At 66.0% G+C, this 55,034-nt stretch carries 55 protein-coding genes and 3 pseudogenes (1 of these 58 running past the window's edge); 21 read left to right on the top strand and 37 right to left on the bottom strand.

Features of this window, described 5'->3' with window-relative positions; genetic code table 11:
• Window positions 1–118 precede the first annotated feature (118 nt).
• Complete coding sequence (locus MAA8898_RS19940) at window positions 119–637, bottom strand: thioesterase family protein (RefSeq protein WP_094022796.1); 519 nt, start codon at window positions 635–637, stop codon at window positions 119–121.
• On the bottom strand, window positions 637–1,419 hold the full coding sequence (locus MAA8898_RS19945) for an enoyl-CoA hydratase-related protein (protein ID WP_094022797.1): 783 nt from the start codon (window positions 1,417–1,419) through the stop codon (window positions 637–639). The genes MAA8898_RS19940 and MAA8898_RS19945 overlap by 1 nt, the downstream gene beginning before the upstream one ends.
• Before the next feature lie 437 nt (window positions 1,420–1,856).
• On the opposite strand from MAA8898_RS19945, the gene MAA8898_RS27420 reads away from it, so the two are divergent.
• The 3 genes from MAA8898_RS27420 to MAA8898_RS19960 all read left to right on the top strand — a co-directional run bounded on the left by MAA8898_RS27420 (window position 1,857) and on the right by MAA8898_RS19960 (window position 5,061).
• A complete protein-coding gene (locus MAA8898_RS27420) occupies window positions 1,857–2,234 on the top strand; it encodes an alpha-amylase family protein (protein ID WP_094022798.1) in 378 nt (125 codons plus the stop codon).
• A 78-nt stretch (window positions 2,235–2,312) separates the two neighbouring features.
• Window positions 2,313–2,549 carry a hypothetical protein gene (locus tag MAA8898_RS27425; RefSeq protein WP_094022799.1) on the top strand — a complete coding sequence of 79 codons (237 nt, stop codon included), beginning with the start codon at window positions 2,313–2,315 and terminating at the stop codon, window positions 2,547–2,549.
• Between the two features lie 217 nt (window positions 2,550–2,766).
• Window positions 2,767–5,061 carry a DEAD/DEAH box helicase gene (locus MAA8898_RS19960; protein ID WP_094022800.1) on the top strand — a complete coding sequence of 765 codons (2,295 nt, stop codon included), beginning with the start codon at window positions 2,767–2,769 and terminating at the stop codon, window positions 5,059–5,061.
• 6 nt (window positions 5,062–5,067) lie between these two features.
• On the opposite strand, the gene MAA8898_RS19965 is transcribed toward MAA8898_RS19960, so the two are convergent.
• Entirely contained in the window at window positions 5,068–5,979 is a 912-nt protein-coding gene (locus MAA8898_RS19965; protein ID WP_094022801.1) for a LysR substrate-binding domain-containing protein, read from the bottom strand.
• A 174-nt stretch (window positions 5,980–6,153) separates the two neighbouring features.
• Here MAA8898_RS19965 and MAA8898_RS19970 point away from each other — a divergent pair, with 174 nt between their 5' ends.
• Window positions 6,154–6,660: a YybH family protein gene (locus tag MAA8898_RS19970; RefSeq protein ID WP_176445244.1), complete on the top strand. Its 507-nt coding sequence runs from the start codon at window positions 6,154–6,156 to the stop codon at window positions 6,658–6,660.
• Window positions 6,661–6,724: 64 nt separating this feature from the next.
• Here the strand turns inward: MAA8898_RS19970 and MAA8898_RS19975 are convergent, their stop codons facing one another.
• The 3 genes from MAA8898_RS19975 to MAA8898_RS19985 all read right to left on the bottom strand — a co-directional run bounded on the left by MAA8898_RS19975 (window position 6,725) and on the right by MAA8898_RS19985 (window position 9,241).
• Window positions 6,725–7,354, bottom strand: coding sequence for a nucleoside triphosphate hydrolase (locus tag MAA8898_RS19975; protein WP_094022803.1), 630 nt, complete (start codon window positions 7,352–7,354; stop codon window positions 6,725–6,727).
• Complete coding sequence (glpK, locus tag MAA8898_RS19980; protein ID WP_094022804.1) at window positions 7,354–8,850, bottom strand: glycerol kinase GlpK; 1,497 nt, start codon at window positions 8,848–8,850, stop codon at window positions 7,354–7,356. Before glpK ends, MAA8898_RS19975 begins: the two co-directional genes overlap by 1 nt.
• Window positions 8,851–8,953: 103 nt before the next feature.
• Window positions 8,954–9,241 carry a hypothetical protein gene (locus MAA8898_RS19985; RefSeq protein WP_094022805.1) on the bottom strand — a complete coding sequence of 96 codons (288 nt, stop codon included), beginning with the start codon at window positions 9,239–9,241 and terminating at the stop codon, window positions 8,954–8,956.
• Between the two features lie 365 nt (window positions 9,242–9,606).
• Between MAA8898_RS19985 and MAA8898_RS19990 the strand changes: the two genes are divergently transcribed.
• Window positions 9,607–10,851 carry a DUF2254 domain-containing protein gene (locus MAA8898_RS19990; protein WP_176445245.1) on the top strand — a complete coding sequence of 415 codons (1,245 nt, stop codon included), beginning with the start codon at window positions 9,607–9,609 and terminating at the stop codon, window positions 10,849–10,851.
• A 24-nt stretch (window positions 10,852–10,875) separates the two neighbouring features.
• On the opposite strand, the gene MAA8898_RS19995 is transcribed toward MAA8898_RS19990, so the two are convergent.
• Complete coding sequence (locus MAA8898_RS19995) at window positions 10,876–11,037, bottom strand: DUF1328 domain-containing protein (RefSeq protein ID WP_094022807.1); 162 nt, start codon at window positions 11,035–11,037, stop codon at window positions 10,876–10,878.
• A 211-nt stretch (window positions 11,038–11,248) separates the two neighbouring features.
• On the opposite strand from MAA8898_RS19995, the gene MAA8898_RS20000 reads away from it, so the two are divergent.
• From MAA8898_RS20000 to MAA8898_RS20015, 4 genes are all read left to right on the top strand, one after another.
• Window positions 11,249–12,403 carry a sensor histidine kinase gene (locus tag MAA8898_RS20000; RefSeq protein WP_176445246.1) on the top strand — a complete coding sequence of 385 codons (1,155 nt, stop codon included), beginning with the start codon at window positions 11,249–11,251 and terminating at the stop codon, window positions 12,401–12,403.
• Window positions 12,404–12,636: 233 nt separating this feature from the next.
• Window positions 12,637–14,337 (top strand): sensor histidine kinase, encoded by a 1,701-nt coding sequence (locus MAA8898_RS20005; RefSeq protein WP_141194898.1) that lies wholly within the window; start codon window positions 12,637–12,639, stop codon window positions 14,335–14,337.
• A gap of 15 nt (window positions 14,338–14,352) precedes the next feature.
• Complete coding sequence (locus tag MAA8898_RS20010) at window positions 14,353–15,828, top strand: phospholipase D family protein (protein WP_094022810.1); 1,476 nt, start codon at window positions 14,353–14,355, stop codon at window positions 15,826–15,828.
• An 87-nt stretch (window positions 15,829–15,915) separates the two neighbouring features.
• On the top strand, window positions 15,916–16,113 hold the full coding sequence (locus MAA8898_RS20015) for a CsbD family protein (RefSeq protein WP_094022811.1): 198 nt from the start codon (window positions 15,916–15,918) through the stop codon (window positions 16,111–16,113).
• A 60-nt stretch (window positions 16,114–16,173) separates the two neighbouring features.
• Here the strand turns inward: MAA8898_RS20015 and MAA8898_RS20020 are convergent, their stop codons facing one another.
• Both MAA8898_RS20020 and MAA8898_RS20025 read right to left on the bottom strand, forming a co-directional pair.
• Window positions 16,174–16,875, bottom strand: coding sequence for a gamma-glutamyl-gamma-aminobutyrate hydrolase family protein (locus MAA8898_RS20020; RefSeq protein ID WP_094022812.1), 702 nt, complete (start codon window positions 16,873–16,875; stop codon window positions 16,174–16,176).
• Window positions 16,872–17,825, bottom strand: coding sequence for an amidoligase family protein (locus MAA8898_RS20025; protein WP_176445247.1), 954 nt, complete (start codon window positions 17,823–17,825; stop codon window positions 16,872–16,874). Before MAA8898_RS20025 ends, MAA8898_RS20020 begins: the two co-directional genes overlap by 4 nt.
• Window positions 17,826–17,977: 152 nt before the next feature.
• Here MAA8898_RS20025 and MAA8898_RS20030 point away from each other — a divergent pair, with 152 nt between their 5' ends.
• Window positions 17,978–18,166 carry a PLD nuclease N-terminal domain-containing protein gene (locus MAA8898_RS20030; protein WP_094022915.1) on the top strand — a complete coding sequence of 63 codons (189 nt, stop codon included), beginning with the start codon at window positions 17,978–17,980 and terminating at the stop codon, window positions 18,164–18,166.
• A gap of 91 nt (window positions 18,167–18,257) precedes the next feature.
• Here the strand turns inward: MAA8898_RS20030 and MAA8898_RS20035 are convergent, their stop codons facing one another.
• On the bottom strand, window positions 18,258–18,455 hold the full coding sequence (locus MAA8898_RS20035) for a hypothetical protein (protein WP_094022814.1): 198 nt from the start codon (window positions 18,453–18,455) through the stop codon (window positions 18,258–18,260).
• Between the two features lie 120 nt (window positions 18,456–18,575).
• Here MAA8898_RS20035 and MAA8898_RS20040 point away from each other — a divergent pair, with 120 nt between their 5' ends.
• A complete protein-coding gene (locus tag MAA8898_RS20040) occupies window positions 18,576–19,073 on the top strand; it encodes a Dps family protein (RefSeq protein WP_094022815.1) in 498 nt (165 codons plus the stop codon).
• 73 nt (window positions 19,074–19,146) lie between these two features.
• Here MAA8898_RS20040 and MAA8898_RS20045 read toward each other — a convergent pair whose 3' ends face one another.
• Complete coding sequence (locus tag MAA8898_RS20045; RefSeq protein WP_094022816.1) at window positions 19,147–19,959, bottom strand: response regulator; 813 nt, start codon at window positions 19,957–19,959, stop codon at window positions 19,147–19,149.
• Window positions 19,960–20,046: 87 nt separating this feature from the next.
• Between MAA8898_RS20045 and MAA8898_RS25905 the strand changes: the two genes are divergently transcribed.
• Window positions 20,047–20,226: a NepR family anti-sigma factor gene (locus tag MAA8898_RS25905; RefSeq protein ID WP_245853500.1), complete on the top strand. Its 180-nt coding sequence runs from the start codon at window positions 20,047–20,049 to the stop codon at window positions 20,224–20,226.
• On the top strand, window positions 20,216–20,764 hold the full coding sequence (locus tag MAA8898_RS20050; protein WP_094022817.1) for an RNA polymerase sigma factor: 549 nt from the start codon (window positions 20,216–20,218) through the stop codon (window positions 20,762–20,764). Before MAA8898_RS25905 ends, MAA8898_RS20050 begins: the two co-directional genes overlap by 11 nt.
• A gap of 3 nt (window positions 20,765–20,767) precedes the next feature.
• On the opposite strand, the gene MAA8898_RS20055 is transcribed toward MAA8898_RS20050, so the two are convergent.
• From MAA8898_RS20055 to MAA8898_RS26855, 10 genes and pseudogenes are all read right to left on the bottom strand, one after another.
• The gene (locus tag MAA8898_RS20055; RefSeq protein WP_094022818.1) at window positions 20,768–21,508 is read right to left on the bottom strand and encodes a class I SAM-dependent methyltransferase; all 741 of its coding nucleotides are present in this window, start codon (window positions 21,506–21,508) and stop codon (window positions 20,768–20,770) included.
• An 88-nt stretch (window positions 21,509–21,596) separates the two neighbouring features.
• Window positions 21,597–22,523: a metal ABC transporter permease gene (locus MAA8898_RS20060; protein WP_094022819.1), complete on the bottom strand. Its 927-nt coding sequence runs from the start codon at window positions 22,521–22,523 to the stop codon at window positions 21,597–21,599.
• A complete protein-coding gene (locus tag MAA8898_RS20065) occupies window positions 22,523–23,737 on the bottom strand; it encodes a metal ABC transporter permease (RefSeq protein ID WP_094022820.1) in 1,215 nt (404 codons plus the stop codon). The genes MAA8898_RS20060 and MAA8898_RS20065 overlap by 1 nt, the downstream gene beginning before the upstream one ends.
• The gene (locus MAA8898_RS20070; RefSeq protein WP_094022821.1) at window positions 23,734–24,552 is read right to left on the bottom strand and encodes a metal ABC transporter ATP-binding protein; all 819 of its coding nucleotides are present in this window, start codon (window positions 24,550–24,552) and stop codon (window positions 23,734–23,736) included. Before MAA8898_RS20070 ends, MAA8898_RS20065 begins: the two co-directional genes overlap by 4 nt.
• A complete protein-coding gene (locus MAA8898_RS20075) occupies window positions 24,549–25,505 on the bottom strand; it encodes a metal ABC transporter solute-binding protein, Zn/Mn family (protein ID WP_176445249.1) in 957 nt (318 codons plus the stop codon). Before MAA8898_RS20075 ends, MAA8898_RS20070 begins: the two co-directional genes overlap by 4 nt.
• A gap of 175 nt (window positions 25,506–25,680) precedes the next feature.
• Complete coding sequence (locus tag MAA8898_RS20080; RefSeq protein ID WP_094022822.1) at window positions 25,681–26,373, bottom strand: hypothetical protein; 693 nt, start codon at window positions 26,371–26,373, stop codon at window positions 25,681–25,683.
• 159 nt (window positions 26,374–26,532) lie between these two features.
• On the bottom strand, window positions 26,533–27,120 hold the full coding sequence (locus tag MAA8898_RS20085) for an ATPase (protein WP_094022823.1): 588 nt from the start codon (window positions 27,118–27,120) through the stop codon (window positions 26,533–26,535).
• Complete coding sequence (locus tag MAA8898_RS20090) at window positions 27,117–27,473, bottom strand: TA system antitoxin ParD family protein (protein ID WP_094022824.1); 357 nt, start codon at window positions 27,471–27,473, stop codon at window positions 27,117–27,119. Before MAA8898_RS20090 ends, MAA8898_RS20085 begins: the two co-directional genes overlap by 4 nt.
• Before the next feature lie 103 nt (window positions 27,474–27,576).
• A pseudogene (locus MAA8898_RS27325) lies at window positions 27,577–27,736 on the bottom strand (transposase); the annotation flags it as partial.
• Between the two features lie 55 nt (window positions 27,737–27,791).
• A pseudogene (locus tag MAA8898_RS26855) lies at window positions 27,792–27,971 on the bottom strand (integrase core domain-containing protein); the annotation flags it as partial.
• A gap of 437 nt (window positions 27,972–28,408) precedes the next feature.
• On the opposite strand from MAA8898_RS26855, the pseudogene MAA8898_RS20095 reads away from it, so the two are divergent.
• A pseudogene (locus MAA8898_RS20095) lies at window positions 28,409–29,802 on the top strand (NCS1 family nucleobase:cation symporter-1).
• Window positions 29,803–29,914: 112 nt separating this feature from the next.
• Here MAA8898_RS20095 and MAA8898_RS20100 read toward each other — a convergent pair.
• From MAA8898_RS20100 to MAA8898_RS20130, 7 genes are all read right to left on the bottom strand, one after another.
• Window positions 29,915–31,057 (bottom strand): DSD1 family PLP-dependent enzyme, encoded by a 1,143-nt coding sequence (locus MAA8898_RS20100; RefSeq protein ID WP_094022825.1) that lies wholly within the window; start codon window positions 31,055–31,057, stop codon window positions 29,915–29,917.
• A gap of 311 nt (window positions 31,058–31,368) precedes the next feature.
• A complete protein-coding gene (locus MAA8898_RS20105) occupies window positions 31,369–32,790 on the bottom strand; it encodes an L-serine ammonia-lyase (protein ID WP_094022826.1) in 1,422 nt (473 codons plus the stop codon).
• A gap of 3 nt (window positions 32,791–32,793) precedes the next feature.
• Entirely contained in the window at window positions 32,794–34,068 is a 1,275-nt protein-coding gene (gene glyA, locus MAA8898_RS20110; protein ID WP_094022827.1) for a serine hydroxymethyltransferase, read from the bottom strand.
• A 77-nt stretch (window positions 34,069–34,145) separates the two neighbouring features.
• On the bottom strand, window positions 34,146–34,676 hold the full coding sequence (locus MAA8898_RS20115) for a sarcosine oxidase subunit gamma (RefSeq protein ID WP_094022828.1): 531 nt from the start codon (window positions 34,674–34,676) through the stop codon (window positions 34,146–34,148).
• Window positions 34,677–34,688: 12 nt separating this feature from the next.
• Window positions 34,689–37,691, bottom strand: a complete 3,003-nt coding sequence (locus tag MAA8898_RS20120) for a sarcosine oxidase subunit alpha (RefSeq protein ID WP_094022829.1) — start codon at window positions 37,689–37,691, stop codon at window positions 34,689–34,691.
• Window positions 37,688–37,987: a sarcosine oxidase subunit delta gene (locus MAA8898_RS20125; protein WP_094022830.1), complete on the bottom strand. Its 300-nt coding sequence runs from the start codon at window positions 37,985–37,987 to the stop codon at window positions 37,688–37,690. Before MAA8898_RS20125 ends, MAA8898_RS20120 begins: the two co-directional genes overlap by 4 nt.
• Before the next feature lie 12 nt (window positions 37,988–37,999).
• The gene (locus tag MAA8898_RS20130) at window positions 38,000–39,253 is read right to left on the bottom strand and encodes a sarcosine oxidase subunit beta family protein (protein ID WP_094022831.1); all 1,254 of its coding nucleotides are present in this window, start codon (window positions 39,251–39,253) and stop codon (window positions 38,000–38,002) included.
• Window positions 39,254–39,380: 127 nt separating this feature from the next.
• Here MAA8898_RS20130 and MAA8898_RS20135 point away from each other — a divergent pair, with 127 nt between their 5' ends.
• On the top strand, window positions 39,381–40,364 hold the full coding sequence (locus MAA8898_RS20135; protein WP_094022917.1) for a GlxA family transcriptional regulator: 984 nt from the start codon (window positions 39,381–39,383) through the stop codon (window positions 40,362–40,364).
• 69 nt (window positions 40,365–40,433) lie between these two features.
• On the opposite strand, the gene MAA8898_RS20140 is transcribed toward MAA8898_RS20135, so the two are convergent.
• From MAA8898_RS20140 to MAA8898_RS20165, 6 genes are all read right to left on the bottom strand, one after another.
• On the bottom strand, window positions 40,434–41,894 hold the full coding sequence (locus MAA8898_RS20140; protein ID WP_094022832.1) for a sodium:solute symporter family protein: 1,461 nt from the start codon (window positions 41,892–41,894) through the stop codon (window positions 40,434–40,436).
• Between the two features lie 487 nt (window positions 41,895–42,381).
• Window positions 42,382–43,503, bottom strand: coding sequence for an ABC transporter ATP-binding protein (locus tag MAA8898_RS20145; protein WP_176445251.1), 1,122 nt, complete (start codon window positions 43,501–43,503; stop codon window positions 42,382–42,384).
• On the bottom strand, window positions 43,503–44,297 hold the full coding sequence (locus tag MAA8898_RS20150; protein WP_094022833.1) for an ABC transporter permease: 795 nt from the start codon (window positions 44,295–44,297) through the stop codon (window positions 43,503–43,505). The genes MAA8898_RS20145 and MAA8898_RS20150 overlap by 1 nt, the downstream gene beginning before the upstream one ends.
• Window position 44,298: 1 nt before the next feature.
• Window positions 44,299–45,144, bottom strand: coding sequence for an ABC transporter permease (locus MAA8898_RS20155; protein ID WP_094022834.1), 846 nt, complete (start codon window positions 45,142–45,144; stop codon window positions 44,299–44,301).
• Window positions 45,145–45,217: 73 nt separating this feature from the next.
• Window positions 45,218–46,336, bottom strand: coding sequence for a polyamine ABC transporter substrate-binding protein (locus MAA8898_RS20160; RefSeq protein ID WP_094022835.1), 1,119 nt, complete (start codon window positions 46,334–46,336; stop codon window positions 45,218–45,220).
• Between the two features lie 41 nt (window positions 46,337–46,377).
• The gene (locus tag MAA8898_RS20165; protein ID WP_094022836.1) at window positions 46,378–47,181 is read right to left on the bottom strand and encodes a creatininase; all 804 of its coding nucleotides are present in this window, start codon (window positions 47,179–47,181) and stop codon (window positions 46,378–46,380) included.
• A gap of 91 nt (window positions 47,182–47,272) precedes the next feature.
• On the opposite strand from MAA8898_RS20165, the gene MAA8898_RS20170 reads away from it, so the two are divergent.
• The 6 genes from MAA8898_RS20170 (at window position 47,273) to MAA8898_RS20190 (ending at window position 52,472) form a co-directional block, all read left to right on the top strand.
• A complete protein-coding gene (locus tag MAA8898_RS20170; protein WP_094022837.1) occupies window positions 47,273–48,172 on the top strand; it encodes a LysR substrate-binding domain-containing protein in 900 nt (299 codons plus the stop codon).
• A gap of 139 nt (window positions 48,173–48,311) precedes the next feature.
• Window positions 48,312–49,502, top strand: coding sequence for a M24 family metallopeptidase (locus MAA8898_RS20175; protein WP_306456483.1), 1,191 nt, complete (start codon window positions 48,312–48,314; stop codon window positions 49,500–49,502).
• Between the two features lie 34 nt (window positions 49,503–49,536).
• The gene (locus MAA8898_RS27105) at window positions 49,537–49,668 is read left to right on the top strand and encodes a hypothetical protein (protein ID WP_281252907.1); all 132 of its coding nucleotides are present in this window, start codon (window positions 49,537–49,539) and stop codon (window positions 49,666–49,668) included.
• Between the two features lie 93 nt (window positions 49,669–49,761).
• Complete coding sequence (locus tag MAA8898_RS20180; protein WP_094022839.1) at window positions 49,762–50,349, top strand: dimethylsulfonioproprionate lyase family protein; 588 nt, start codon at window positions 49,762–49,764, stop codon at window positions 50,347–50,349.
• Window positions 50,350–50,587: 238 nt separating this feature from the next.
• Window positions 50,588–51,628 carry an aromatic ring-hydroxylating dioxygenase subunit alpha gene (locus tag MAA8898_RS20185; RefSeq protein ID WP_094022919.1) on the top strand — a complete coding sequence of 347 codons (1,041 nt, stop codon included), beginning with the start codon at window positions 50,588–50,590 and terminating at the stop codon, window positions 51,626–51,628.
• A 40-nt stretch (window positions 51,629–51,668) separates the two neighbouring features.
• Window positions 51,669–52,472 carry a phytanoyl-CoA dioxygenase family protein gene (locus tag MAA8898_RS20190; RefSeq protein ID WP_094022840.1) on the top strand — a complete coding sequence of 268 codons (804 nt, stop codon included), beginning with the start codon at window positions 51,669–51,671 and terminating at the stop codon, window positions 52,470–52,472.
• A gap of 154 nt (window positions 52,473–52,626) precedes the next feature.
• Here MAA8898_RS20190 and MAA8898_RS20195 read toward each other — a convergent pair whose 3' ends face one another.
• The 3 genes from MAA8898_RS20195 to rnk all read right to left on the bottom strand — a co-directional run.
• Window positions 52,627–53,325 carry an MOSC domain-containing protein gene (locus MAA8898_RS20195; protein ID WP_094022841.1) on the bottom strand — a complete coding sequence of 233 codons (699 nt, stop codon included), beginning with the start codon at window positions 53,323–53,325 and terminating at the stop codon, window positions 52,627–52,629.
• A 500-nt stretch (window positions 53,326–53,825) separates the two neighbouring features.
• Window positions 53,826–54,593 carry a phosphatase PAP2 family protein gene (locus MAA8898_RS20200; protein ID WP_245853502.1) on the bottom strand — a complete coding sequence of 256 codons (768 nt, stop codon included), beginning with the start codon at window positions 54,591–54,593 and terminating at the stop codon, window positions 53,826–53,828.
• 2 nt (window positions 54,594–54,595) lie between these two features.
• Window positions 54,596–55,034: the 3' portion of a nucleoside diphosphate kinase regulator gene (gene rnk / locus MAA8898_RS20205; protein ID WP_094022842.1), read on the bottom strand. Its footprint extends 8 nt past the window's final position; 439 of the gene's 447 nt are visible here — the last part of the coding sequence; its start codon lies off the right edge, out of view; it ends in the stop codon at window positions 54,596–54,598.

Here is a 55,034-nt window from a genome sequence, read left to right on the forward strand (position 1 = left end):
ACGAACCTACGATCAACTATGGGCGGCTGTCGGACACGTCTGCGGCCTCTTCTCCGACGAGGAGTGCTACAACGACTTCAAGGCAGCCGGATATGAGGCCGATTGATCGCGAAACGCTCTAGCGGCGGCTGAGCGCGATCCCCTGCCCCGCCTGTTCCGGCCGTCCCAGTGGCGCGTGTGCCGCCAGCACCTGCGCCAGCCGCTCCGCCACCTGTGGCTGCCAGGCTTCGGCGCGGCGGCTGTCGAGGTTGAAGCCCAGCATCTTGGCCTCGTTGGTGGCGCTGAGATTTCCCTGGGCGTCCAGCACCCGGTGGAACAGGACGAACCGCTTGGCATCGACATCCAGAAGCTGCGTCTCGATGCTGAACCCCGCGCCCTCGGCCAGTTCGCCGGTATAGGTGACGTGGTTTTCGACGATGGCGTATTCGTGGCCCTGTCGCGCCGCGATGGTCTGGAGCGGCGCGTTGATCCAGTTCCAGAAGGCCCAGTTGGCCTGGTCGCAGATCGTCAGGTAATGCGCCATGTTCAAGTGATGGTATTCGTCCACCCACTCCGGTTTCACGCTGTTGCGGACCAGGACCAGCGGCGCGGCGATCTGGCCGGTCCAGTCGTGCAGAAAGGTTTCGGTCTCCAGCATCAGCGGCCTTTCCAGACGGGTGTGCGTTTTTCGGTGACAGCGGCGATGCCTTCGGCGGCATCCTCGCTGGAATAGACGCGGGCGTAGGTGGGCAGGTCGCCCGCCCGCATCCGGGCAAAGGCGGCCTGGTCGCCCAGGCCCTGCGTGGCGCGGTCGATCTCCTTGATCGCCTGGAGCGAGAGCGGGGCCGAGGCGGCGACACGGTCGGCAAGCTCCAGCGCGGTGGCCAGCAGCGTGTCACCCGGCACGACGGCGTTGACGAGGCCCCAGCGGGCAAGCTCGGCGGCGGACGCACGGCGGCCGGTCATCAGCATCTCCATCGCCACGGCGCGCGGCAGGAGGCGTGGCAGGCGGATGATGCCGCCACTGTCGGGCACCACGCCGATGGTCGCCTCGGGCAGGCCAAACTCGGCGTGGTCGGCGGCCACGATCATGTCCGCCGCCAGCGCCAGCTCAAAACCGCCGCCCAGCGCCATGCCGTTCACGGCGGCGATCACCGGCTTGGTCAGGCCCCAGTATTCGGTCAGCCCGGCAAAGCCGCCGACCCCCTGGAAGGCATCCGCCGCCTCGCCCTCGGACGCGGCCTTGAGGTCCCAGCCGGCGGAAAAGAAGCGCGTGCCGCCGCCGGTGATGATGCCGACCGACAGGCCGTCATCCTCTTGCAGCGCCTGAAACGCCTCGCCCAGCACGATGCTGGTGGCGGCGGCGATGGCGTTGGCCTTGGGCCGGTCCAGGGTGATCAGCAGCACGCGGCCGTGCCGCCGGGTTGTCACATCGCTCATGGGTCCACCGTTTGCGCCGGGCCGGCGCCGTTAGCCGTATTTCCGATCCGCCAGGCGCGTTCAGGGCCCCGGCGCGTCGATCCAGCCCCGTTGATAGGCGAAATCGCCGGGGCCGCCAACCAGCCTGAAACGTCAATCGCACAGGCGACGCAGAAGCCGCCGCCTTGGACGGGGCGCCCCGTCACACGTCATCCGTGGATACAGCGTCCCGACCCGCCCGGGAAACGGGCACAGGCCGAAGACCTGCGCGCAAGACGGGCGGGTTTCCGTTCCGGCGCGCGGCCGGACCGCCAATGATGGAGAGCGCAACAATGGCCCAAGCAGCCCCATGAGCCCCCCGGGCCGTTGACCAACCGCCTGCGCAGGTCGCTGATGCGCCTCGACCCGGACCGCGACAACGAGGCGCTGACCGCCAAGGTCATCACAGCCTTCTGTCGGTGACCGGCTACCGCAAGGTGACCCCCTCCTTCGGTGACTGGCCGGACATCCGGCGCATTGGCGGCGACTGGCACCTGATGTCGGACCTCGTGCTGAGCCACGTGTCGAGCCGGGGCACCTGGTTCACCGCCTCCCGCCCGGGGCAGGAGCCCTGCGACAGGTTCCATTCCGAGGCCTCGCCCGAGGACGATCTGCCGATGGTGGTCCGGCGGCGCGCCACGCCGCGGTTGCAGGAGGTCGCAACCGCGATGGGCACGCGCCATGTCTGCTGCACCTTCAGCCACGATCAGGTCGACCTCGACTTTCGCAACCCCGAGGTGCTGTTGGAGATCATCCGCATCATCCGGCTGACCGATCCGAACGCGCCCAAGGTGTAAAACCTATTCTATTTCAATAAGTTAAACGAGTCGTATTGGTTCTACAGCTTTCCCCTGCCGCCGCGGATCCTGCGCGCCATGCTGTCGGTCGACGCGCGGTCGCTGTCGAACTGGTGGCAGGCGCTGGACCGCAGCCAGTCCGTTTTCGCGCTGCACAATGTCAGCGACGAGACGGTCGTTCTGTCGCCAAGGGCGCTGAACCTGATCGCTGACGAGGACTGGTTTGACCTGCTGTCCGGCGAACGGCTGCACCCCGAACAGGACGGCGTGACGCTGGCGCCCTACCAGTGCCGCTGGATCACCAACCGCGGCTGAGGTTTGTACGTTTTGTACGTCCTGTACGCTGTTTCAGGTCAAAACGTACAACGCGGTAAGAAATTATTCACCACCACCCGCGATCCTGATCGGCGCGCCGCCGAATGGGCCTGTACTTTCGCCGGCAATGGGACTATGCGCGCGGTTTGCCCTGCCAAAGCGCCGCCCCCGGGCCGCGCTGCCGGACCCCGACCTTGACCGAAGAAAAGAAGCCGACGTGAAACAAGCTCTCCGCGATGCCCTCGACGACCGTGGGTACACCACCCTGACACCAGTGCAGGAGGCGGTCCTGGCCCCCGAGCTGGAGGGGCGCGACATGCTGGTGTCGGCGCAGACCGGATCGGGCAAGACGCTGGGCTTTGGCCTGGCCATCGCGCCGGTGCTGCTGGGCGAGGGCGAAAGCTTTGAGACCGCCGGCGCGCCGCTGGCGCTGGTGATCGCGCCGACGCGCGAACTGGCCTTGCAGGTCAAGCGGGAACTGAGCTGGCTTTATGCCCGCGCGGGGGCGGTGCTGGCCTCCTGCGTCGGCGGCATGGACATGCGCGACGAACGCCGCGCGCTGGGCCGGGGCGCGCATGTCGTCGTCGCCACGCCGGGCCGCCTGCGCGACCACATCATGCGCCAGAGCATCGACCTGTCGCAGCTGCGCGCCGTGGTGCTGGACGAGGCGGACGAGATGCTGGACCTCGGCTTTCGCGAGGACCTGGAATTCATCCTGGGCGAGTCGCCGACCGAGCGGCAGACGCTGCTGTTCTCGGCCACCGTGCCGGACGCCATCGCCAAGCTGGCCAAGAGCTACCAGCGCAACGCCGAGCGCGTGGTCGCCAAGAGCGATTCGGTCCAACACGCCGACATCGCCTACCGCGCGATGATGGTCGCCGACAGCGACGCCGAAAACGCCGTCATCAACACGCTGCGGTATTACGAGGCGCCCAACGCGCTGGTGTTCGGCAACACCCGCGCCATGGTGAACCGGCTGACCACGCGGCTGTCGAACCGCGGCTTTCACGTCGTGGCGCTGTCGGGCGAGCTGTCGCAGGCGGAACGGTCACACGCGTTGCAGGCGATGCGTGACGGGCGCGCGCGGGTCTGCGTGGCGACAGACGTGGCGGCGCGCGGCATCGACCTGCCGAACCTCGAACTGGTGGTCCATGCCGAACTGCCGTCGAACCACGAGACGCTGCTGCACCGCTCTGGCCGCACGGGGCGCGCCGGGCGCAAGGGGGTCAGCGCGCTGATCGTCACGCGCAAGTCGCGCAAGAAGGCCGAGCGCATCCTCAACTGGGCCAAGGTCCAGGCCGACTGGGGCGATGCGCCGTCGGCCGACGAGGTGCGCGCGCGCGACGAGGACCGCCTGTTCGCCGCGCCCGAGTGGCAGGAGCCGGTGCCGGAAAGCGACGAGGAACTGGCCGGAAAGCTGGTCGCGGCCTTCACGCCCGAGCAGCTGGCGGCGGCGTTTTTGCGGATGTACCAGTCGGTGCGCTCTGCGCCCGAGGAACTGTCGGATCTCGACAGTTCGGCGCCGACGCCGCGCCAGGAGTTCGGCGCAAGCGTGTGGTTCTCGATCGAGGGCGGGCGCGTGGCCGGGGCCGAGCCGCGCCGCATCCTGCCGATGATCTGCAACGCCGGGAACCTGACCAAGGACGACATCGGCGCGATCCGCATCCGCGAGGACAAGAGCCTGGTGCAGATCCGCGAAAGCAGCGTGCCGGTCTTCCTGGCCGGGCTGGGCGCGGAGATGGTGCTGCCCGAGGGGCAGAAGGTGACGCAGCTGGCCGAGGCCCCCGCCTTTACCCGCAACGACAGGCCGGTGGGCAGCAAGCCGCCGGGCAAAGGGCCGCGCGCCGCGCGTCCCGCCGATGTCAAGCCGCCGCGCCCGCCCAAGGGCGACCGCCCCGAGCGGCCCGCCGCCAAGCGCGCGCGCCCGGTGCAGGAGGATGCGCCGGGGGATGCGGCACCTGCCGCGCCTGCCGCTGCACCTGTAGCCGAGAGCCACCCGGCGCCGTCCGTGTCCGAGGCCCCCGCCGCCGCCCCGCGCGCGCCCGAGGAGCGGCCTGCGGAGCAGCCGAAGGAGCGCCCGGCCAAGCCGCGTGCGACCGGCGCAAAGCCCTATGCCAAGGACGGCGAAAAGCCCGCGCGGCCCGCGTCCAAGCGCCCGCGCGCGGATGGCGAGGCCTGGTCCGGCTCCAAGCCCGCGCGCCGTGGCGCCGAGGACCGGCCCGCCGCCGGGGCCAAGCGCCCGCGCCCGGCCAAGGACTATGCCAACGCCGCCGACACCTCGGCCCGGTTTGTCCCGCCGAAAAAGCGGCGCGCGCCGGACGGCGAGGCCGGGACCGAGCCGCCGCGCCGTCCGCGCGAGGACCGGCCCAAGGATCGGCCCTTCAAGTCGGCCGACCGGCCCAAGGGGCCGCCGCCGCCGCCCGGCAAGCCGTCGAGCAAGAAGAACAAGGCGCGCGCCGATGCCAAGAAACCCGGCGGCTTTGCCGGCAAGCCGCCGCGCAAGAAGCCCTGACAGGGGTCAGATCGCGTCGGGCGGCCCGCTGGACAGCGGCGCGCAGAGCGTCACCAGCCAGTCGCGGAACAGGCGCACCGGGTCGGACAGCGGCCCCTTGCGGGATAGCGCGTAGTAGACCGCCAGCCAGTCGAACGGCAGGTCAACCCGGACCAGCCGGCCGTCCTGCAACGGCCGGCGCACGGTGATCTCGGGGCTGAGGTGCAGGCCGTAGCCCAAGAGCGCGGCCTCCAGTTCGAACTTGGCGCCGCCGGGGTCGACCACGCGCAGGCGGGCGGGATCGCAGCCGGCCCTGCGCACCACGGCCTCCCACACGCCGCCGCCGATGCTGACATCGCGGATCCAGGGCAGGTCCGACAGGTCCGGCGGGCCGTCGCCCAGCAGGCCCGGCGCGGCGCAGAGGATGAAGGGCGTGCGCAGCAGCGGCGTCGCCTCGGCCCCCTCCCAGCGCTGGCCCGGCGCGCCGCCGCGCACGACGATGTCATAGGCGTCAAGGTCGATCGCCGCATCGTTGCCATCCGGCGAAAACGACACCTGCACGCCGGGATGACGGGCCCAGAAATCGCCCAGATCGGGCATGATCACCGCATCGACGAACCGCACGGTGGTGGAGACGCGCACGCCGCGCGCGGCCTCTTGCGCGGTGACGTCGTCGATGCCCTTGACGATCTGCGCAAAGGCGGTGCCGAGCGCTGCGCCCAGGCCCTGCCCGGCGCGGGTCATGGCCAGGCCGCGCCCCTCACGCCGGACCAGGGCCAGGCCCAGCTCGGCCTCGAGCTTGCGCACCTGCTGGGCGATGGCGGCGGTGGTCACGTTGAGCGACCGCGCGGCGGCGGAATAGCCGCCCAGCCGCGCCGTCGCCTCGAAGGCGCGCAGGGTGGTGAGCGGCGGCAGGCGGTGCCAGTCGACTTCGGTCATTGGATAGCCAGACTATAGGGTTCCGAATTATCCCTGACTCGGGTAGGCGGGTCGTTTCAAGTTATAATTGGGGTGTCGTCGCACTCCGGGGCCGGAACGGTTCCAGTTCCCCAGCTATCCGGACCGGCGACGATCCGACCGGGCCAAGCGCCCCCAGACCCCATGGAGACCGAGATGCACAGCCTGACCGGCGCCTTTGCCGCCGCCCTTTCGCTGGCCACCGCAAGCCTTGCCCTGGCCGATCCTGCCAGCAACTCCGCGAAAGGCGCGCATGCCGCCTACCTCGCGGCGATCAACAGCAACGACCTGACGCAGTTCCTGGAGACGGTGACCGACGACATCGTGTTCATCGCGCCGGACAGCCCGGTGATGTCGGGCAAGGGTGAGGTCGGCCCCTGGGTTGCCGGCTATTTCGCGGCGGTCGAGACGCATTGGGACAAGCGGTCCGAGGAGTTCGTCGTGTCCGGTGGCTGGGCGTTCGAGCGCTATGCCTATGTCGCCACCGACACCATGCGGGAGAGCGGCGAAACGCTGACCTCGACCGGCCACGGCGTCAACATCTACCGGCTGGAGGACGACGGCGTGTGGCGCGTGGCGCGCGACATCTGGGTCAGCGGGCCGGTCGCGCAGCAGGAGGTCAGCCTGCTGGCCGGTTGCGCGGGCGGTGTCGGTCCGTGCTGAACGGCGTGACCTGACGGCAGCGCCGCCCGCACCGGGCGGCCTGTCGTGCGCGCCGGTCCGGCGGTCAGGCGTCCCCGGTCCAGCGCAGCACCACGTCGGCGGGGCCGCGTTCCGCCTGGACGCGGCGGGCGTTGGGGATGTCGTTGGCATAGGCCTTGCGGTGCGCCTCGTCCTCCGGGTAGCCGAAGCCACGCCAGCGGTCGAGCAGGCGGCGTTCCAGTTCGGCCTCGGGCACTTCAAGGAAGACGGTGAAGTCCCAGAGCGGCTGAAGCCGGTCCCAGGGGGGATCAGCGAAACAGAGGTAATTGCCCTCGGCCACGACGATGCGGGTGTCGGGGGTGATTTCCTGCGCCCCGGCGATGGCGATTTCGCGCGACCTGTCGAACACCGGCAGGATGACCGAATCCTCGGACGCGGCGCGGCGCAGGGTGGCCGCCAGCCCGCCGAAGTCGAAGGTTTCCGGCGCGCCCTTGCGCGGCAGCAGGCCGCGCGGCTCCAAGAGGCGGTTGTCGAGGTGAAAGCCGTCCATCGGCATCAGCGTGGCCGTGGGGCCCAGCCGGTCGACCAGCGCCTCGGCCAGGGTGGATTTGCCCGAGCCGGGCGGCCCGGCGATGGCGATCATCAGGCGGCGGCCCTTGGGTTTCAGCCGGGCGACGCGGTCGGCCAGCGCGCGGGTCTGTTCACCGATCATCATCAGAAGACCTGCGCGGCGGCGACGGCACGCTTCCATGCGGCGTATTTCGCATCGCGCGTGGCGGCGTCCATGCCGGGTTCAAACCGGCGTTGCAGCGCCCAGGTGTCGGCAAAGCCCTGCTGGCCGGGGTAGATACCGGCGCGCTGCCCGGCCAGCCAGGCGGCCCCCATGGCGGTGGTTTCCAGCACCTGCGGCCGGTCGACCTGCGCGCCCAGGATGTCCGACAGGAACTGCATCGCGTAGTCGGATGCGCTCATCCCGCCATCGACGCGCAGGGTGGCCGCGCCGCCGGTGGCGCCGGTGGCGCTCCAGTCGGCGTGCATCGCCTCCAAGAGGTCGCGGGTCTGGTAGCCGACCGATTCCAGCGCGGCGCGGGCCAGTTCGGCCGGGCCGCTGTTGCGCCGCAGACCGAATATCGCGCCGCGGCATTCGGCGTTCCAGTAGGGCGCGCCCAGGCCGGTGAAGGCGGGCACCATGACGACATCCTGGCCGGGGTCGGCGGATTCGGCCAGCGGCTGGGTCTCTTTCGCCTCGCGGATGATCTTCAGCCCGTCGCGCAGCCATTGCACGACCGCGCCGGCGATGAAGATCGACCCTTCGAGCGCGAAGGTCGGCTTGCCGTCCAGCTGGTAGGCGATGGTGGTGAGCAGGCGGTTTTCGCTGCTGACGGGGGTGGCGCCGGTGTTGAGCAGGGCAAAACAGCCGGTGCCGTAGGTGGATTTCATCATGCCCGGTTCAAAGCAGGCCTGGCCCAGCGTGGCGGCCTGCTGGTCGCCGGCGACGCCCAGGATGGGGATTTCGCGGCCAAAGAGATCGGCGCGCGTGGTGCCGAAGTCGGCGGCGCAGTCCAGCACCTGCGGCAGCATCGCCATGGGCACGTTCAGCATGCGGCACATGTCGTCGGACCAGGCGCCGCGACGGATGTCATACAGCATGGTGCGCGCGGCGTTGGTGGCGTCGGTGACGTGGCGCGCGCCGCCGGTCAGGTTCCAGATCAGCCAGCTGTCGACGGTGCCGAACAGCAGTTCGCCCGCCTCGGCCCGCGCCCGCGCGCCGTCGACGTTGTCCAGGAGCCAGGCGAGTTTCGTGCCCGAGAAATAGGGGTCGAGCAGCAGGCCGGTGGTCTCTGTGACCTGCCGCTCAAAACCGTCGGCCTTGAGCCGCTGGCACATGGCCGAGGTGCGGCGGTCCTGCCAGACGATGGCGTTGTGGATCGGCTGCCCGGTGGCGCGGTCCCAGACCAGCGTGGTTTCGCGCTGGTTGGTGATGCCGATGCCGGCGATGTCGGCGGGGCGCACGTTGGCCTTTTCCAGCGCCGCGCGGCAGGTGGCGGCGGTGCTGGCCCAGAGGTCGGAGGGCGCGTGTTCGACCCAGCCCGAAGCCGGGTAATGCTGGGTGAATTCCTCCTGTGCTGTGGCGGCGATCTTCAGATCCGCGTCGAACAGGATGGCCCGGCTGGACGTGGTTCCCTGGTCGATGGCCAGAATATGGCTCATTCCCCTATCCTCCCCTGTGTCGCTTTGCCCGGTCTTGCGCCGGTCCTCATTGAGTAGCCGCGCGGCGGGTCTTGGGCAACGTCTTATCCGGCCGAAGGGGGCATCAGCGCAGGTCGCTGAGTTGCAGAGGGCTGTCGCCGTGCATGTCGACGTGGCGCAGCGCGCCGTGGGTTTGCAGGATGTCGTGGATCGCCAGCACCTTGGCCACGTGCGAGGCGCTGTCATGCGCCACGATGGCGCGCAGGCGGGCGCGGGCGGTGTCCGGCACGGCGCCCAGGTCGAAGGCGTCGACATAGGCGCGCAGGGCGGTGTCGAGCGGGCGCGCGGCATCGGCCGTCGCGGCGGCGGGCAGCAGGGCAAGCGCGAGACAAAGGGCAAGATGGCGGAACATGGCAGCTCTCCGGGACAGGATGGGAGGGCGCGGCCGCAAGCGGCGGCCACGGGTCAGGCGGAACGGGAGGGGATGGGAAGGCGGTCAGCCGCGGGTCTGGGCGGCGACCTGGTTCTGTCCGTGGGTCTGTCTGGGCATCGGGCAGTCCTCCGTTGCGCGTGACATGGCGTCCCGTGTGGGACGCCCCGGCGGAGGGCCCTGGATGGGCGGGATGTCCCGCCGCTGGCCTCCGGCCGCCGGCTTCATCCAGTCAACAGCCCCAGGCGCAAAAGGTTCCCGCGCGGCGTTGCGCGGGGGCAAGGGTTGACGGGCTGGCGGCTTTGGCCTCTGCTCTGCGGGAGCGGCGGACAGGCAGGGAGACGGCGGTGACGGGAACCTTTGCGCAGGCGGTGCTGACGCTGCGCCGGATCAGCCGCATCCTCTGGGTCCGGGTGGCGCTGATTTCGGCGCTGTCGGTGCTGGCGGCGCTGTCGGCGACGCCGCTGGGGCCGCTGATCCCCGAGGACCTGCGCAACAGGTTCGGCGCGGAGGCGACGCTGCCGATCCTGACCATCCTGGCCAACGGGATGCTGGCGGTGGCGACCTTTTCGCTGGGCGTCATGGTGTCGACCCACCGCACGCTGGCGGAACAGTCGACGCCGCGCATTCACCGGCTGCTGATGGAGGACACCTCGACCCAGACGATGCTGGCGACCTTCATCGGCGCGTTTGTCTTTGCCCTGTCGTCGATCATCCTGTACCGCGCGGGCTATTACAGCGACAGCGCCTCGGTCATCGTGTTCGCGATCACGGTCTTTGTGGTGGCGGCGATCGTGGTGTCGCTGGTGCGCTGGATCGGGCAGCTGTCGCAGATCGGCAGCCTGGAATATGCGCTGCTGCGGGCCGAGCAGACGGCGGCGGAAATCCTCAAGCAACAGAAGACCCTGCCCCGGCTGGGGGGCTGTCGCCTTGGCACCCTGCCGGAGGGGACGGTGCCGATCCCGGCGCCCCGGTCGGGCGTGCTGCGGCGGGTGGAGATGGACACGCTTCAGGCCTGCGCCGAGACGGCGCAGGCGCGGGTCTGGCTGGAACGGCTGCCGGGGGCGCTGGTGCTGAAGGGGCAGGCGCTGGCCCAGGTGGCGGGGACGGAGAAGGTGGCGCCGTTTGCCGAGGCCTTTGTCATCGGCACCGAACGCACCTACGAGCAGGACCCGGCCTATGCACTGCGGGCGCTGCGCGAGTCGGCGCAAAAGGCGCTGTCACCGGGGATCAACGACCCCGGCACCGCCATCGACGTGGTGGCGCGGCTGGAACGGCTGTTGTGGGACTGGGCGGCCAACGACGACGCGCCGCCCGATCCGGTGCATGACCGCGTGGCGCTGGCCGACACGCCGCCCAGCGCGCTGCTGCGCGCGGCGTTTGACGGCATCGCGCGGGACGGCGCAACTTCGGGTGATGTGCTGGACGCCGTTGCCGCGGCGCTGTGCCGGCTGCGCGGGGTGCTGCCGGACGAGGCGCGCGCGGTCATCGGCGAGCTGCTGGACGATCTTGCCCAACAGGGAGAGGCCGGCCTCGCCACCGCCGGGGAACGGCGGCGGCTGGCCGACCGACTGGCGCAATCGGGGGAATGACGCCAGTGGCGCGGTGCCGAAGGGTCAACTGCGCAATGCGCGGAAGACCAGCGACAGCACGAACAGCGCGAGGAAGACGATGAACAGGATCTGAGCGATCCCGGCCGAGACGCCGGCGATGCCGCCAAAGCCGAGGACGGCGGCGATCAGGGCGATGACGAGGAACGTGAGGGACCAGCCAAGCATGGGAAATCTCCTTTCACAGGGTGGGGCGCACAGGGCGCGATGTGCCTTGACAACGACCCGGCGCACAGAAGGTTCCCGGATAGTTGCCCTGCCGGTTTTTCCCGCGTCTTTTCCCGCCGATTGCCCGGAAAGGTTGCATTTCCCCTTGAGTTGGCGGAAATCGGACTAAACTATGTATCTGAGACTTTGGATTTGCGGATCGGATGCTTCCATGAAAGACACATCTGAGGCAGCGACCGAGGTCCCGACCGTGATCGAAGACGATCGCCTGAATGAACCCAAACGACTGAAGGTCCTGAGCCGGATGGGCCTGATGGACGGCGTCCCCGTGGATGCCCAGGAGCGCGCGGTGCGGCTGGCATCGCGCCTTCTGAACGTGCCGGTGAGCCTGGTGTCCTTTGTCGACGACAAGAGCCAGTTCTTTGCCGCGCAGACCGGCCTGCCCGACGAGATCGCCCAGGGGCGCGGCACCCCGCTGTCGCATTCGGTCTGCCAGCACGTCGTCCGGTCGAGGGCGCCGCTGGTGGTGCCCGACGCGCGCCGCGACCCGCTGCTGCGCGACAACGGCGCGGTGCGCGACATGGCGGTGGTGGCCTACCTGGGCGTGCCGATCCATTCGCCCGAGGGGCTGGTGCTGGGATCGTTCTGCGCCATCGACACCCAGCCGCGCGACTGGACCCCCGAGGACGTGGACCACCTGCGCGACATCGCCGAGATGATCGAATCCGACCTGCGGCTGCGCGATGCGCTGGATGAGCGCGACGTCGTCTTGCAGGAGATGACCCACCGGGTGAAGAACCTGTTCACCATCGTCAACAGCATCCTGCGGATGGAACGGTCGGCGCATGACAGCGCCGCGGACCTGGCGCGCAGCCTGGGCGCGCGGCTGAAGGCGCTGAGCGACGCGCACGAGATGATCGTGCCGCTGGTCAACGCGCACCACAGCAGGGGGGCGACGACGACGCTGGACGCGCTGACGCGCAAGCTGATGGCGCCTTACGGCGCGGTCGACGGCCTGCGCCTGGCGATCGACGGGCCGCCGGTCGAGATCGGCGCCAAGGCGGCGGTCTACCTGACGCTGGCGCTGCACGAGCTGGCCACCAACGCCACTAAGTACGGCGGGTTGTCGGTGGACGGCGGGGCGCTGGCGGTGCGCTGGGAGGTGTCGGGCGACGACACGCTGGTGCTGACCTGGGAGGAAAGCGGGCTGGCGCGGGGCGACCGCGTCGAGCCGTCGCCCGGCTTTGGCTCGCGCCTGTTGTCGGTCGCGGTCGAGGGGCAGCTGTCCGGCAGCATGGAGACCGAGACGAGCGACAAACGCTTTTCCCGCGTCCTGCGGATCCCGCTGTCACGCCTGCGCGCCTAGGCCGGGATGCCGCGCCATGGGAGGCAGCGCCATGGGGGGCCGTGACGCCGCCCGGCCGCGCGGAGACCGCACACCGCGAGAACCCGTGAAAAAAATATGCCCTCCGGGGGGAACCTTTCCTGCGCCGGGGCATTGCGCCTCAGGGGTGCGTTCCTGCCGGCGACGGCGGGGTGACGTACCATTGACGCATGCGACACGCGCCCCGTCATGCAAAGCGGACACCAAAGGACCCGATGAGAACGCGCCTGCAGAACCTGTCCCGTTGGTCGCGCAGCCTGTCGGCGCGCATCGTCCTGCTGATGACGCTGGCGGTGCTGCCGGTGGGCCTGATCGCGGTCTACCAGACCATGGCGGTGATCGACAACGCGCGGGCGCTGAACCGGACCTCGCTGATGGCGCAGATCCGCGCCGAGGCCTCGAAGGAAGAAGAGCTGATCCAGAACGCGCTGGCCGCCGCGCGCGGCCTGTCGGTGCTGGTCGCCCGGATGGGCGACGAGGCCTGCGACGACATCCTGCGCGGCTTTGTCGAGGGCAATGACACCTACATCCTGGCCGGCTTTGTCAGCCGCGAGGGGATGCTGACATGCAGTTCCCGGGGCGAGGTGATGGACCTGTCCGACCGCCCCGCCTTCAGGACCGCGATCACGCGCGGCAGCGCCACGGTGCAGATGCTGCCCGCCGCCGCCGTCACCGGGCGCGACGTGGTGCTGGTGACCCAGCCGGTCAGCCGCGACGGCGTGATGCTGGGCTATATCGCGCTGTCGATCCCGCATGCCATCGTGGTGGGCCAGCTGGACGGCCCGGCGCCGGCGGACGGCCTGCGGCTGGCGGTGATCGACAGCGAGGGCAAGCTGCTGGCCGCGACCAACGGGCTGGACGAGGCGCCCGGTTTCCTGCCCGCCGAGATCGGCCTGGCCGACCTGCCGAAACGGATGCAGCAGACCTTTCGCGCGACGGCCGGATCGGGCGAGACGCGGGTCTTTGCCGTCACGCCGATGATCGAGGACACCGTGCTGCTGGTGGGCAGCTGGCCGCTGAGCGCCGAGCCGCGTTCGGACGGGCCGTGGCAGACGGTGTTCGCCATCGCGCTGCCGGTGCTGATGTGGGTCGCCGGGGTCGGCGTGGCGCTGTACGGCATGCAGCAGCTGGTGATCCGCCACGTGGCGGACCTGCGGTCGGCGATGCGGCGCTTTGCGCTGGGCGAACGGGACGCGGCGGCGCTGGCCCTTGCCGAGGCGCCGGCAGAGCTGGAAGAGGCGCAGCGCGCCTTCAACCGCATGGCGCTGCTGATCTCCGAAGGCGAGGCGCGGCGCGAGCAGGACCTGAAGGACAAGGAGGTGCTGCTGCGCGAGGTGCATCACCGGGTCAAGAACAACCTGCAACTGATCGCCTCGATGATGAACCTGCAGGCGCGCGACCTGCAGTCCGACGAGGCGCGGCACGTGGTGGCCGAGTTGCAGCGCCGGGTGCGCGGCATGGCGGTGCTGCACCGCGCGCTGTACAACACCCCCACCAGCACGACGGTGGATGCCGCGGCGCTGGTGCAGGCGGTAGTGACGGACGTGCGCGACCACAGCCGCACCCTGCCCCTGCCGGAGATCGACACCACGCTGGAGCCGGTCGACCTGTACCCCGACCAGGCGGTGCCGCTGTCGCTGCTGCTGGCCGAGACGCTGAACACCGCGCTGTGCGATCCCGGCGACGACCGCGCGCCGATCCGCGTCGGGCTGAGCGCCGTGGGGGACAATCACGTGCGGCTGAGCATCGAGGGGCCGGCCGGGCTGTCGGGGGCCAGGGCCGGGCCGCGCGGCGGGGTGGCGCAGAAGATGCTGGCCGCCTTCCTGCGGCAACTCGACGGCACCATGGAAACCGATCAGCTGGCGGGGCGTTGTCACCTGACCGTGACCTTTCCCCGCGCCAGCTATGGCGCCTGACCGCATGAGGCGCCCATGCCGCGAGACATCGAGGTTCTGATCACCGCCGCCGAGGCGTGGCCGGCGTTTGAACGCGCCGTGCTGGAGGCGCGTGATCACATCACCATGGGGTTCCGCATCTTTGACCTGTCGACCCGGCTGCGCAGCCCCGAGGCGCGCGCCATCGGCACGGACTGGTTCGACCTGCTGGCCCATGCGCTGCGGCGCGGGGTGCGGGTGGCGCTGACCGTCAGCGATTTCGATCCGGTGATGGCCACCGGCCTGCACGAGCTGTCGTGGCGCACGGTGCGGCAGGGCGTGGCGCTGGCCGAGGTCACCGGCGCCGGGCCGGAGCGCCTGTGCATCCGCGCCCACATGCACCCGGCGCAGGCCGGGGGGCTGCCCTGGCTGGCCTTTCTGCCGGCGGTGCTGCGCCGCAAGTGGCAGGCGCTGAACGAGGTCGGCGCGGCGCGGCGCCGGTTCCAGGCGGTGGGGCTGCGGCGCGCGGCGCTGCCCCGGTTGCACACCGTGTCGCACCACCAGAAGGTGGCGGCGATCGACGACGAGGTGCTGTATGTCGGCGGGCTGGACCTGAACGAACGGCGCTACGACTCGCCCGAGCATGACCGCCCGGCGGCGCGCACCTGGTCGGACGTGCAGCTGATCCTGCGCGGCCCCGAGGCGCGCGCGGCGCGCATGCATCTGGAAACGCTGGAGGAGGTCACGGCGGGCCGCACCGCGCCGCCCGACACGCCGGGGCTGAAGCGCACCCTGTCGATGCCGCGGCGGTTCCAGCTGCCGTTCGTGTCGCCGCACACGCTGGTGTCCGAGATCGAGGCGGCGCACCTGGACGCCTTTGCCACCGCGCGGCACCTGATCTACGTCGAGACGCAGTACCTGCGTTCAGGCCGGATCGCGCGGGGGCTGGCGCGGGCGGCAAAGCGCAACCCGGAGCTGACCGCGGTGCTGATCCTGCCGGGGTTGCCCGAAGAGCTGGCCTTTGACGCCTCCGACAGCCTGGATGTGCGCTATGGGCTGGCGCTGCAACGCGAGGCGGTGGCGCGGCTGCGCGACGCCTTTGGCGCGCGGCTGACGCTGGCGTCGCCGGTGCGCCCGGTGCTGGCGGCGCGCACCACGCCGGAAACGCTGGCCGGATCACCGCTGATCTACGTGCACAACAAGGTGCTGGTGCGCGACGACGATTACGCGCTGATCGGCTCGGCCAACCTGAACGGGCGGTCGATGCGCTGGGACACGGAATTGGCGGTGGACCTGTCGGGGGCGGAGCAGGTGGCGGCGCTGCGCGCGCGGCTGATCGACCACTGGTGGCAGGGCCCCCTGCCCGCCGAGGCGACCGCGCCGGAGACGCTGCAACCCTGGTGGCAGGCCGAGATCACCCGCAACGCCCTGCGCCGCCCCGAGAACCGGCGCGGCCTGCTGGTGCCCTACGACGCCGAGGCCGGGGCGGCGATGGCCCAGCCCCTGCCCGGCGTGACCGAGGATATCGTCTGACCCGGCGCCATGCGGAACCCGCGCCCACCCTGGCGCGTTGACCTGTCAGAAGCCGCCCGAGGGCGGACCAACAAAAGGAGATGTGCCATGGACCGCGATCTGATCGAAGGCAAATGGACCGAAGTCAAGGGCCGCCTGCGCGAAGCCTACGGCGTGCTGTCGGACGACGAGCTGGAAGAGGCCAAGGGCGACCGCGAACAGCTGGAAGGCAAGCTGCAACAGCGGCTGGGCAAGTCCAAGGACGAAGCCCGCGAGATGCTGGACAACATCCTGGCCAAGATCTGAGCGCTCTGACCCACGACATGAAGGCCCGCCGTTCCGCACGGCGGGCCTTTTTCGTGGGGATCAAGCGAGGACCGCCACCTGCGGCCGGCCCTCGGCATAGGCTGCCGCCGCTTCGGCGAGCGAGGCGAACAGCGCGCGCTGGCGGCGGGCGTAGAACAGGTGTTCGGGGTGCCACTGCACGCCGAGGGCAAAGGGATCGCGCGTGCGCTCGATCGCCTGGATCATGCCGTGGGTGTCGCGCGCGGCGACGCGGAAATCGCGCCCAAGTTCGGCCACCGCCTGGGTGTGCAGCGCGTTGACCTGCATCGGCGCGGCGCCGACGCGCTCTGCCAGCCGCGAGTCGGGCTCTACGCAGACCTCGCGCCGGGGCAGCACGGTCTTGACCGGCTGCGCGTCGGGATAGAGCGCCCAGGCGTCCTGGTGCAGGGTGCCGCCGGCGGCGACGTTCAGCATCTGCGCGCCGCGGCAGATGCCCAGCACGGGGATGTCTTCGGCCAGGGCGCGGCGGGCGATATCGTGTTCCATCCGGTCGCGGGCGGGGTCCAGCCGCGCGGTCGTCTCCAGCGTGCCGCCGTAGAGCATGGGCGAGATGTCGTCGCCGCCGCCGATGATGACGCCGTCGACGGCATCGAGGTCGATGTCCGAGCGGCTGGTCCAGCGGACCGCGCGCGCACCCGCCAGCCACAGGTTGAACCGCACCAGCGGAAAGATCCGCCAGCCCGAGCGGGTGGAGGTGGTGACGCCGATCAGCGGGGTGGTCATGTGCGCGCCTCCTGCCCCGATCCTCCGAGGTGGCGGGCGACCACCTCGGGCCAGGGTGCGGCCCCGGCGCACCAGGCATCGCAGAGCGCCGCCAGGCGGTCGCTGTCGGCGGCGAGCTCCTCGACCCGGCACCAGCTGTCCCATTCGTCGGCGATGGACCAGTCCGCTTCGTCGATGCGGCAGTCCGGCAGACGAAAGTGGAAGGCCGGGCGCGCGCCGCTGGCGTCCTTGCCAAAGTCGCGGTCAAAACCGTCGGGGTCAAAGGCGTGCAGCAGGGGCAGCAGGTCCAGCCCGTAATTGCGGCCCTTCAGGTGAGCCTGGACCAGGCGCGCCACCGCCCCGAGGCTGTCGGGCTGCTGGCGCACCAGCGCATCGGTGAACGCCTCTGGCCAGGCATCGACGAAGGGCAGCAGGCGGCGCGACAGGTCGATCGGCCGGGTGTCGCGGATCCAGGGTTCGAGCAGGCCGTAGGCGGTGATGGTGCGCAGGGTGTGCGGGTGGTCGAAATCCACGACCTCGGGGTTGAAGTGGATGCCGAAGCCCGCCAGCAGGCTGTCCGAGGTGCCCTTGGCCCCGGCCTTGGACAGCGCCTGCACCAGCGGGATCACCCGGTCCATCTGCGCCGGCGTCAGCGGCGGGGTCACGATCTCGACCGGGACGAGGGGGCGCGCGGCGTCCAGCACGCCTTCGGGCACGAGGTCATTGCCCGGCTTGGCAAAGCGGGTGTCGAGTTCGACGCCGACCGCGCCAAGCGCCGTGCCTTCGACCACGTACAGATGTTCGGACTGCTGTGAAGCGGTGCCGCCCACGCAGGCGGTGACGATGGCGGCGGTGGCCGCCTCGTCGAGGCCCGCGAATTCGATCTCGATCCCGCAGCGACGCTGGGCGCCCGATGCGGTGAGGGGAACCGGCAAGGCGCGAAAGCCGCGGCGGCCCGTGTCGTTTTGCATTTGCATGGGTGGAAAACGTCGCCCCGACCGCCGGAGTTCCGTCGAAATGGCAGAAACCCGCCGCCGTCCGCCGAACGGAGGGAACCGAATGGCGCGGCGCACGTTGACTGGACACATGAACCAGCACACGGAAAAGGAGATTCTCCATGGGTATCGAAGTTGCCGGCCTTGGCGGCCTGATCGTCCTCGCCCTGTCGATCTGGGCCATCGTGAACATCATCGGATCGGGAGCCAGCACCGGGGCCAAGGTGCTCTGGACGCTCTTCGTGCTGTTCCTGCCGATCATCGGTTTCATCGTCTGGCTGATCGCCGGACCGCGGTCGCGTAGTGGCTACGCCTGAGCCGACCTGCCGCGAAACGAAAAGCCCGCCAGTGCGTGACACTGGCGGGCTTTTTGCTGTGAGGACCTGTTTGGCGCGGCCAGGACCGCGGTCAATCGCCGGAGGCGGGCAGGCCGGTGCGGCCGTCGATCTGGACCTCGGCGCCCTCGGGCGCGCTGCCTTCGTCCATGACGTGGCCGACGAGCCCCGTCAACAGCGCCCCGGCAACAAAGCTGACCGCCGCGATGGCAAACAGGGCGGGCCGGTGGCGGCGGGTCTGGGTGGTCAGGTTGGTGCTTGGTGCGGACATGATATCTCCTTTTGTCTCATGAGGTTAACGCGCCGCGCCACCGATCGTTCCGGGCCGTTTTCCGGAACGATCCGGCGGCTGATGTGTTGGTCCCGGGAACGAACGAAAATGGAGAAACACATGACCGAAGCCCTGCACGTGATCCCGTCCAATGCCCCCGTTTCCACCGGGGTGCGCGACACCGAAACCCTGGCCAAGGCGCTGGGCGATGTCCTGGCGGACACCCTGCGGCTGACCTTCAAGACGCAGGTCTGCCACTGGAACATCGAGGGCCCGCTGTTCCACGCCACCCATGTCCTGACCGAAGAGCAATACGGCGCCATGTTCGCCGCCGCCGACGCGCTGGCCGAGCGGATTCGCGCGCTGGGGCACCTGGCCCCGCAGCGGCTGGATGACATCGTCAAGCGTGCCCGGATCGACGACGCCGAGGGCGGGCAATCGGCCGAGGCGATGATCGCGGCGCTGGCCGAGGATCATGAAAGGCTGGCGCATCGCCTGCACGCCATGGTTGATCTGTCGGAGGGCCGCAAGGACCCGGTGACAGCCGACCTGGCGACCCAGCGCAGCGCCTTTCACGAACAGGCCGCCTGGATGCTGCGGGCGCTGGTGCGCAGCTGACATCACGCAGACTGACGCAAAGAAGGCCCGCCGGAGCGATCCGGCGGGCCTTTCATTTGCGCGGATCACAGGCTCAGCGGATCAGCGTTTCGGTCGAGGCGAAGAACAGCGCCTGGCTGACGGCCGAGCGCACCTGGTCCTCGGTGTAGGGCTTGGAGATCAGGAAGGCCGGTTCCGGCCCCTCGCCGGTCAGCAGGCGCTCCGGGAAGGCGGTGATGAAGATCACCGGCCGGTCACCATCGCGTTCGAGGATGCGGTTCACCGCGTCGATGCCGCTGGAATTGTCGGCCAGCTGGATGTCCGACAGGATCAGGTCGGCGGGTTCCTTTGCCGCGAGGTCCAGCGCGCCCTGTTCGGTGCGCGCGACACCGGTGACGCGGTGCCCCATGTCCATCACGATGCCTTCGAGATCCATGGCGATGACGGCCTCATCCTCGATGATCAGGATGCGGCCTGCGACCGCGTCGCGCATCTCGAGGAAGGCCGTTTCGATGTAGGTCGCGGCCTCGTCCTGCGGCACCTGCATGATCTGCGCCACCTCGTCGATCTGGAATTCCTCGATCGTGTGCAGCAGCAGCGCCTCGCGGGTGTTCTCGGTCAGCTGTTCGAGGTGCTTTTGCGCCCGCGCGGCAAGCCCGGTCTCACCGCCGGTGGCGACCGGCATACCCGACGAGCTCCAGATCGCGTGGAACACCCGGAACAGCGCCACCTTGGGCGGAAGGCTGGTGACATACTGGTCGGGATCGTTCAGGATCGCTTCCAGCGTGGCGGCGGCGTAGCGGTCGCCGCTGTCCTGGTGGCCGGTCAGCGCGCGCGCGTAGCGCCGCAGGAAGGGGAGGTTGACGCCGATGGCTGTCGTCATGTCCTGTTGGGAGTGTCCCGTCATTCTTGTTGCTCCGGTTTTCTGCACTAGGTTCGGAACCAAACGCCGCTCACCGCGTTTTGGTTCCGACCCAGCGGTGCGAGACAGAAGATGACGGAACAGATGACGCGAAAACAGCTCAATGCAAGGATTGTCGACGAAATCGACCGCAACTTGAAACAGGCGTTCGATGACATGGCCACCGCGCCGGTCCCCGACCGCTTTGCCGAGTTGCTGGAGCAGTTGAAACAGGCAGAGGCGCGCAAACGGGAGATCGGCGATGACGCGTGACCCCCGCGACCAGCTGGTGGAACACCTCGGCTCGCTGCGCGCCTTCGCGCTGAGCCTGACGCGCAACTCGGCCACCGCCGACGACCTGGTGCAGGACACGCTGGTCAAGGCCTGGACCAACATCGACAAGTTCGAGCCGGACACCAACATGCGCGCCTGGCTGTTCACCATCCTTCGCAACACGTTCTATTCGCTGCGCCGCAAGCGCAAGCGCGAGGTCGAGGACGTCGATGGCAGCATGGGCGAGCGGCTGGCCACCAAGCCCGACCATGACGGCCGGCTGGCGATGCGCGATTTCCACACCGCCTTTGCCCAGTTGCCCGACACACAGCGCGAGGCGCTGGTGCTGATCGGCGCGCAGGGCATGGCCTACGAGGAGGCGGCCGAGGTCTGCGGCGTGGCCGTGGGCACGATGAAAAGCCGCGTCGGACGGGGCCGCGCCAAGCTGGCGGAACTGATGATGCTGTCCGAGGACGACGCGCTGGAACTGACCGACGCGGTGACTGCGGGCGTGATGTCGTCGCGGCCTGCCGCCTGAGGGTCAGCGCCTTTCCCAGACCATCAGGTTGAACCAGGGCGCGCGGGCGAATTTGTCCGCGTCGCCGGGATCGGGGCCAGTGTAGGGCGGTTCATCGTAGGCGCGCAGGCGCAGCCCGGCGCCCAGGAAGGCGGCCATGTAGGCCGACAGCGGGCGGTGGTAATTGGTGATGCGGATGCCGGCCCAGGCGGTCTTGTACCCGCGTTCGGTCATGTAGTCGTCAAAGGCGTAGTAGCGCCGCCTGCCCTCTTGCCAGACCCAGCCGCCCTTGCCCTCGGGCCAGTCGCGCGGGACGGCGGTGGCGAAGGGGTTGAGGTTGCCCACCAGCAGCGTGCCGCCGGGGGTCAGCACGCGCGCCATTTGGGCAATTGCCGTGCGATAGTCGGCGATATCGATCAGCGAGAGATAGGCGACCACGAGGTCGAACTGTGCGTCGGCAAAGGGCAGCGCTTCGGCAATGCCTTGCAGGTAGGCGCCCTGCGGATCGCGGGCGCGGGCGATGTCCAGCAGCGCGGCGGTGGGGTCGAGGCCGGTGGCCTCGATGCCCTCGGCGCGCAGCATCCGGCAGAACCGCCCCTCGCCACAGCCGACGTCCAGCGCGATGCGCGCGCCGCTGGCCCGTGCGGCGGCCAGCATCGGTGCGTCCAGCACATGCTCGCGGCCACGGTCGCCCGTGTCGCCCAGGTGCGCGACCCAAGCGGCCGCCGAAGCGTCCCAGCCGTTGTCCGTGTCATCCGCTGTCATCCGGACAGGCTACCCGCCGCCTGTGCGGGGGTCAAAGGGACGGTGGGCGGGGCGATGTTGCCGCAGGCGACGAGCGTCCGTCCCGCCGTCACGCTTCGGCCCTGGCACCGACGCGGGACCGGTGCGGGCCGAACACGCAGGCCAGCGCCAGGATCAGCCCGGACACCGTGGCGATCATCCCCGCCGCGCTGACCGCGTTGGACGCGCCCAGCCAGAGCGGGCCGTAGCCCGCCAGCACGTAGCCCAGCACCGCCGAGAGCACGGCAAACAGCACCGACCACCAGACCTGCGGACCGAGGCGGTTCGTCATCAGCCGCGCGGCGGCGGGCGGGCAGATGAACATGGCGATGACGATGATCGAGCCCACCGCGTCAAAGGCGGCGACAGCAGCCACCGCCGCGACGATCACCAGCCCCATGCCGATGGCGGTCACCGGCAGGCCCAGCGCCTGGGCAAAGCCTTCGTCGAAGGTGGAGATCTTCAGCCAGCGCCAGAACACCAGCGTCAGCAGGACGACGGCCAGGCAGACCACCGCGATGCGCGGCAGCTCTTCCGGCAGACCGGCCAGCGCGTGCGGGTCCAGCAGCGACTCCCAGCCCGTCGCCCGCAGCCAGACCAGCGATTCGAGGTTGCCCATCAGCGCGTGTTCCACGTCGAGGTGCACGCTGGAGGTGTCGCTCTGCTCCAGGAGCAGCACGCCCCCGGCGAACAACGTGGTGAAGGTCACACCCATGGCGGCGCCCGGCTCGATCTTGCCCAGCCGCTTGATCGCCTCGATCAGCACCACCGCCACCACGGCGGCCCCCGCCGCGCCCAAGAGCATCGGCAGCGCGGCGACCACCCCGGTCAGCAGGAAGGCGACGACGATGCCCGGCAGGACGACATGGCTGATGGCATCGCCGATCAGCGCCTGGCGCCGCAGGATCAGGAAATTGCCCGGCAGCGCGCAGGCCACCGAGGCAAGGATGCCGATCAGCATCGGCGTGAGCGAAAACATGACGAATTCGGCGCCCATCACGTGCCCTCCACCCTGCGCGGACCGCCGATGCGGCGGTCGAACTCGGCGATCTCGTCGGGGGCAAAGACCGTCTCGATGGGGGTCAGCCCGTCGTAGCGCCCGGTCAGCCCGGTGTCCTGGTGGATCTCGCGCGCCACGTCCCAGCGCCGTTCGTCGCGGGCGATGCGGGCGGCCTGGGCGCGTCCGGTCTCGGTCGCGACACCATCGGCGCGGATCAGCCCTTCGCCGCGCAGCACCTGGAGGGTAAAGGCATCGTGGATCGGCTCGGACCGGGCCAGCGCCAGCAGGCCCTGCCGGCGGTGCACTCGGCGCTGGAACCGCCGGTGCCGCAGCAAGGCCGAGGCGACGCCGCGCGCGGGTGCCAGGAAGAGTGACAACAGGAACAGCGCCGCCGCCACCAGCACGATGATCGGCCCGGTCGGCAGGTCCGGCGCCGAGGCCGAGAGCGCCGCGCCCAGGTAGCCCGACAGCCCGCCCAGCGCGCCCGCGGTCCAGATCACGGTGCCGCTGCGTTCGGTCCAGAAGCGGGCGGTGACCGGCGGGATGATCAGCATGGCGACGATCAGGATCAGCCCGACCACCTTGAGCCCGATCACGGTGACCCCCATGACCAGCCCCATCATGGCCAGGTCGATCCGCGCGACGTTCACGCCCGTCGCCGCCGCGTATTCGGCGTCAAAGGCGACCAGCGTCATCGGCCGCCGCAACAGCCAGGTCGCCAGCACCGCGACCGCGCCGCCGACGGCGATGATCACCGCGTCCTGGAACAGCATGCCGGCGGTCGAGCCCAGCAGGAAGGATTCCAGCCCGGCCTGGCGCCCGGAACTCATGCTCTGGATCACCGTCAGCAGCACCACCCCCAGCCCGAAAAAGGCCGAGAGCACCGCGCCGATGGCGGCATCCTCGCTGAGCCGGGTGCGCCGCGCGATCCATTCGACCGCCAGCAGGCCCAGCCCCGCCGTCACCGCCGATCCGGCCAGCAGCCCGGCCAGGTTGCGCCCGTCGCCGCCCAGAGACACCATCACGATAAAGGCCAGGCCAACCCCCGGCAGGGTGGCGTGGGACACCGCGTCCGACACCAGCGCGCGCTTGCGCAGGAACAGGAAGGTGCCCGCCGCACCGGCGGCAAAACCCAGGAGCGCCGCGCCCACCGTCACCAGCGCCGCATTGTAGCCCGCCTGAAGCAGCAACGCGTCGAACAGGGGTGTCACGCGCCCTCCGCGAGGTTCAGCCGGTCGATGTGCGTCGCCGCCAGCCGCCCGCCGTAGGTGGCGTTCAGCGCCTCGGAGGTAAAGGTGGTGTCCACCGGGCCTTCGGCGATCTTGCGCACGTTGATCAGGAAGACATGGTCGAAGTAGTCGCGCACGGTGGCCAGATCATGGTGGACGCAGATCACCGTCTTGCCTTCGGCGCGCAGATCCTTGAGCACGGCGATGATCGCCTTTTCGGTGGCGGCATCGACCCCGGCAAAGGGTTCGTCCAGCAGGTAGAGGTCGGCGTCCTGCGCCAGCGCGCGGGCGAGAAAGACGCGCTGCTGCTGGCCGCCGGACAACTGGCCGATCTGGCGGGCGGCAAAGCCCGCCATGCCGACCCGGTCCAGGCAGGCGGTGGCGCGCGCCTTCATCTCGCCGGTGAAGCGGCCCAGCAGGCCGACGCGGCGGTAGAGCCCCATCATCACCACGTCGATCACCGTGGTGGGAAAGTCCCAGTCCACGCTGGCGCGCTGCGGCACGTAGGCGATGCGGGCGCGCGCGGCCTCGAGCGGCGCGCCGAACACCGTCACCTCGCCCGACAGGCGCGGGATCACGCCCAGCGCCGCCTTGAGCAGGGTGGATTTGCCCGCGCCGTTCGGGCCGATGATCGCCGTCATCGAGGCGGCGGGAAAGGTGGCGTCGACGGAAAACACCGCAGGTTTCTCACCGTAGGAGACGGTCAGACCGCGCAGGGCGAGCGCCGCCTCCGGGGCGATGGGTGCGGGCGTCACGCGCCCGTCGGCCGCGGCGATCTTCAGTTGCGTGTCGGTCATCCGTTCAGCCGCCCCTGCATGCCGGTCTGTGGCCCCTGCCCGCCCAGCGCCCGTGCGATCACCGTCACGTTGTGGTCGATCATGCCGATGTAGGTGCCCTCGTAGGTGCCGGGGGCGCCCATGGCGTCCGAGAAAAGCTCGCCGCCGATGATGACCTCGTGGCCGCGCGCGGCGGCGCCTTCGATCAGGGCGCGGATGTTGCGGTCGGACACCGAGCTTTCGACAAAGACGGCGCGGATGTTGCGGCTGACCAGCACGTCGACCAGTTCGGCGATGCGCTGCAACCCGGCCTCGGATTCGGTCGAGATGCCCTGGATCCCCATGACGTCAAAGCCGTAGGCCTGGCCGAAATAGCCAAAGGCGTCATGCGCGGTGACCAGCACGCGGCTGGCCTGCGGCACGGTGGCCAGCGTCGCGGCGGCGTAGTCCTGCAAGGCGGCGACCTCGGCCAGGTGGGTTTCGGCGTTTGCGCGGAAGATGGGCTCGGCCTCGGGGCGGGCGGCGATCAGCGCGTCGCGCACCGCGCCCACCACGTGGGTCCAGAGCGCGGGCACCATCCAGACGTGCGGGTCGAACTTGTCATCGTAGTCGTCATGCGCGCGCAGCAGTTCGCGCGGGACCTGTTCGGCCACGGCGGTCACGGTGCCGCGCTCGGCCAGGTCCTGCATGAAGTCCTGCATCTGCGCCTCGAGGTAGAGGCCGTGCCAGAGCACCACCTCGGCGCGCGCCAGGGCGACGATGTCGCTGCGGGTCTGGCGATAGCTGTGCGGGTCGACGCCCGGCCCCATCAGCGCCGTCACCTCGACAAGGTCACCGCCCACCTGCCGCGCCGCGTCGGCGATCATGCCGGTGGTGGCCACGACGGTCAGCGTAGCCTGCGCCGCGACCCGTGCGCCCGGCAGCACGAGGGCAGAGACGGCAAGCCCTCTCAGAAAGTCCCTTTTCGTCAGCATATGGTCTGCACACCCCATCAAAGAGGCGCTCCCCGACCGCGCACGGCGCAGGAAGAGCGCCCTTGTTCCTTACCTCTATATTGCGACCAATTCGCAAAAGTCAATGTTCTTGCGAAGCATTCGCAGAAATGACGGCGCGGGACCGGCCAGCTGCCCGGTTTTTGTGCACCTGGTGTCAGGCCGCGTCGGCGGGGACCTTGAGCGTCACGCCGCGCGCCGCGCAGGCGGTCAGCAGCGCCTTCAACCCATCCTCGAAGGCGTCGCCGGGGATGGGCCAGCGCGTGCCGTCGCGGTGCACCAGGGCGACACCCCGGCCGGGGCGCGAGACCATCAGCGCGCCCGCCGCGCCGGGCTGTCCGGCCGCGACCAGCAGCGGCGCCAGCGGCCGCACAGGGCGCACAAGGTCGCTGCGCCAGGGCTCTACCGCGGCGATCTGGTCATAGCGCCAGGCGCGGTGGCGCAGCCCGGTGTCGGCGCGCAGCGCCTCGGCCCCCAGCTCCAGCGCAAAGACCCCGCGTTTCCAGCCGATCACCAGCAGGCTGACAAAGACCGCCCCCAGCGGCCAGACCAGCAGGGCGGAGGGGTGCAGCGCGCCTTCGATCCGCGAGACGAGCAGCGGCAGGCCGACAAAAGCCGAGACCAGCACGAGGCCCATGAGATCGGGAATCACCACGGCCGGGCCGCGCCGGTAGCGAAAGGCTCCGGCGGGCGCGGCGGGCACCGGCCAGAAGGCGTACAGGCCCAGCGCCAGCGCCAGCACGGCCAGCGACCCGAGCAACGGCAGCGCGCCCAGCGTTGCCACGAACCCGATCCCAGCGGCCAGGCTGAGCGCCCGCTGCAAGGCCATGTGCATCCCGCGTTTCGTCATCCCCTGCCTCCTTGCGGAGGTCAGCCTGTCACGCGGGGAGTGATGCCGCCTTGCGCTGGGTCAACCGTGGTGGGGCGCCGAACCGATGCGTAGGTCTCCAGGCCGCCCCCGTGATGGCCCGAGGCGGGCACAAATCGGGGCAAGGGGCCTTCGGCGCGGTCAGATCACCAGGTCGGCGGCGTAGGCATCGAGGATCCATCGGGGGAGCACCGGCGCCGCCTGGGTCAGCCGCCCGCCCGCAAAGCCCAGCATTTGGCGCGGCGGCGTGTTGAGCTCCGAGTTGTCGAAGACCATGCCACGGTCGGCCCGCAGCACCGCTTGCCGGATCAGCGGCTGGCTGCGCAGGTATCGCGCGCGGATCTTGTCCTCGGGGACATCATGGCCGCCCTCGGCCCGGCGTTCCCGCACGCGGGCGACCGACAGCTCGGGGCTGTCGACCCCGACATGCATGACCACGACAAGATAGCCCTGCGCGCGGGCGGTTTCGATCACCTCCAGCTTGGACGGGTGGGAAAACACCGTCTCTGCGGCGAAACTCCGGCGGGCTGCGAGCATCTCCTGCCGCCGCGTTTCGGCGATGCGCGCCGCGTCGTAGGCGGCCTCCATCGACGGGTCGCGCAGCTCGTCCCGCTGGATGATGTCGGCATTGATGAAAGGACCCGCGAAGCTGGGCGCCACGCGGGTCTGATACAGGGTGGTCTTGCCGGCGCCGTTGGGTCCGGCCAGCAGGACGAGGCTTGGCCTCATGCAGCGGCGTCGTTCCTGGCGTGGACCAGGTTCCCGCCGGCATCAAGGCCGACCCCCTGCCCCAGCTTGTGCCGCCTGGCGTGGAAATCCTCTTCCGCCCTGGAAGGCGCGGCCATCTTGTCGGTGAAGGCATCGAGCCAGGCCGTCTCTTCCTCTTCGGTCAGGCTGGTGGTGTCCAGCCGGCCCTCGAGCGCGGCGGTGATGCGGGCATGGTCATAGGCGCCGGACTGCTCGATCGCGCGGCCGATCCGGAGCCAGTGGGTGATCTGCCCGGCCACCGAACGGCTGTGCAGATCGGCTTCGCGGCGGACGAGGGCCATGACCTCGTCGGCAAGTTTCACGGATTGCGCCATTTTCGCCTCCTTGATCTGGAATAGAGGTAGCAAAATGCCACCTCAAAGTCAAGGATCGGGGTGTCATGGTCTGAGGGGCTGAACGGCCCCGCCCCGGTGTGCTGCGCTTGGACCGGATCGAGTGGAGGATCTGCAGCAGGCTGGCCCGGATCAGCCTTTCGGGCGCGAACCACGGACGACCCTCCCCCGGCGCAGGGCCGGTCGAATGCGTCATCCGGCACGCGCAAAGCCTGGTTGGCGACGGAGCTGATCTTGCGCAGCGGCTGCTGGACTGCGCTCCTCCAGGGAGAAGTGGTTCGGGTGATTTGAACAGGTTCCGGGCGTTTTGCCGTCAAGCGATGAATGTGGGCGGCGGACCTTGTAGAAGCCGAGATAGCGACCGATCCCGGCGCGGGCTACCGAGACGCCGGCGCGGGCCCGCGGATGGGCCTCTTTGTATTTGAGGGTCGGCCAGAGGCGCTGCCCGAAGACGTTGTCGCGCCAGGCTCCCTTGCCATCCGTTGCCGTCAGTGCATTGCCACTGCCGATGTCACGAGAGGCCTGCTGATCCTGGGGGCGGCCCGCACCTTGATGACGTCGGTCGATGTGACCTGGCTGCCCGGCAGCTGGTCTCTCCCCCGTTCTCGAGGCTCGGCGTCCGCCAACCGCGCGCACCCTCGAACGGAGAATGCCGCGGAAGAGACCGTCAACCCAGTCAGTTCACGCGCAGAATTTGGGGGCTGGGGAACTCTCGGACGTGGCATGATGGCACCAGGTTCCGCCACGCGCCGCGCCTGTTCGAAGCTCTGCTTATAGGATCATTGTCACTATAAATGCTGAAAATACCGGACTTCGTGCGAAGATGCGGCAGAAACGGCAACATCGCCACACAAGAGGGACAAAGGGAGGAATCCATGGCTTCATTTGAGTCAGGGCATGTGTCGCATGGCGGCACGATGGACGCAGAGGGCAACACGCTCAATCCGGCCGGCGCGGATGAGAAGACCTGGGGCGCATTTGCGATCTTCAACATCTGGGCCAACGACGTTCAGTCGCTGTTTGGGTATTCGCTCGTTGCATCCTTGTTCATCTCGTTCGGCGTCGGGGGATGGACGGCCTTTGCCGCGCTGATCACGGCCGGCCTGTTCGTGATGTGGATGGTCAATCTTTCCGGCGCACCCGGTGAGAAATACGGCATCCCTTATCCGGTGGTGGCCCGGGCGAGCCTCGGACGCAGGGCGCGAAGCTGCCTGCCATTCTGCGGGCCATTGTCGCGGTGTTCTGGTATGGCGTTCAGGTCTATTTTGCCTCAACAGCCGTCGCATTGTTGATCTACTCCGTCACGGGTGTGTCCGGTGGCACAGAATACCTTGGCCTGTCGGCGGTTGACTGGATTTCGTTCCTGATCGTCTGGTTCTTTCACATCGTGATCTTCTGGCGCGGCATGAACTGGGTCGAGACCTTCCTGAACATCGCAGGGCCGTTTGTGTACCTTGTGATGATCGGCCTGGTGATCGTGCTGTGGCAGCGTTCTGATGGCCAGCTTCTCGAGGCAACGGCCACGATCTTTGCCAACCCCGAAGGCACCTTCTGGTCCGAAGCCAAGGGCTTTATCGCAATTGTCGGAACGATGGTGGCCTACTTCGCGGCTGTCATGATCAACTTCAGCGACTTTTCGCGCTATGCGAAGGACAAGAAGACAATGATCCTGGGCAATCTCTGGGGCCTGCCGTTCAACATGATCCTGTTCTCGGCGCTGGCGCTTCTGACAACCGGCGGCGCGGCAGTCGTGTTCGGAGAAGAGATCATCAACCCAACTGAAATCGTGGAGCGCACGGACAGCGTTCTGCTGGGGATCATCGCGGCGATCACGTTCTTTGCGGCAACCGTCGGCATCAACCTGGTGGCGAACTTCATCCCGGCGGTGAACGGCATCGCCAACCTGTCGCCTGACAGGATCAGCTTTCGCAAGGCTGGTTTGATCACGTCCTTCTTTGCGCTGGTGATCGGCGGCTTGTGGGTCAGCTTCATCAGCCAGGTCGGGATCGGCGGCTTTGTGAACACGCTTGGCGCGGTTCTTGCCCCCATCTTCGGCATCATGATCGTGGATTACTACGCACACCGCAAACAGCAGTTGATCGAAGCGGACCTCTACAACATGGACGGTGGCATCTATCACTACGACAACGGCTGGAACTCGGCCGCGGTCAAGGCCTTCGGTGCCGCAGCGATCTTCTCGGTCGTGACGGTCTGGGTGCCCTGGTTCTCGGTGCTGTCCGGTTTCAACTGGGTGATCGGCGCTGTTCTGGGCGGCGTCATCTACAACGCAATCGCGAAGAAGCCTGCCTGACGGCCGACTCGGGGAAATGTCACGAAAGAGGCCGATGGGGTGTCATCCCCATCGGCCTTTTCATTGATTTCGGCATCGAACCCCAAGCCTTTCGAGGCGATCCCCGGCCCTGCTACCACCCGCCAAACCGCGGCCATGTGGCCAGCGGCGCGTCTCGTTTGGCGGGAATGACGTGGTAGTGACCATGCTGCGCGGCCGTGGCGCAGGCATGGTTGGGCAAGATACGCAATTTCGTGCCAAGCGGTAGATCCGGGGTACCGCCGTCGAAGCCGGAGCGCGGGGCGATGACACCGTGCTCCTGGTTGGCCTGGATGACGATCAGCCCGGGAATGACCTTGCCCGCCGCGTCACAGACAATGCCATAGCCCTGATCCACCCGCTGGCTCGCCGTGCCGCGATCCCGCGACATCGCCATCCAGCCCGCATCGCAGATCGTCCAACCGCGCGTCGTCTGATGTCCGATGACCGTGGTCAGAACGCTGAGCGCGATGTCATCGACATCGCAGACGTCGATCCCCGCCATGACCAGGTCAAAGAAGACATAGACGCCGGCGCGCATTTCCGTCACGCCGGTCAGGTCTTTGGCCGCATGGGCGGTGGGGGTCGAGCCGACGCTGACAACCGGACAGGGCAGACCCGCGCCGCGCAGCCGGTCGGACGCATCGACAACGGCGCGCCGTTCCTGTTCGGCGCAGACGGCCTGTGCCGCGCGTCCGACGGCGCCATAGCTTTCGCCCGCATGGCACAACACGCCGCACAGCTCTGCACCGCCCGCATCCAGGGTGCGCCCGACGTCGATCAAGGCCGGATCGTCTGCCGTCAGCCCGCTGCGGTGCCCGTCGCTGTCGATCTCGATCATGGCCGGGATCGCGATCCCGCAAGCCCTTGAGGCCGCCGCGACGGCCTCGGCCTGCGCGACACTGTCCAGCAGGACGATCAGCCGACATCCCGCACGGTGCAGGGCAACGACGCGATCCAGCTTGTCCGGGCTGATGCCAACAGCATAGAGGATATCCGCGATCCCTGCCTCGGCAAAGACCTCCGCCTCGGCAAGCGTCGATACCGTCGCCGGCCCGTTTCCACCCGCCAGAACATGGCGCGCGGCGTCGACGCTCTTTGTGGTTTTCAGATGCGGCCGCAAGCGCACCCCAAGAGACGCCGCATGTCGCGAGAGGCGATCAATGTTGCGGTTCATGCGGGCCTCATCGACCAGCAGGCAGGGGGTGGGCAAAGCAGACAGGCGGGCGTCGGACATGGGGGACTCGGGCGTTCTGGGGTTTCAGGGAAAAGATCGGCAATTCAAGCAGGGACCGACACAGCAGGACCCTGGATGAACCCTGCCAACAGGCTTCGGACCTCATGCCGCAAGCGAATACGGACATGGCCACCCTACCCGGCTTTGGCGACATCCACGAGGATGTATTGAACGCCTTGGGCGACGACAAACCCGTCGCCGCCACTGTCAGCACAAATCGCTGCGCGGGACATGCCGGTCCCCGGAGCCCCCGCGCAGGGTGGTTTCTGGATGTACTGCGGCTGGAGGATGACGCCGAAACCGGCGTCAGTTCAGCACTCCGGCATGTTGACGGCAAGGCCTCCGAGACTCGTTTCCTTGTACTTGGTGTTCATGTCCTCGCCGGTCTGGCGCATGGTCTCGATGCAATTGTCGAGCGGCATGAAGTGCATGCCGTCACCGCGCAGGGCAAGGCTCGCGGCGCTGACGGCCTTGATCGCCCCCAGCCCGTTGCGTTCGATGCACGGCACCTGCACCAGCCCGGCAACGGGATCGCAGGTCATGCCAAGGTGATGCTCGAGCGCGATCTCGGCGGCATTTTCGATCTGCTCGTTGGTGCCGCCAAGCGCTGCGCAGAGCCCCGCCGCCGCCATGGCAGAGGCGCTCCCCACTTCGGCCTGACAGCCACATTCCGCGCCCGAGATCGAGGCACGGTGCTTGATCAACCCGCCAATGGCTGACGCCGTGAGCATCAGGGTTTCCACACCCGCCTCTGTGGCACCGATGCAGTGGTCGCGATAGTAGCGGACAACCGACGGCACCACTCCCGCCGCGCCGTTGGTGGGCGAGGTCACGACACGTCCCCCCGCGGCGTTTTCCTCGTTCACTGCCATCGCATAGACGCTGAGCCAGTCATTGGCGACATGCGGCTGGCTGCGGTTGTTTCCGCGTTCGGCCAGGAGCTGTTCGTGGATCGCCTTTGCCCGCCGCTTGACACCGAGGCCCCCGGGCAGGATGCCATCCATCCGCAAACCGCGGTCGATACAGGTGTTCATCACGTCGCAGACGCGGGTGATCTGGGCCGACAGTTCGCGCGGCTGGATGTTCTGATGGGCGCATTCATTGGCGCGCTTCATTTCGGCGATGCTCTTGCCCGATGCGCGGCCCATCTCCAGCATCTCTGCCGCCGACCCGAAGGGATAGGGATAGCCCATCGCCTTTTTCTCGGCGTGCAGCGACTGGGTCTTGGCGGCCTTTTCCGCCTCAAGCTCGGCCTTGGTCACCACGAACCCGCCGCCGACCGAATAATAGGTCTGCGTCATGTAGGGATTGCCGCGTTCGTCGAACGCGCGCAGCACCAGCCCGTTGGCATGGCCCGGCAATGGCGGGCCATAGTCAAACACCAGATCGGTCTCGGGGTCGAAATCGAGCGTCCCCAGACCTGGCGGGCTGATACGCTTGGTCTTTCTGACTTCGGCTTCCAACGCCTCTGCGGCGTCAGGATCGAGCGTGGCGGGCAGATACCCGATCAGCCCCAGGATCACCGCGCGGTCGGTCGCATGGCCCTTGCCGGTAAAGGCGAGAGACCCGTGCAGAGAGGCGCCGAGACGGGCAAGCGTGCCCGCCCCCGGAATTTTCTCAACCCCGCCGCGCAGGTCGTCGAGGAACCGCGCGGCAGCGGTCATCGGCCCCATCGTGTGCGATGAAGAGGGGCCGACACCGATCTTGAAGATATCGAAGACCGAAAGGAACATGGCCTACACGCCGCTGGCGTAGATCGGGTGGGCTTTGCACAGGGTCCGCACCTCTTCCAGCACAGCCGCCTCGACGGCCGCATCGCCCTCGGGGTTCGCCGCGAGCGCGTCGATCACCTTGAGCACCAGTTCGCCCACCTTGCGGAATTCCGCCTCGCCAAAACCGCGCGTCGTGCCTGCGGACGAACCAAGACGCACGCCGGAGGTGACAAAGGGCTTTTCCGGATCAAACGGAATGGCGTTCTTGTTGCAGGTCAGCCCTGCCCGTTCCAGCGCGATTTCCGCCGCCTTGCCGGTCACGCCCTTGGGGCGCAGGTCGACCAGCACCATGTGGCAATCGGTGCCGCCCGAAACCACGCCCAGGCCGCCCGCAACCAGCACGTCGGCCAACGCACGCGCATTGGCGATGACGTTCTTTGCATACTGCTTGAACGACGGCTCCAGCGCCTCGCCAAAGGCCACGGCCTTGGCGGCGATGACATGCATCAGAGGCCCGCCCTGGTTGCCGGGGAAAACGGCAGAGTTGAACTTCTTGGCCAGGGCTTCGTCATTGGTCAGGATGATGCCGCCGCGCGGGCCGCGCAGGGTCTTGTGCGTGGTCGATGTCACGACATGGGCATGCGGCACCGGATCGGGGTATTCACCGGCCGCGATCAGACCCGCATAATGCGCCATGTCGACCATCAAGTAGGCGCCCACTTCGTCGGCGATGGCGCGGAAGGCGGCGAAATCCATCGTGCGCGGATAGGCAGACGCGCCGGCAATGATCAGCTTGGGCTTTGTCTCCAGCGCAACCTTGCGCACGTTGTCCATGTCGATCAGCAGATCGTCCTTGGACACTTCATAGCTGACCACGTCGAACCACTTGCCCGACATCGTGACGGGCGAGCCGTGCGTCAGGTGGCCACCATGCGCGAGATTCAACCCCATGATGCGGTCGCCCGGCTGGAGCAGGGCAAGGAACACCGCCTGGTTGGCCTGCGCGCCGGAATGCGGCTGGACGTTGGCAAAGCCGGCGCCAAACAGCTTGCGCAGCCGGTCGATGGCGATCTGTTCGACGGTATCGACATGCTCGCAGCCACCGTAATAGCGGCGACCCGGGTAGCCTTCGGCGTATTTGTTGGTCAGGACGGAGCCTTGGGCGCGCAGGACATCAAGGCTGACGATGTTCTCGGACGCGATCAGTTCGATCTGGTTCTGCTGGCGGTCAAGCTCAAGGCTGACGGCATCGGCGATTGCCTTGTCGGAGATGCGGGTGGGATCGGCTTTGTCGAGCATGGAATGGAGCCTTTCAGGCGTGAAGAGGGGATCGCACCCCGAAACGGGGCGCGTTGCAACGAAAGCTGGGAGGGCCGTCAAAGGCCTATGGCGAGCTCGCGCGTGGCGACTTGCAGCAGGCCCAGGACATGCGGGGCGAAGGACCGCCAGACCTCAAGCCGGAACGCGTCTTCGCTGTCGCGGATCAGCACGACCTGCGCATAGTCGAAGAGGGTGCGCTTGGCCCCGCCCACGGGAATGCGCGACAGGTCCACAGGACACGCGACCGACAGCAGGTCCGCCGCGGCAGGCCCGGTGATGCCAATCGTCAGCTCGCGATCAGAGATCACGACGAGGCTGTGGGGCGTCTTTTCGCGGACCTTGTCAAAGGCGGCGACAATCGCTTGCTGGTCGGCTTCGGCCGCGTGCAGCAACCATTCGTCCGGCCCGATGCACCAGGCGGCGCGATCGCCGTTCTGCGCACCCTGCCCGATCTTTGCCGGCAGGGTCGGGCCAAAGGCCTTTGAGGCGACCGCCAGATCCGCAGGCGCGATGCGCAGGTTGAAGCGGGCCACCGGCGGCAAGACCTTTACAGCGACGGCATCGAAAGACGTTACGGGAGCATTCATGATCTCACCTCCTCATTCGACATTCAGGCGGTCACCCGCCGGGTCATAAAACACCGTGCCGGTGACCTTGGCGGGAATGGGGTTTCCGCTTTCGTCAGGCACATACAGCGTCTGTTCCATCCGGTCGAACCCGCCCTCGACCACGGCCATGGCGATGGACCGGCCGAGCGCCTCGGACCAGTAGGACGAAGTCACATGACCGATCATCTTCATCGGCTTGGCCTGCTTGGGGTCATCGACGATCTGTGCGCCTTCGATCAGCACGGTCTTGGGATCCTCGGTGAGAAGACCGACCAGCTGCTTGCGCCCCGGCGCCACGATGTCGGGCCGTTCCAGCGAGCGTTTGCCGACGAAATCCTTTTTCATCTTGCCGATGGCCCATCCGATCCCGGCATCCTGCGGCGTGACGGTGCCGTCGGTGTCCTGGCCGATGATGATAAAGCCCTTTTCGGCGCGCAGGACGTGCATGGTTTCGGTGCCATAGGGGCAGATGTCGTATTTCTGACCTGCTTCCCAGAGCTTTTCCCACAGCGCCTTGCCGTGACGCGCGGGTACGTTGATCTCGAACCCCAGTTCGCCGGTAAAGCTGATCCGGAACAGCCGCGAGGGGAAGCCCGCGACGGTGCATTCCACGACCGACATGTGCGGGAAGGCCCCGGCGGAAATATCCGCGCCCTCGACAAAGGGCTCCAGCAGCTTGCGCGCATTGGGACCGTTGAGCGCGATGGTCGCCCATTCCTCGGTGGTGGAGGTCAGCCAGACCTTGAGCTCGGGCCATTCGGTCTGGAGGTAGTCCTCCATCATGTTCAGAACCCGCGCGGCACCCCCGGTGGTGGTGGTGACATGGAACAGGTCATCGCGCATCCGGCCGATGACGCCATCGTCACGGATGAACCCGTCCTCGCCCAGGAGCAGGCCATAGCGGGCACGGCCCACGCCCAGCTTGGTCCAGGGGTTGGTGTACATGCGGTTCATGAACTCGGTGGCGTCGGGGCCGGAGACCTCGATCTTGCCCAGCGTGGAGGCGTCGAAGATGCCGAGGCTCTCGCGGGTCGCCTTGCATTCGCGCGCCACGGCCTTGTGCATGTCTTCGCCCGGTTTGGGGAAGTACCAGGCCCGGCGCCAAAGCGCGACCGGCTCGAATTCCGCGCCGTTTTCCTCGGCCCAGCTGTCGATGGGCGTCTTGCGGGTGACTTCGAAATGCGCGCCCTTGTGATAGCCCGCAAAGGCCCCGAAGGTGGTCGGCGTATAGGGCGGGCGGAAGGTCGTCAGACCCACCTGCGGTGCTTCCTTGCCAAGCGCATCGGACGCAATGGTCAGGCCGTTCATGTTGGACAGTTTGCCCTGATCGGTCGCCATGCCGTTGGTCGTATAGCGCTTGACGTGTTCGATGGATTTCATGCCCTCACGCACGGCAAGGCGAATGTCCTTGGCGGTCACGTCGTTCTGGAAATCGACGAAGGCCTTGGCCTTGCCCGGGTTGCGGTCGGTGGGCAGCTCCTTTTGCGTGATGCCGGTGCCGGTCCGGTCGTCTGCAATCTCGTAGGTTGCAAGCCCGGCCTTGCCGCCCATCGACGTGACGGCGTCGGCTCCGGCCTTGGTGCCGTCTTCAAGCGCTGCGGCAATACCCCAGAGCCCGCGACCGGCCCCGGCAATATGCACGTCTTCCGTCTTCTTGCCGGGCAGATAGGCCTTGGCCTCCGGATCCCAGTCGAGAGAGCCCTTTGTGTGCGAGAACAGGTGCAGCGACGGCGTCCAGCCTCCGCAGACCATTACGGCGTCGCAGAACAGCAGATGCGCCGCACCCACCTTGCCGTTGCGCACAGGATTGACGCGCAGCGCCTTGACCCGCAGCCGGCCCTTGGTGCCGGTCGCGGTGTAGCCGAGATACGTCTTGATCCCGCGTGCCTGCGCCGCGTCCTTGAGGGCCTGTGCAACGTCACCACGTGTATCGACGATGGCCACGACCTTTGCGCCCGCATCGGCCATGTCGAACGCGCTGTACCAAGCGCTGTCGTGGCTGGTCAGAACCACGGGTTCTTTACCCACGAGCACGCCGAACCGGTTCAGGAAGGTCTGCGCGGCCCCGGCCATCATCACGCCGGGCACATCGTTGCCGTCGAACACCATGGGGCGTTCGATGGCGCCCTGGGCCAGCACGACCTCTTTCGCGCGGACCCGCCACATGCGTTCGCGGGGCGCCCCTTGGGGCACGTCGCCCATGTGATCGGTCAGCTTCTGCACCATGCCGATCATGTTCTGGTGGTAATAGCCGATCGCGGTGGTGCGCGTCATGCGGCGCACGTTGGACATGCCGTCGAGTTCTGCCATCGCCGCGGCCAGCCAGTCCCAGGCCGGTTGCCCGTCGATCGAGACCGAAGGTTCGGACAGGAGCGTGCCGCCCATTTCGGGGGCTTCGTCCACCAGAACCACCTTGGACCCCGCACGCCCGGCCGTCAGCGCCGCGGCGATGCCCGCAGGGCCGGAGCCGATCACCAGCACGTCGCAATGCATGTAGCGGCTGGCATAGGTGTCGGGGTCGACCTCGGTCGGGGCCTTGCCCAGACCGGCGGCCTTGCGGATGATCGGCTCGTAGACCGAGTCCCAGAAGCTGCGCGGCCACATGAAGGTCTTGTAGTAGAAGCCGGCGGAAAACAGCATGTAGAGCCGGTCGTTGATCGCACCCAGATCGAACTTGAGGCTGGGCCACTTGTTCTGGCTCTCGGTCTTCAGGCCGGGATAGATCTCCTGGATCGTTGAGCGGGTGTTGGGCTCGAACCGGCCCTTGCCGCGGGTGGTGCCGATCAGGGCATTGGGCTCGTCCGACCCGGCAGTGACCACGCCGCGCGGGCGGTGATACTTGAAGCTGCGCCCCATGAGGTGCACGCCGTTGGCCAAAAGCGCCGAGGCGACGGTATCGCCCTCGAAACCGCGATAGGTCTCGCCGTCGAAGGTAAAATTCACCGGCTTGGCGCGGTTGACGCGGCCCCGGCCATTAACGCGAAAGTCGCTCATTTTGCGGACTCCTTGGCGGAGGTGTCGGGACGGGCCTCACCGGCCTTGTAGGTGGTCACGAAACGGTCGCTTACCGTGTCGCGAAGGGCGTTGAAGAAGCGCCCGCAGCCGTTGATGTGCCGCCAGCGTTCGGCGTGCACACCCTTGACGTTGGAACGGATGAACAGGAAATCGCGCCATTCCTCATCACTGAGTTTCGACGGGTCGGCCGGGCGTGCGATATGCGCCTCGCCCGCGTAGGCGAATTCCAGTTCGGGAAGCGTATCGTCGCAATAGGGGCAATGAATCAGAAGCATGTTTCTGTCTCCTCAGTGCGCAACGGCGGCGGCTGCGGCCTCGTCGATCAGACGGCCGGTTGTGAAGCGTTCGAGTGTGAAAGGCGCGTTGATCGGGTGCGGTTCATCCTTGGCAACCGTCCAGGCCAGCGTGTGCGCCGCCCCCGGTGTCGCCTTGAACCCGCCGGTGCCCCAGCCGCAATTGACGTAGAGACCCTTGACCGGCGTCTTGCCCAGGATGGCCGACCGGTCCGGCGTCACATCGACGATCCCGCCCCATTTGCGCAGCATCCGCATGCGGTTGAAGATCGGGAACACTTCGCAAATCGCCGCGACCGTGTGCTCGATCAGCGGCAGGCCCCCGCGCTGTGAATAGCTGGTGTACTGGTCGGTGCCCGAGCCGATCACCAATTCGCCCTTGTCGGACTGGCTGATATAGGCGTGCACGGTGTTCGACATCACGACGCAGGGGAAAACCGGCTTGATCGGTTCCGACACAAGCGCCTGAAGCGGGTAGCTTTCCAGGGGCATCCGTACGCCCGCGCTGTCCATCACGACGCTGGTGTGACCGGCGGCGGACACGGCAACCTTCTTGGCCTTGATAAAGCCCTTGGCGGTATCGACGCCCTCGACCGACCCATCGGCTGCGCGGCGGATCGCAATGACGGGGCAGTTCTGAATGATGTCCACGCCGCGCTTGGCCGCGGCCCGCGCATAGCCCCAGGCGACGGCATCATGCCGCGCGGTCCCGGCGCGTTTTTGCAACGCGGCACCCATGACCGGATAGCGCGCATCGGGCGAGATGTTCAGCGGCGGGCAGAATTCCTTGGCTTGCTTGGGTGTCAGCCACTGGTTGTCGACGCCGTTCAGCCGGTTGGCGTGGATGTGACGCTGGAAGGACTGCACGTCATGCACGTTATGTGCCAGCATCATCACGCCGCGCTTGGAGTACATCACGTTGTAGTTCAGTTCGGTCGACAGGTTTTCCCACAGGTCGAGCGCGTGATCGTAGAGCTTGGCGCTCTCGTCATAAAGGTAGTTCGACCGGATGATCGTCGTGTTGCGCCCGGTGTTGCCACCGCCAAGCCAGCCCTTTTCGATCACGGCGACATTGGTGATGCCATGTTCCTTGGCGAGGTAATACGCAGCACCCAGACCATGACCGCCCGCGCCGACGATGATCACATCGTACTCGGCTTTGGGCTGCCTGTCGGGCCATTGCTCGGGCCAGTTCTTGTGGCCGCTCAGCGCGTTCTTGAGCAGCGAAAAGCCGGAAAAATGGGTCATTTGCGTAGCCTCTGGTTTGTAGGGGAGCGGTCTGGAAACTGTGTCGCACAGCCCTCCCGAAGTTCATTGTACTATCGCGTCAGAAACGCGGTATATTTGCGCAGACACCTGTTCCGGGATGCCCGACATGAACTCCAAACCTGCCTTGAAAATCGGCTTCATTCTGGCGCGGCAATTCACCTTGTCGGCCTTCGCGAACTTCGTGGATGTTCTGAGGCTCGCGGCAGATGAAGGCGATCGCTCGCGCCCGATCCTTTGTTCCTGGCGCATCGTCTCTGCGACAATGAACCCGGTGGTCTCCAGCTGCGGAATCCCGGTGCAACCCGACGAACGTCTGGGCGATCCGGGCAAATTCGATTACATGGTCGTGGTCGGGGGACTGATACCGGCAATCCAGGATCTCAATCCGGACTACATCGCCTATCTCAAGCGCGCGGCGCAGGCCAATGTCCCGATCGTCGGAGTTTGCACCGGCGCGTTCATCCTGCACCAGGCGGGCCTGATGGACGGCTATCGCTGCTGTGTCAGCTGGTTCCACCACAACGATTTCCTGGAACAGTTCGAAGGGCTTATCCCGATCTCCGACCAGATCTTCGTTGTGGACCGCGATCGTCTGACCTGTTCTGGCGGGGCAAGTTCGGCGCATCTGGCCGCCTACCTCGTGGACCGGCATATCGGGCAGGCAGCGGCGCGCAAGAGCCTGAACATCATGATCATCGACGAAGCGCAGACGCCGGAAAACCCGCAGCCCGGCCTGCCGATCGAATTCACGACTTCGGACAAGCTGGTCAGAAAGGCGTTGCATCTGATTCGGCAGAACGTGGCGACACCATTGACCGTCAGCCAATTGTCAGATCGCCTGAAGGTCAGCCGACGGCGGCTTGAACGTCATTTCGGCGAGGCGCTGCACCTGTCGCCCGCCGAAGCCGGCATATCGGTTCGGCTGAACTTTGCCCGGCACTTGCTGGAAAGCACGGATCATTCGGTCACGCACATCGCCTCTGCGGCGGGGTTTTGCGATGCGTCGCACTTCAGCAAGGTGTTCCGCAGCCGTGAAGGCGAAACCCCGCTTTCCTACCGCCAGCGCACCCTACGCGGCATCCCGGCGTGACATGGTGACGCCCGAAAAAAAAGGCGGCCCCTTGCGGGACCGCCTGGTCTTCGACACCTGCGGGAGGGGTCAGGCCATTTCCACCCGCTGCTGGATGCCCATGGTCATCAGGCTGACGAGGACATAGAGCCCGGACGAAACCACGCAGCCCGTCAGCGGCCCGACGACCCAGCCCGCATCGGTAAACAGCAGCAATCCGCCCGAGGTCACGAAACCGCCAACCATCGCTGCCAGCGCACCGTAGGCATTGCCGCGCCAGATTGCCGAGACGAAAATCGGCCCGACCAGAGTTGCCAGCAGCGTGCCGGTGCCCAGGATACCGAGGAACGACAGCAGCGTCGGCGGCGCGAAGAACACCATCAGCAGCCCGACAAATCCGAACAGCACGATCGCCCCGCGGTTGATGAGCAATGTCGTCTTGGGGTTCGAATGCATCGGGTTCACCGCCACCCGCAGGTCATGCGACGCCGCGGACGCGACGGTGTGGAGCAGCGAGTTTGCCGTCGATTTCATCGCAAACAGGATGCAGAGCGTGATGAACCCGCCCAACGCCGGATGCAGGAAGGTGTTCAGGTAGGTCGGCATTGCCTGATCCGCCTGCGCCAGTTCCGGCATCTTGACCCGCATGTAGAGACCGACAATCGGAATGAGCGACAGGATGCAGCCGAACGGCGCGACGTACATCGCGACACGGTGAAACTTCACGTCCGGCCGGAAGGCAAGGAAACGGACCGCCATGTAGGGCAGCACCGCCGAGAACATGAAGGCATAGGGCAGGATCAGGAAGACCGACCCCTTGCCGGCCCCGTAGGGGTCCGAAGTTTGCGGATTCACCAGGGTCGGGTCGATGGCGCGCAGGCTCTCGATCAGATGCGCCGGTGACATATCGGCAAAGATCTGGCCGCAGATGATGACCGCAGCGATCAACATGCCCATCAGCATCAGGGTATCGGTCCAGGCAACGGCCGTCAGGCCACCCAGGACGGTATAGATGATGATGACCGCGACCATCAGCGTTGCGGCATACCCCGCAGGAAGATCGAGCCAGCCCGCCGCCAGGAGCCCGACAGCCTTGATCTGGCTGGTCAGGAAGACGAGCAGAAGAACGATGGTGATGATTGCCGCAACGCCCTGCACAAGACGCCCCAGACCGCCTTCGCCATGCAGGCGGGCCGCGTATTCAGGGATCGTGCAGCTGCCAAGGACCTCGGCGCGTTTCGACAGGTAATTCGCAAAGAACAGCACCGCAATCACCATCGCGGGGGCGAACATGAAGTTCCCCAGCAATTCAATGGCGCCGTATTGATAGGCAACGCCGGGCGAGCCCATGAAACCCCAACCGGAAAAGCCGGTCGCGACGATGGTTGATGCGCCGACGAAAGGCCCAAGAGACCGGCCCGCAAGCAGGAAGCCGGCTTCGTCACCCTGTTCGTCCTCCACGACAACCTTGCTGGATTTCCAGCCAAGCCAGATCAGCACGCCGAACGACGCGAGCATGATCATCCAGTTGAGAATCAAAGAATTCTCCATGTCCCAGTTCCTCCTATGGGAATGTCATCGCGTTGCTCCGGCGACGGCTGGACCAACGCGTTCGGTCGCGCTATTTTCCGAAGCCGAGTTCCTTCACCAAAATGATGATGAACGTCAGCGCCAGCGTGGCCAGGTTCAGGATCGCGAACCAGTCCAGCACCCAGGAATCAAAAAACATCTGTTTCTCCTTGGTTGTGAGCGAGTGGGAAACGCCCGTGTCCGGGACCCGGCCAGAGGCGTCGGCGGCAACCCCGGGGAGCTGTCGTTTGCGATCAGGTGCTCGGGGCAGTAGGGCAAGCCCGTGGTGTCCGGCCTGGCCTGGTTGTTGTCATCGGTGATTTTCAGGATGCCATACCCGCAAAGCCACCAGCGCCGGGCTGGTGGATTCGGGTGGTGATCATGGATTTCATCGGGAAGACCGTGCCGCGTTGCGGCACCGTTTCAGCCTAGCTGTACAGGTCCAGGCCGATCTCTCGGCCTGGTTGGATCACTTGTTCTCGCCGGGCAGAACATGGCAGTGTTCCGGCGCCCAATGGACAACGACCTTGGAGCCCGCGTGAAGGTTGAGCAGCGACAGCTCGTCATGGCTTTTCTGGACCTTGATCTCCTGGCCCTCTGCGGTCTCGAGAAAGACCATCGCCGTTCCGCCAATGAACTCTTCGCCCGCAACGCTGGCGACGATCCCGGATTGCCCACTCTCCGGCAGGCTCAGTTGCATGTTCTCGGCGCTGACGATGAAGGTCACTTTCTGCCCCTGCCTGCCGTCCGGCAACTCGGACCTCGGAAGCGCGATTTGCCCACCCTCATAGGTCACCTGCCAGCCGTCCTCACCCGCCGCCCCTTGAACCACACCGTCAAAGATGTTGGCAGACCCCAGGAACTCGGCGACAAAGCGATTGTAAGGCTCGCGGTAGATCTCTTCGGGCGTTCCGATCTGTTCGATCTGCCCCCGGCTCATGATGACCACACGATCGGCCATGGAGAACGCTTCGGACATCGAGTGCGTCACGTAGACGAAGGTAATCCCCAGATCCTTTTGCAGGTTTGACAAGACCGCCTGCATACGCACCTTGAGATGGGCATCGAGCGCGGAGAGAGGTTCATCGAGCAGCAGGATCTTCGGCTCCGTCACCAGCGCCCGGGCCAGGGCCACACGCTGTTTTTGACCGCCCGACAACTGATTGATGTTGCGCTTCGCGAACTCGGTGATCTGCATCTTCTCGAGCCACTTTGCCACGCGCTGCTTGCGTTCCTCTTTGGCGACACCCCGCATCTTGAGCGCAAAATCGACGTTTTCCTCAACTGTCAGAAACGGGAACAGAGCCAGGGATTGCCAGACCATCGGCGTATCGCGATCCCAGGTGGCCTTGCCGTTGACCTTCTCGCCATCGAGATAGATCGCGCCTTCGGTGGGATCCTCCAGGCCGGCAAGCATGCGCAGCGTCGTGGTCTTGCCACAGCCGGATGATCCCATGATGGCCAGGAACTCGCCGCGGCCAATCTCGAAATCGGCCTTTTCGACTGCAGTGAAGTTCCCGAACCGCTTTACGACATTGTCAAACTTCACAATCGCGTCGGACTTCTGTTCCATTTGTGCGTTCGCTTTCATTATTTCTTGTCCTCCGGACTACGCAGCAGAAGCTGGGCCAATATGATCAGCGTCATCGAGCTGAGAAAGGCGAGAGAGCCGATGGCATTGATGCGCGGGCTGACCTGACCTTGCAGGAAGCCAAGGATTTTCACGGGCAGCGTCTCGTTGAGACCCGAGACGAACCAGGCAACCGCGAATTCATCGAAGGAGACGGCCATGGTGATGAACAATGCCGCAAAGATCGACGGCTTGGCGAAGGGGATGATGACGTAGCGCAGGGTCTGCCATTGGTTGCCGCCCATGTTCCAGGACGCGGCTTCGAGATCGGGATCCATCTGCGACAGGCGCAGCCGGATGATGGCCATCGCGAACGGGCTGCACATCACCCCATGCGCGATGATGACCGAAATCGTCGTGCCGGACAGGTTCACGCGGCTCAGGAAGGCCAGCATTGCCAGACCCATGATCACGACGGGAATGGTCGGCGGCAGGAGTGCGAGCGCAAGGTAAAAGGATTTGCCGGTGAAGTTGTAGCGGAAGTCCGTGTAGGCCCCGCCAAAGCCCAGCAGGGTGGCGATGACGGCGACCGTCAGGCCCACGACCACGGTATTGGCAAAGCCCTGCCAGACCAGCGGATCCTCCCAGATCAGGCGATACCATTCGGTCGAGAACTCGCCCAGCGGGAGCGACGGAAACCTGTCGGAGTTGAGCGAAAAGACAAAGCTTCCGGCGATCGGCGCAAAGATGAACAGCAGGCAAAGCGCGATATGCAGCTTCAGCAGGCCGTTGATGATGCGGTTTTCGTTCCCCATCTTATTTTCCCCGCTCTTTGTAGGCATAGGTGATCGCCGCAAAGGCAGCGGTGAGCAACGTGATGATCATCATGATCGCAACCACCGCGGCGCGGGGCCATTGCTGGCCGGATTTGGTGAAATCGGTGATCATGATCGACAGGGTCGGAGGATTGCCGCCGCCCAGGTAGAGCGGGCTGACGAAGTCGCCGAAACTGAGGATGAAGGCAAACAGCGCCGCGATGACAAGGCCCACCTTGGCCGATGGCACGATGACGGCGAAAACCGTCCGCAGCCGTCCGCAGCGCAGGTTGTGCGCGGCCTCGATCAGATCGCGGTTGACGAAATTCAGGCTGAACGTCTGCAACAGAATGACCAGGGGCAGCGTCAGGGTGATCATACCCACGATGATGCCGAAGGCATTGTTTAGCATCGGGAATGGCCCAAGCCCGAGATACCCGAAGGCTGCGTTCACGATGCCCGCGTCGGACAGAAACACCTGAAGCGAGTACACCCGGACAAGATAGCTGGTGAAGAACGGGATGATCAGGATGAAGACCATCCAGCGCTTGGCTTTCTCGCCCATCTTGAAGGAGATCGCATAGGACGCCGGAAAGGCGATGATGCTGGTGATCGCAGCAGCCGCAGTGGCAAGCACCATCGTGCGGAAATATGCGTCCCAGAACACACCGCGTGTGAGAACGCGTTCCCAGTTGCCAAAGCTCAGATCGGGCTGCATCTGAAAGTTGCGCACGGTCCAGAAACTGATCGCGACCAGAAACAGGAGCGGAAACAGAAAGAACACCAACTGCCAGATCAGCAGTGGCATCGACAAGATCAATGAGAAAAGTGTCGGTCGCTTTGTCATATCAGATCCCATGGGTCTGCTGTCGGGATGCAGATCGGGGCGCGATCATGCCGCGCCCCGAAATGCCAGCGCCTTATGCGCCCTTGTAGTCGGACCAGAAGTCGTTCCAGTCCTCGAGGCTCTGCTGAACCGGAAGCTGACGGTACTGGATCAGCCCTTCGCGGATCATGTCCATCGCATTGCGCTGTCCCAGCACCATGTTCTGGCGTTTTGCCTCGGCCGGGTTTGTCTCGTTCAGCACTTTCCATCCAGCCTCCGAGGGCACGATGGCCGGATAGGCCGCCATGTCTGCGGATTTCGCCTGGCCTGCCGGCGAGGTGATGTACTGGATCCACTTCTTGGCCATCTCCTGCTTTTGCGAGCCCTTGCCGATCGAGAAGCTCTCGGTCCACTGCAAGCCGCCTTCCTTCGGAATGACACTGCGCACCGGGCTGCCGTTCTTTTCCAGCGTCCCGGTGATCCAGTCACCGATCCCTGCAAAAGCCAGCATCTGGCCGTTGTTCAGCGACGAGAAGGTGCCGCCATAGTCGAAGAAGCCGCCCGCCTGCCGGCGCAGGCCCATGGTGTGCGCCTGCACCTTTTCCCAGGCTGCTTCGTCGATGTCGTAGGGCGATGCATTGCCGACATGCAGGCTCATCTGACCGAGGTTGGGCAGGTGCCAGTCGAAGTGGCCGAGCTTGCCGGTCAGCCGATCGTCGGCAAAGAGATCGTAGCTGGACGCCTCTTCTTCGGTGAACGCATCCGTGTTGTAGGCCACGCCGAGGAACCCGAACCGGGTGATGACGGAGTAGAGCTTGTCATCCTGCCAGTGGCCGGGGAATTTCTGGAACTCGGGGAAGAAGTCGTCAAAGGCGTAGTCGGCCGGGTCAAGCTCTTCGATATAGCCCGCAGCGTTCAGCTGCTGCACATATTCGCCGTCCGACAGGATCACGTCGAAGGTGCCGACGGGGGACTGCGCGATCAGGCCCAGCATGTTGTCGCCGCCGGTGTAGTACTTCGGCACGAATTTGACGTTGTTGGCCTCTTCGAATTCGCCAACGATATCGGGCTCTGCGTGGCCGTACCAGGCAAGCATGGACAGTTCCGTCGTCTGCGCCGCGGCGCGGATGGACAGAAAGGGCGTGGTCAAAGCCGCGGCACCGGTCATCTTCAACAGACTGCGGCGGCTGGGGCGGATCAGGGTGGAAGTCATCGGGCTACTCCTTGTTGGGATGGTTTCTTGGGGCGGGACGATCAGTTTGTCTTTGCCAGAGCGGCGGGCAAACCGAACTCTGCCTTGAGCGCTTCGGCGATTCCTCTGGTGCAGACATCCAGCAGGATATCGCCCTTTTCGGCGGTCGCCTCCTTGGGCGAGGACAGCGTGCCGCTTGCCGGCGTCCATTCCGGCTTGGCCGGGTAGACGTCATAGGGCGGGAACGTCGCCGGGGCGTGTTCGACCGCGTCCTGAAGGGACACGAGATCGGGGTGCAGGCGCAGCATGAGAGACGTTTCCAGAACGCCGCCATGTTCGATGTCCCACCCGAGAAAGCCGTTGGGATACAGCTTTTCGATCGAGGCCTGGTCCACGAAGTCCCAATAGGACAGGACCACGACCTTTACGTCGTGGATGTCGCCCCAGTCGAGTTCGCGCAAGGCAAGGTCGATCGCTTCGGTGATGAACCAGGAATTTTCGAAATGGCCATTGACGATGCACAGGTTGCGCACGCCATGGCGCACGAATTCCTTTACCACGTCCTTGAGGGCATTCACGAGGGTTGCACCGTCAAGGCTGGTAGTGCCCGGAAAGAAGTTCCCGCCGCCTGACTTCTGGTGCGATTTGTAACCATAAGTGAAGGGCGGCGCGACAAGCGCCCCAACCTGCCGGGCAACGCGGCGCGCGAATTCGGTCGGCAGGAGCACATCGACATGCATTGGCATATGATGGCCGTGTTGTTCCATGGATCCGAGCGGGATCAGGACCGGCACATCGCCGTTCTGCACCCGCTTCTGATAGTCGGGCCAAGGCATTTCGGCGGCGAAAACGGTCGAATGTGACATTGCGTCCCCTACGTCTGAAGATCGTCTGACTCTAGGGCAGCTTGCCTTTTCCCGGAAATTCATAGTAACAATGTCTGGATAAGGAACGTTAATGACGCGCAAGTTCACGAACCTTCAAACCGACCTGCTGCGGACCTTCGTGACCGTTGTCGACCTGCGCAATTATACCGAAACCGGAAACGTTCTTGGCCGGACGCAGCCGGCGATATCCTTGCAGATCAAGCGCCTCGAAGAGATTGTCGGCGCCAAACTGATCAAGCATGAGGGCAAGCAGGTTGAGCTGACACCGGACGGGCAGACCCTTCTGGGCTACGCACGCGAGATGCTGCGTCTCAATGACCGGGCCGTCGCGAACCTGCATCAGACAACCGCCCACGGAACACTCACAATCGGTTTGCCGGTCGATTATTCCATCGATTTCTTCCAGAGCATCATTGCCAGGTTCTCCCGCGAGAACCCGGCTGTCTCGCTCGACATCCGTTGCGATCGAAGCCGAGAGCTGCTCGCGGCCCTTCAAGTTGACGATCTCGACATGACCATCGCAATCACGGACGAGATGCCGGCACCCCATGTGTCCCTGTTCTGGTCGGAACGCCCGGTCTGGGTCTGCGCCCGCAAACACACGATCGATCCAGACAGGCCGCTCAGAGTGATCGCGCATCCCGATGGCTGTTTCTATCGCAGGCGCATGATCGACGCGCTGAATGCCGAAGGTCGCGATTGGCGCGTGTCGTTCGAAAGCCTGGGGGTTGCAGCGCTCCAGAAGGCAGTTCTGGACGGCATGGGCGTCACCGCGCTGACAAAGAAGACGTTGCTGCCGGGCATGCGGGTCCTGACCCCAAGCGAGGGCTTCCCGTTGCTGTCGAACATCCACATCGGGCTGTTTTACAAGCACGTCAAGTTGTCCGATGCCGCGCTCAAGTTGATCGAACAGATCACGGAGGACGTGTCGAGCTTTCAGCTGCCGACACGCACTCGTTCCGGCCCCTAGCCCTGCGCACCCAGCTGAATTTGGAATCCTTATGATGGGATGACAGCAATTAATTTTTTTCCGCCTCGGCCCGCTGCTACGCAGATGAAGTCACCGTTAGCAGAGAGGGTTTTCGACAATGGACGACATGCTCCACGTCATGGAATGGCACAACGGCGAGAAGGAGTTTTCGCCCTTTTCGGATAAGGAAATGGCCCGCCGCCAGAACGAGCTGCGCGCCTGGATGAGCAAGAACGATGTCGATGCATCGCTCTTCACCTCCTATCACTGCATCAACTACTACAGCGGATGGCTGTACTGCTATTTCGGCCGCAAGTACGGCATGGTCATCGACCAGAAGAACGCGACGACCATCTCCGCAGGCATCGACGGCGGCCAGCCGTTCCGCCGCAGCTTTGGCAACAACATCACCTACACCGACTGGCGTCGTGACAATTTCTACCGCGCGATCAAGCAATTGACGCCCGGCGCCAAGCGTATCGGCATCGAATTCGACCACGTGTCGCTGGAATACCGCCAGTTGTTGCAGGATGCCCTGCCGGGCGTCGAGTTTGTCGATGTCGGCCAGCCGGCCATGTGGATGCGGACGATCAAGTCGGCCGAGGAAATCAAGCTGATCAAGGAAGGCGCGCGCGTCGCCGACGTCGGCGGTGCGGCGGTTGCCGCCGCGGTCAAGGCCGGTGTTCCCGAGCACGAAGTCGCCATTGCCGGCACCAATGCGATGATCCGCGAGATCGCCAACTCCTTCCCGTTCGTTGAATTGATGGACACCTGGACCTGGTTCCAGTCCGGCATCAACACCGACGGCGCGCACAACCCGGTGACCAACAAGAAAGTGCAATCGGGCGAGATCCTCAGCCTCAACACTTTCCCGATGATCTTCGGCTACTACACCGCGCTGGAACGGACCCTGTTCTGCGACCATGTGGATGACGCCAGCCTCGACATCTGGGAAAAGAACGTCAAGGTTCACGTGCGTGGTCTGGAGCTGATCAAGCCCGGCGCCCGTTGCATGGATATCGCGATCGAGCTCAACGAGATGTATCGCGAGTGGGATCTGCTGAAGTATCGCTCGTTCGGTTACGGGCACAGCTTTGGTGTCCTGAGCCATTACTATGGCCGTGAGGCCGGTGTCGAACTTCGCGAAGACATCGAGACGGTGCTCAAGCCCGGTATGGTCGTCTCCATGGAGCCCATGGTCATGATCCCGGAAGGCAAGCCCGGCGCCGGCGGTTACCGCGAGCATGACATCCTGGTCATCGGAGAGGACAAGGTCGAGAACATCACCGGCTTCCCCTTCGGCCCCGAGCACAATGTCATCAAGAACTGAGGTCAGCGCTCTCTCTGTAGCGAACAATATTGCCATGATCTGCGCCCTGGTGGTGCTGGTCATGGCGGTAGCCCTGCTGTCGCGGGAAACCCGAAAGCAGGGCTATTCCGTGATCGTGCGTGGGGCGGGAACACCCATCTTCATTGAAACGACCGGCGGCGACTAGTCTGGCTGGACAGAATCGCCGACTTTGCCGTTTCGTTGTCTGACGACACTGGCCGTCAGACAACTTCAGTCCTTTTGGGAACCGGACAAGGCAATGCGCAACCAAGCTTTACAAGAGTTTCTAGACGCGGCAAGAGCAGCCTATTCCCACTGCGCCCGTGATCCGAAATCCATCGCTTTGCTTGAACGGGTTTTTTCCACCCTCGAGGTCCCGGCCCAGGGAACGCAACCCGACAGTGGCCGGCTTCCGGTCTGCCGGTATCTTCCGGATATCACGGAGCCTTCAGACCATGACGCTCCTGAACTTCGACAGGTGATGCAGGCTTTCAGGGGCATTGAGCCGGCGCTCCGGTGGCGCCGCCGCCAGGGAAGTTGCAGCGGTGCAAGCGAAGGCTTTGCCGAGAGCCATGCCAATGCGATGATTGTCGGCCCTGACGGCCTTGAGCCGCGTGACGACGTCTGGCTGGGCGTGTCGCTTCTGGGGCCGAACGTGCAGTATCCCGATCACAGGCACCCACCCGAAGAAGTCTATCTTGTCATGAGCCCAGGTGACTTTCGGCAGGGTCTCAACGCATGGGTCCATGTGGCAAGAGGGGAAACCCACTACAACCCGCACAATATCGTGCACGCCATGCGGTCCGCTGACCGCCCGCTCCTCGCTTTCTGGGCGCTGAAGGAATAGTCGGGGCACCGGGGACGCACTGCTTGCCGAGATGGAAAACACGCTCATTCGCACACCCGATCCCGCACGCGATTCCTGCCAATCGGTTCGGGGTCTTGCGATCGGTCGCCATCGGCGGGTCCAGGAAGAACGCTTCGGTCTCGAATGTCCGGGTGTTCCGACAGGGTCGTTTCAATGCCCGCCAATGCGTGGCCTTGTCCTGCCTGGCGCTTTGAGCCGCTGAACGAAAGGGATGCAGATGTTTCTGAAGAACGCCTGGTACGTCGCCGCCTGGGATCATGAGATCACCCGCGACTTGCAGCAGATCGTGGTGCTTGGCGAAAAGATCTGCGTGTTTCGCACCGAGGCAGGTGACCTGGTCGCGCTTGAAGACGCCTGCCCGCACCGCAAGCTGCCTCTGTCCAAGGGACGGATCAAGGGCGACACGGTCGAATGCGGCTATCATGGGCTGACGTTCAATTGCGTCGGCCAATGCGTCTGGGCCCCCGGTTCCGGCGGCATCCCCTCCAACGCCAAGGTGCACGCCTACCCCTTGCATGAAGAATACGGGCTGGTCTGGATCTGGATGGGCAACCCCGCGCTGGCCGATCCGTCGGATATCTTCGAAATCGAGAACTATGGCGATCCCGCATGGGGCATGAACCGCGGTGCCGCGATGGAGCTGGACTGCAACTATCTGCTGATGTGCGACAACCTTCTGGACCCGACCCATGTCGCCTGGGTTCACCAAAGCAGCTTTGCCACCGATGCCACGAAGAACACGCCGCTGCGCATCACGAAAACCGATGACGGGGTCATCGTTCACCGCTGGATGATGGATCACGAACCGGCCCCCTTCTACAAGAAGATCGTGGAGTTCGAAGGCAACTGCGACCGCTTGCAGCACTACGAGGTGCGCTACCCCTCACACGCGCTGATCAAGGCGGTGTTCACGCCAGCGGGCACGGGCGGCCCGGATGGGCCGTTGCACGAGAAGACGTTCATCATGGACAGCTACAATTTCATGACGCCGACAACAGAAAGCCAGACCCGCTATTACTGGTTCCAGCTGCGCAACATCCGGCCCGAGGACCAGGCCCTGTCCAGGATGATGAGCGAGGATGTGCAGCACGCCTTTGAAGAAGACCGGGACGTGTTGAACGAGGTGCAAAAGGGTATGGCCAACAAATCCTCTCCGCATATCGACCTGCCGATTGACGGCGGGCAGCTGCGCTTCCGGCGGCAACTGCAGTCGATGATCAACGAAGAACAGAAGGTCGACCGACAGATGGCTGAATAGCCCCGACCCCGGCCAGGCAACAACCGAAAGATACAGCACCATGACACATCCGCTTTTGACCCAGGACCATATCGATGCCTACGCCCGCGACGGCGTTGTGCTTGTCAAAGGCCTGTTCAAGGATCAGGTCGAGCAGCTGCGGGCGGGTGTCGCGCGCAACATGGCCGAACCCGGTCCCTATGCCGCCGAGAACCTGAAGGAGGGCGAAGGCGGGCGGTTCTTCGACGATTACTGCAACTGGACGCGCATCCCCGAATTCGAAGCGGCCATCAAGGCCTCACCGGCTGCGGCCGTCGCGGCCGAACTGATGGGGTCCAGGACGGTGCAGATGTTCCACGATCATGTGCTGGTCAAGGAACCGGGCACCTCAAAGCCGACGCCGTGGCATCAGGACGCCCCGTATTACTTTGTCGAAGGCGACCAAACCGTCAGCTTCTGGTCGCCGCTCGATCCGGTGCGGCAGGCCTCGTTGCGCTGTGTCGCCGGATCACATCTCTGGGAAAAGCCCGTTCTGCCGACGCGCTGGCTGGCCGAGACCAGTTTTTATCCCGATGATGACACCTACATGCCCGTCCCTGATCCCGACGCCGAGGGCATGGATGTCCGCGAATACGCGATGGAACCCGGTGATGCGGTGGCGTTCAACTACAAGACGCTGCACGGGGCACGCGGGAATGACAGCGGCTCGCGCCGCCGCGCCTTTTCGCTGCGCCTGCTGGGTGATGATGCCCGCTACGTCGAACGCCCCGGCCCCACGTCGCCCCCCTTTCCCGGTCATGAGATGAAACCGGGACAGCGCCTGCGCGAAGACTGGTTCCCGCTACTTCTGGATACTGCAAAGTAGTCGGGGCAGCGCAGCGCCCGGAGCGCAAAGACAAGCAAACGGTGGCGATCGGGTGGCTCGGGTCATGGTGAGCTCCTGCTCTGCGGCCAGCCGCACGCAGTCATGGGTCTGGATGATCAGGGTATGCCCGCAGACCCTCGTGGCCTGAACGTGCTCATTCCCCGCCAACCAACCTGCGGCTGGTATCCTCGTCCAGATCGCCACTGGCCATCTTCGAGAATGCAGTGCGCCAGCCGGGCGCAAGCTCTGGCATGACAGCAAGGATCGCGGCATCCGCTTGGGAAACCCGCCGGGTCAAACGGGCTCTGGTCACGCGCGCCACCGTCCAGTCCGGTTGTGGCCGGCCAAGCAACGACACGGTATCCCCGACCCCCGCAATGCCCGGCTCCAGAACGCGGTAATACCATCCCGTCCGGCCTGTTTTCTGAAACAGGTTGGCCATGCCGCGATTGGCCGTGTGCTCGCTGACCTTCCAGCAGGGTTGCCTCCCCTGGCTGATCTGCACCACCGCGGTGCCAAGGCGCAGCGTGTCCCCGATGCACAAATCGGTTTCGGTCATGCCAAAGGTGGCGATGTTCTCGCCGAAGGCGGCTGGCGTGGTGCCGACCGGGATCGCGCCTTCGGCGATCCAATCGGCGTAGTGGTCCGTCGCGTAATGGTGGATCGCCTTGTCGGGTCCGCCGTGGTGATCGAGGTCGGCCTGAGCATCTGACACGAAGCCGAGTTCGTCGATCTCATGGTGTCCGGCGACCGGGGTCTTGCCGATCGCAGAGGGCGGCTTGCCGTCCCAGCGATGCGCCACTTTGCCAAAGAACATCCCGTCTATCCGGGTGGTCAGGGTGGGGATGGTCATCCGGCGTCCTGTTCAAAGCAGATCTGATCTGCCTCATGGGGTTGCAGTGGCTCCGACAGCAAGGGGCAATAGCCGCCATCGGATGTGGCGTCGTGGTGACTGCACAGTCTGCAAACCCCGAACGGACGGCCGTTATTTTTCGTCAGTATGGCCCCAAGCACGGAGCGCAGCAAGGCCGGCAAGCCCGCCTTTTCGGGTTCCGCGCACTCCGCCAGGGCGACCGTCACTGGGTCCTGTCAGGATGCGACCGACGCGCCGGATGGCGTCAAATCAAACCTGATCGCGCGTTGATCAAGGGTCGAGCGGCGTTCGGCCAGTGCCGACATGACGTGAAAACGCGGTGGTCGCACATCTCAGATTTACCGAACGATGTCGCGATGCCCACACTCGTGGGATTCAAGCTGCGCCGTCGCCGTCGTTAGATTTCCCATGCGTTGGTGAGTTGGGCCGCGACCTTTCGGCCGTGCCGACGCACGTCGCACGGACCTGAGATCATACTCTCAGGGTTTCTCTCCATCTGCCTCTGATTCGAGGTGGCCCTTGTGCGACAGCAACTTCGCGCCGAGCAGGCATATGAACGCCCAGCCCGTTCCGGCGAGCCATCCGGCAAGCACGTCAGTGGGCCAGTGAACGCCCAGATAGACCCGGCTGAGACCGACCAGGATCGTGACGGTGACCGCAAGCGACAGGACATATGCCTTTTGCCGACGGCTTGCCAGGATCCGGGCGATCAGCACTCCAAGTGTCAGGTAGGCGACCGCTGCCATCATGGAATGGCCTGACGGGAAACTCGCGGTACTGACCATCGAGCCATGAGGGACGAGGTCGGGACGGGGCCGGTCGAAGAACTCCTTGGCGATGCTCGACACGGCGATTCCGCCGCCGACCGTCGCCAGCAGGTAGACCATCGTGCCGATCTGCCGCCTCAACAGGAAGAACCCTGCGGTGGCGAGCGTGGCGAGCGTCAGGACAGCGACGCCCCCCAAGGCGGTAAGGTCACGCGCCATTTCCTGCAGCCAGGGCGGACCAAGTGGTATGGCGATGTCTCCCGGGGTTCTGAGCAGCAGCAGAAGGTCCCGGTCAAGATCGTGAGTTGCACCGTCAAAGACCTCGTCGGCCAGCTCGGCGAAGGCCCAGATCGTCACCACCGCGACCGCCAGAACCAGCAGCCAACTCAGCTCGATATTTCGCCCGGGCCACCGCGCGGCCGGAGTTGTCCTCGCTGGAATGCGAGGTACAACCGGTCGGTTTTCGGGCGGCTGGGCCAAGATCAGGTAGCCGTCTCTTCGGACGGTGGCGCCGGTTCCACTTTTGTCACCGACAGCATCCGGCGCTGGTTGTCGCGCGTGTCCCAGTAGAACCCGGCACCTTCGGCCAGCCCCAGAAGGGCCACGCCGATCGGCGTCATCAGCGACACCCGTTGCCGGGCGATGTCGGCATCTTCGGGATAGACCAGCGTCACGGTTCTCTCCAGCCCGGTGCTCTCGTCGCGGTAGGTCACTCTGCTGCCGATCGCGACGACATTCGCCGGCATCTTTGACGGAGCGACGATCCGGGCGCGCCCGATCTCGTCGAACAGGCGGTCGGCCAGGGCCGGGTTGCGCTGCATCGCGCCTTCCGCGAGCGCCTCGATATGGGCGAGATCATCTGAATTGATGACGATTCTCGGGGTCGGCATGCGGCGCTTTTTCATGGTGCTGGTCATTTCG

The organism is Antarctobacter aquimaris (genome assembly GCF_900184945.1).
In the GTDB taxonomy this organism is placed as follows: domain Bacteria; phylum Pseudomonadota; class Alphaproteobacteria; order Rhodobacterales; family Rhodobacteraceae; genus Maliponia; species Maliponia aquimaris.

Coding starts and splice junctions, on each gene's coding strand:
- MAA8898_RS19940 (WP_094022796.1), bottom strand. CDS start 637: ATGCTGGAGACCGAAACCTTTCTGCACGACTGGACCGGCCAGATCGCC.
- MAA8898_RS19945 (WP_094022797.1), bottom strand. CDS start 1,419: ATGAGCGATGTGACAACCCGGCGGCACGGCCGCGTGCTGCTGATCACC.
- MAA8898_RS27425 (WP_094022799.1), top strand. CDS start 2,313: ATGCTGTCGGTCGACGCGCGGTCGCTGTCGAACTGGTGGCAGGCGCTG.
- MAA8898_RS19965 (WP_094022801.1), bottom strand. CDS start 5,979: ATGACCGAAGTCGACTGGCACCGCCTGCCGCCGCTCACCACCCTGCGC.
- MAA8898_RS19970 (WP_176445244.1), top strand. CDS start 6,154: ATGCACAGCCTGACCGGCGCCTTTGCCGCCGCCCTTTCGCTGGCCACC.
- MAA8898_RS19975 (WP_094022803.1), bottom strand. CDS start 7,354: ATGATGATCGGTGAACAGACCCGCGCGCTGGCCGACCGCGTCGCCCGG.
- glpK (WP_094022804.1), bottom strand. CDS start 8,850: ATGAGCCATATTCTGGCCATCGACCAGGGAACCACGTCCAGCCGGGCC.
- MAA8898_RS19985 (WP_094022805.1), bottom strand. CDS start 9,241: ATGTTCCGCCATCTTGCCCTTTGTCTCGCGCTTGCCCTGCTGCCCGCC.
- MAA8898_RS19995 (WP_094022807.1), bottom strand. CDS start 11,037: ATGCTTGGCTGGTCCCTCACGTTCCTCGTCATCGCCCTGATCGCCGCC.
- MAA8898_RS20000 (WP_176445246.1), top strand. CDS start 11,249: ATGAAAGACACATCTGAGGCAGCGACCGAGGTCCCGACCGTGATCGAA.
- MAA8898_RS20005 (WP_141194898.1), top strand. CDS start 12,637: ATGAGAACGCGCCTGCAGAACCTGTCCCGTTGGTCGCGCAGCCTGTCG.
- MAA8898_RS20010 (WP_094022810.1), top strand. CDS start 14,353: ATGCCGCGAGACATCGAGGTTCTGATCACCGCCGCCGAGGCGTGGCCG.
- MAA8898_RS20015 (WP_094022811.1), top strand. CDS start 15,916: ATGGACCGCGATCTGATCGAAGGCAAATGGACCGAAGTCAAGGGCCGC.
- MAA8898_RS20020 (WP_094022812.1), bottom strand. CDS start 16,875: ATGACCACCCCGCTGATCGGCGTCACCACCTCCACCCGCTCGGGCTGG.
- MAA8898_RS20025 (WP_176445247.1), bottom strand. CDS start 17,825: ATGCAAAACGACACGGGCCGCCGCGGCTTTCGCGCCTTGCCGGTTCCC.
- MAA8898_RS20035 (WP_094022814.1), bottom strand. CDS start 18,455: ATGTCCGCACCAAGCACCAACCTGACCACCCAGACCCGCCGCCACCGG.
- MAA8898_RS20040 (WP_094022815.1), top strand. CDS start 18,576: ATGACCGAAGCCCTGCACGTGATCCCGTCCAATGCCCCCGTTTCCACC.
- MAA8898_RS20045 (WP_094022816.1), bottom strand. CDS start 19,959: ATGACGGGACACTCCCAACAGGACATGACGACAGCCATCGGCGTCAAC.
- MAA8898_RS25905 (WP_245853500.1), top strand. CDS start 20,047: ATGACGGAACAGATGACGCGAAAACAGCTCAATGCAAGGATTGTCGAC.
- MAA8898_RS20050 (WP_094022817.1), top strand. CDS start 20,216: ATGACGCGTGACCCCCGCGACCAGCTGGTGGAACACCTCGGCTCGCTG.
- MAA8898_RS20055 (WP_094022818.1), bottom strand. CDS start 21,508: ATGACAGCGGATGACACGGACAACGGCTGGGACGCTTCGGCGGCCGCT.
- MAA8898_RS20060 (WP_094022819.1), bottom strand. CDS start 22,523: ATGGGCGCCGAATTCGTCATGTTTTCGCTCACGCCGATGCTGATCGGC.
- MAA8898_RS20070 (WP_094022821.1), bottom strand. CDS start 24,552: ATGACCGACACGCAACTGAAGATCGCCGCGGCCGACGGGCGCGTGACG.
- MAA8898_RS20075 (WP_176445249.1), bottom strand. CDS start 25,505: ATGCTGACGAAAAGGGACTTTCTGAGAGGGCTTGCCGTCTCTGCCCTC.
- MAA8898_RS20080 (WP_094022822.1), bottom strand. CDS start 26,373: ATGACGAAACGCGGGATGCACATGGCCTTGCAGCGGGCGCTCAGCCTG.
- MAA8898_RS20085 (WP_094022823.1), bottom strand. CDS start 27,120: ATGAGGCCAAGCCTCGTCCTGCTGGCCGGACCCAACGGCGCCGGCAAG.
- MAA8898_RS20090 (WP_094022824.1), bottom strand. CDS start 27,473: ATGGCGCAATCCGTGAAACTTGCCGACGAGGTCATGGCCCTCGTCCGC.
- MAA8898_RS20100 (WP_094022825.1), bottom strand. CDS start 31,057: ATGTCCGACGCCCGCCTGTCTGCTTTGCCCACCCCCTGCCTGCTGGTC.
- MAA8898_RS20105 (WP_094022826.1), bottom strand. CDS start 32,790: ATGTTCCTTTCGGTCTTCGATATCTTCAAGATCGGTGTCGGCCCCTCT.
- glyA (WP_094022827.1), bottom strand. CDS start 34,068: ATGCTCGACAAAGCCGATCCCACCCGCATCTCCGACAAGGCAATCGCC.
- MAA8898_RS20115 (WP_094022828.1), bottom strand. CDS start 34,676: ATGAATGCTCCCGTAACGTCTTTCGATGCCGTCGCTGTAAAGGTCTTG.
- MAA8898_RS20120 (WP_094022829.1), bottom strand. CDS start 37,691: ATGAGCGACTTTCGCGTTAATGGCCGGGGCCGCGTCAACCGCGCCAAG.
- MAA8898_RS20125 (WP_094022830.1), bottom strand. CDS start 37,987: ATGCTTCTGATTCATTGCCCCTATTGCGACGATACGCTTCCCGAACTG.
- MAA8898_RS20130 (WP_094022831.1), bottom strand. CDS start 39,253: ATGACCCATTTTTCCGGCTTTTCGCTGCTCAAGAACGCGCTGAGCGGC.
- MAA8898_RS20135 (WP_094022917.1), top strand. CDS start 39,381: ATGAACTCCAAACCTGCCTTGAAAATCGGCTTCATTCTGGCGCGGCAA.
- MAA8898_RS20140 (WP_094022832.1), bottom strand. CDS start 41,894: ATGGAGAATTCTTTGATTCTCAACTGGATGATCATGCTCGCGTCGTTC.
- MAA8898_RS20145 (WP_176445251.1), bottom strand. CDS start 43,503: ATGAAAGCGAACGCACAAATGGAACAGAAGTCCGACGCGATTGTGAAG.
- MAA8898_RS20150 (WP_094022833.1), bottom strand. CDS start 44,297: ATGGGGAACGAAAACCGCATCATCAACGGCCTGCTGAAGCTGCATATC.
- MAA8898_RS20155 (WP_094022834.1), bottom strand. CDS start 45,144: ATGACAAAGCGACCGACACTTTTCTCATTGATCTTGTCGATGCCACTG.
- MAA8898_RS20160 (WP_094022835.1), bottom strand. CDS start 46,336: ATGACTTCCACCCTGATCCGCCCCAGCCGCCGCAGTCTGTTGAAGATG.
- MAA8898_RS20165 (WP_094022836.1), bottom strand. CDS start 47,181: ATGTCACATTCGACCGTTTTCGCCGCCGAAATGCCTTGGCCCGACTAT.
- MAA8898_RS20170 (WP_094022837.1), top strand. CDS start 47,273: ATGACGCGCAAGTTCACGAACCTTCAAACCGACCTGCTGCGGACCTTC.
- MAA8898_RS20175 (WP_306456483.1), top strand. CDS start 48,312: ATGGAATGGCACAACGGCGAGAAGGAGTTTTCGCCCTTTTCGGATAAG.
- MAA8898_RS27105 (WP_281252907.1), top strand. CDS start 49,537: ATGATCTGCGCCCTGGTGGTGCTGGTCATGGCGGTAGCCCTGCTGTCG.
- MAA8898_RS20180 (WP_094022839.1), top strand. CDS start 49,762: ATGCGCAACCAAGCTTTACAAGAGTTTCTAGACGCGGCAAGAGCAGCC.
- MAA8898_RS20185 (WP_094022919.1), top strand. CDS start 50,588: ATGTTTCTGAAGAACGCCTGGTACGTCGCCGCCTGGGATCATGAGATC.
- MAA8898_RS20190 (WP_094022840.1), top strand. CDS start 51,669: ATGACACATCCGCTTTTGACCCAGGACCATATCGATGCCTACGCCCGC.
- MAA8898_RS20195 (WP_094022841.1), bottom strand. CDS start 53,325: ATGACCATCCCCACCCTGACCACCCGGATAGACGGGATGTTCTTTGGC.